The 57,671-nt window shown below is 57.7% G+C and carries 48 protein-coding genes and 1 tRNA gene (2 of these 49 only partly in view); 17 read left to right on the top strand and 32 right to left on the bottom strand.

What is annotated here, in order from left to right:
• The 3 genes from JMF94_RS11315 to JMF94_RS11305 all read right to left on the bottom strand — a co-directional run.
• On the bottom strand, positions 1–325 hold the 5' portion of the coding sequence (locus JMF94_RS11315; protein ID WP_240825195.1) for a TetR/AcrR family transcriptional regulator. It extends 260 nt beyond the left edge of the window; the window shows 325 of its 585 coding nt (coding positions 1–325); the start codon lies at positions 323–325; its stop codon lies off the left edge, out of view.
• Between the two features lie 297 nt (positions 326–622).
• Positions 623–1,444, bottom strand: a complete 822-nt coding sequence (locus tag JMF94_RS11310) for a phosphodiesterase (RefSeq protein WP_240825193.1) — start codon at positions 1,442–1,444, stop codon at positions 623–625.
• 4 nt (positions 1,445–1,448) lie between these two features.
• The gene (locus JMF94_RS11305) at positions 1,449–2,792 is read right to left on the bottom strand and encodes an MFS transporter (RefSeq protein ID WP_240825192.1); all 1,344 of its coding nucleotides are present in this window, start codon (positions 2,790–2,792) and stop codon (positions 1,449–1,451) included.
• A 309-nt stretch (positions 2,793–3,101) separates the two neighbouring features.
• Here JMF94_RS11305 and JMF94_RS11300 point away from each other — a divergent pair, with 309 nt between their 5' ends.
• Positions 3,102–4,199 (top strand): LacI family DNA-binding transcriptional regulator, encoded by a 1,098-nt coding sequence (locus JMF94_RS11300; RefSeq protein ID WP_240825191.1) that lies wholly within the window; start codon positions 3,102–3,104, stop codon positions 4,197–4,199.
• Positions 4,200–4,265: 66 nt separating this feature from the next.
• Here the strand turns inward: JMF94_RS11300 and JMF94_RS11295 are convergent, their stop codons facing one another.
• Positions 4,266–5,984, bottom strand: a complete 1,719-nt coding sequence (locus tag JMF94_RS11295; protein ID WP_240825190.1) for a hypothetical protein — start codon at positions 5,982–5,984, stop codon at positions 4,266–4,268.
• 271 nt (positions 5,985–6,255) lie between these two features.
• Here JMF94_RS11295 and JMF94_RS11290 point away from each other — a divergent pair, with 271 nt between their 5' ends.
• Together JMF94_RS11290 and JMF94_RS11285 are read left to right on the top strand one after the other, a co-directional pair.
• Positions 6,256–6,615 (top strand): metalloregulator ArsR/SmtB family transcription factor, encoded by a 360-nt coding sequence (locus JMF94_RS11290; RefSeq protein ID WP_276612909.1) that lies wholly within the window; start codon positions 6,256–6,258, stop codon positions 6,613–6,615.
• Complete coding sequence (locus tag JMF94_RS11285) at positions 6,612–10,529, top strand: MFS transporter (RefSeq protein ID WP_240825188.1); 3,918 nt, start codon at positions 6,612–6,614, stop codon at positions 10,527–10,529. Before JMF94_RS11290 ends, JMF94_RS11285 begins: the two co-directional genes overlap by 4 nt.
• Before the next feature lie 163 nt (positions 10,530–10,692).
• On the opposite strand, the gene JMF94_RS11280 is transcribed toward JMF94_RS11285, so the two are convergent.
• From JMF94_RS11280 to JMF94_RS11265, 4 genes are all read right to left on the bottom strand, one after another.
• Complete coding sequence (locus JMF94_RS11280) at positions 10,693–11,334, bottom strand: LysE family translocator (RefSeq protein ID WP_240825187.1); 642 nt, start codon at positions 11,332–11,334, stop codon at positions 10,693–10,695.
• Positions 11,335–11,404: 70 nt separating this feature from the next.
• Positions 11,405–11,890 carry a hypothetical protein gene (locus JMF94_RS11275; protein WP_240825186.1) on the bottom strand — a complete coding sequence of 162 codons (486 nt, stop codon included), beginning with the start codon at positions 11,888–11,890 and terminating at the stop codon, positions 11,405–11,407.
• Positions 11,891–12,201: 311 nt separating this feature from the next.
• Positions 12,202–12,735, bottom strand: a complete 534-nt coding sequence (locus tag JMF94_RS11270; protein ID WP_240825185.1) for a lysozyme inhibitor LprI family protein — start codon at positions 12,733–12,735, stop codon at positions 12,202–12,204.
• Between the two features lie 71 nt (positions 12,736–12,806).
• Positions 12,807–13,496 carry a helix-turn-helix transcriptional regulator gene (locus JMF94_RS11265; RefSeq protein WP_240825184.1) on the bottom strand — a complete coding sequence of 230 codons (690 nt, stop codon included), beginning with the start codon at positions 13,494–13,496 and terminating at the stop codon, positions 12,807–12,809.
• Between the two features lie 209 nt (positions 13,497–13,705).
• Between JMF94_RS11265 and umuD the strand changes: the two genes are divergently transcribed.
• The 5 genes from umuD to JMF94_RS11240 all read left to right on the top strand — a co-directional run bounded on the left by umuD (position 13,706) and on the right by JMF94_RS11240 (position 18,828).
• Entirely contained in the window at positions 13,706–14,152 is a 447-nt protein-coding gene (umuD, locus tag JMF94_RS11260; protein ID WP_240825183.1) for a translesion error-prone DNA polymerase V autoproteolytic subunit, read from the top strand.
• Positions 14,133–15,461 (top strand): Y-family DNA polymerase, encoded by a 1,329-nt coding sequence (locus tag JMF94_RS11255; protein WP_240825181.1) that lies wholly within the window; start codon positions 14,133–14,135, stop codon positions 15,459–15,461. The genes umuD and JMF94_RS11255 overlap by 20 nt, the downstream gene beginning before the upstream one ends.
• Positions 15,462–15,910: 449 nt before the next feature.
• Positions 15,911–17,119, top strand: coding sequence for a glycine betaine/L-proline ABC transporter ATP-binding protein (locus JMF94_RS11250; RefSeq protein ID WP_240825180.1), 1,209 nt, complete (start codon positions 15,911–15,913; stop codon positions 17,117–17,119).
• Entirely contained in the window at positions 17,109–17,948 is an 840-nt protein-coding gene (locus JMF94_RS11245) for a proline/glycine betaine ABC transporter permease (protein ID WP_240825179.1), read from the top strand. Before JMF94_RS11250 ends, JMF94_RS11245 begins: the two co-directional genes overlap by 11 nt.
• A 13-nt stretch (positions 17,949–17,961) precedes the next feature.
• Positions 17,962–18,828 (top strand): glycine betaine ABC transporter substrate-binding protein, encoded by an 867-nt coding sequence (locus JMF94_RS11240; RefSeq protein WP_240825178.1) that lies wholly within the window; start codon positions 17,962–17,964, stop codon positions 18,826–18,828.
• A 76-nt stretch (positions 18,829–18,904) separates the two neighbouring features.
• Here JMF94_RS11240 and JMF94_RS11235 read toward each other — a convergent pair whose 3' ends face one another.
• The 12 genes from JMF94_RS11235 to JMF94_RS11180 form a co-directional block, all read right to left on the bottom strand.
• A complete protein-coding gene (locus JMF94_RS11235; protein WP_240825177.1) occupies positions 18,905–21,562 on the bottom strand; it encodes a ComEC/Rec2 family competence protein in 2,658 nt (885 codons plus the stop codon).
• Positions 21,563–21,664: 102 nt separating this feature from the next.
• Positions 21,665–22,120: an SsrA-binding protein SmpB gene (gene smpB, locus JMF94_RS11230; RefSeq protein WP_192113878.1), complete on the bottom strand. Its 456-nt coding sequence runs from the start codon at positions 22,118–22,120 to the stop codon at positions 21,665–21,667.
• Positions 22,117–23,889: a phosphoenolpyruvate--protein phosphotransferase gene (gene ptsP / locus JMF94_RS11225; protein ID WP_240825176.1), complete on the bottom strand. Its 1,773-nt coding sequence runs from the start codon at positions 23,887–23,889 to the stop codon at positions 22,117–22,119. The genes smpB and ptsP overlap by 4 nt, the downstream gene beginning before the upstream one ends.
• A 1-nt stretch (position 23,890) precedes the next feature.
• A complete protein-coding gene (locus JMF94_RS11220; RefSeq protein ID WP_027180722.1) occupies positions 23,891–24,181 on the bottom strand; it encodes an HPr family phosphocarrier protein in 291 nt (96 codons plus the stop codon).
• Between the two features lie 72 nt (positions 24,182–24,253).
• Complete coding sequence (locus tag JMF94_RS11215) at positions 24,254–25,003, bottom strand: PTS system mannose/fructose/sorbose family transporter subunit IID (RefSeq protein WP_240825175.1); 750 nt, start codon at positions 25,001–25,003, stop codon at positions 24,254–24,256.
• Between the two features lie 176 nt (positions 25,004–25,179).
• Positions 25,180–26,031, bottom strand: coding sequence for a 16S rRNA (cytidine(1402)-2'-O)-methyltransferase (gene rsmI / locus JMF94_RS11210; protein WP_240825174.1), 852 nt, complete (start codon positions 26,029–26,031; stop codon positions 25,180–25,182).
• On the bottom strand, positions 25,973–26,362 hold the full coding sequence (locus JMF94_RS11205; protein ID WP_240825205.1) for a YraN family protein: 390 nt from the start codon (positions 26,360–26,362) through the stop codon (positions 25,973–25,975). Before JMF94_RS11205 ends, rsmI begins: the two co-directional genes overlap by 59 nt.
• Before the next feature lie 62 nt (positions 26,363–26,424).
• Positions 26,425–27,198 (bottom strand): ribonuclease HII, encoded by a 774-nt coding sequence (locus JMF94_RS11200; RefSeq protein ID WP_240825173.1) that lies wholly within the window; start codon positions 27,196–27,198, stop codon positions 26,425–26,427.
• A 287-nt stretch (positions 27,199–27,485) separates the two neighbouring features.
• Entirely contained in the window at positions 27,486–27,833 is a 348-nt protein-coding gene (gene rplS, locus JMF94_RS11195; RefSeq protein WP_022658201.1) for a 50S ribosomal protein L19, read from the bottom strand.
• 78 nt (positions 27,834–27,911) lie between these two features.
• Positions 27,912–29,219 (bottom strand): tRNA (guanosine(37)-N1)-methyltransferase TrmD, encoded by a 1,308-nt coding sequence (gene trmD / locus JMF94_RS11190; RefSeq protein ID WP_240825172.1) that lies wholly within the window; start codon positions 29,217–29,219, stop codon positions 27,912–27,914.
• Between the two features lie 55 nt (positions 29,220–29,274).
• On the bottom strand, positions 29,275–30,111 hold the full coding sequence (locus tag JMF94_RS11185; RefSeq protein WP_240825170.1) for a 4'-phosphopantetheinyl transferase superfamily protein: 837 nt from the start codon (positions 30,109–30,111) through the stop codon (positions 29,275–29,277).
• 111 nt (positions 30,112–30,222) lie between these two features.
• Entirely contained in the window at positions 30,223–32,286 is a 2,064-nt protein-coding gene (locus tag JMF94_RS11180; protein WP_240825168.1) for an elongation factor G, read from the bottom strand.
• Positions 32,287–32,509: 223 nt separating this feature from the next.
• On the opposite strand from JMF94_RS11180, the gene JMF94_RS11175 reads away from it, so the two are divergent.
• Positions 32,510–33,241 carry a hypothetical protein gene (locus JMF94_RS11175; RefSeq protein ID WP_240825166.1) on the top strand — a complete coding sequence of 244 codons (732 nt, stop codon included), beginning with the start codon at positions 32,510–32,512 and terminating at the stop codon, positions 33,239–33,241.
• 114 nt (positions 33,242–33,355) lie between these two features.
• On the opposite strand, the gene JMF94_RS11170 is transcribed toward JMF94_RS11175, so the two are convergent.
• The gene (locus JMF94_RS11170) at positions 33,356–33,742 is read right to left on the bottom strand and encodes a thioesterase family protein (RefSeq protein ID WP_240825204.1); all 387 of its coding nucleotides are present in this window, start codon (positions 33,740–33,742) and stop codon (positions 33,356–33,358) included.
• Positions 33,743–33,841: 99 nt separating this feature from the next.
• On the opposite strand from JMF94_RS11170, the gene JMF94_RS11165 reads away from it, so the two are divergent.
• From JMF94_RS11165 to JMF94_RS11155, 3 genes are all read left to right on the top strand, one after another.
• The gene (locus JMF94_RS11165; protein ID WP_240825164.1) at positions 33,842–34,945 is read left to right on the top strand and encodes an MltA domain-containing protein; all 1,104 of its coding nucleotides are present in this window, start codon (positions 33,842–33,844) and stop codon (positions 34,943–34,945) included.
• A gap of 752 nt (positions 34,946–35,697) precedes the next feature.
• Positions 35,698–36,057 (top strand): helix-turn-helix domain-containing protein, encoded by a 360-nt coding sequence (locus JMF94_RS11160; RefSeq protein WP_240825162.1) that lies wholly within the window; start codon positions 35,698–35,700, stop codon positions 36,055–36,057.
• A gap of 215 nt (positions 36,058–36,272) precedes the next feature.
• Positions 36,273–37,058 carry a DNA alkylation repair protein gene (locus JMF94_RS11155; protein WP_240825160.1) on the top strand — a complete coding sequence of 262 codons (786 nt, stop codon included), beginning with the start codon at positions 36,273–36,275 and terminating at the stop codon, positions 37,056–37,058.
• Between the two features lie 146 nt (positions 37,059–37,204).
• Here the strand turns inward: JMF94_RS11155 and JMF94_RS11150 are convergent, their stop codons facing one another.
• From JMF94_RS11150 to JMF94_RS11140, 3 genes are all read right to left on the bottom strand, one after another.
• Positions 37,205–38,590, bottom strand: coding sequence for an aminopeptidase (locus JMF94_RS11150; protein ID WP_240825159.1), 1,386 nt, complete (start codon positions 38,588–38,590; stop codon positions 37,205–37,207).
• Positions 38,591–38,629: 39 nt separating this feature from the next.
• Positions 38,630–40,066, bottom strand: a complete 1,437-nt coding sequence (selA, locus tag JMF94_RS11145; protein WP_240825158.1) for an L-seryl-tRNA(Sec) selenium transferase — start codon at positions 40,064–40,066, stop codon at positions 38,630–38,632.
• A 115-nt stretch (positions 40,067–40,181) separates the two neighbouring features.
• On the bottom strand, positions 40,182–41,474 hold the full coding sequence (locus tag JMF94_RS11140; protein WP_240825157.1) for a cyanophycin synthetase: 1,293 nt from the start codon (positions 41,472–41,474) through the stop codon (positions 40,182–40,184).
• Between the two features lie 213 nt (positions 41,475–41,687).
• On the opposite strand from JMF94_RS11140, the gene JMF94_RS11135 reads away from it, so the two are divergent.
• Positions 41,688–41,764, top strand: a tRNA-Arg gene (locus tag JMF94_RS11135).
• Between the two features lie 208 nt (positions 41,765–41,972).
• On the opposite strand, the gene JMF94_RS11130 is transcribed toward JMF94_RS11135, so the two are convergent.
• Positions 41,973–42,407 carry a YqaA family protein gene (locus tag JMF94_RS11130; protein ID WP_240825156.1) on the bottom strand — a complete coding sequence of 145 codons (435 nt, stop codon included), beginning with the start codon at positions 42,405–42,407 and terminating at the stop codon, positions 41,973–41,975.
• 592 nt (positions 42,408–42,999) lie between these two features.
• Here JMF94_RS11130 and JMF94_RS11125 point away from each other — a divergent pair.
• Positions 43,000–44,901, top strand: a complete 1,902-nt coding sequence (locus JMF94_RS11125; protein ID WP_240825155.1) for a methyl-accepting chemotaxis protein — start codon at positions 43,000–43,002, stop codon at positions 44,899–44,901.
• Between the two features lie 444 nt (positions 44,902–45,345).
• Positions 45,346–46,125: a DUF169 domain-containing protein gene (locus JMF94_RS11120; protein WP_227118222.1), complete on the top strand. Its 780-nt coding sequence runs from the start codon at positions 45,346–45,348 to the stop codon at positions 46,123–46,125.
• Positions 46,126–46,229: 104 nt separating this feature from the next.
• Here JMF94_RS11120 and eutC read toward each other — a convergent pair whose 3' ends face one another.
• The 5 genes from eutC to JMF94_RS11095 form a co-directional block, all read right to left on the bottom strand.
• Positions 46,230–47,057 carry an ethanolamine ammonia-lyase subunit EutC gene (gene eutC / locus JMF94_RS11115; RefSeq protein WP_240825154.1) on the bottom strand — a complete coding sequence of 276 codons (828 nt, stop codon included), beginning with the start codon at positions 47,055–47,057 and terminating at the stop codon, positions 46,230–46,232.
• 70 nt (positions 47,058–47,127) lie between these two features.
• Entirely contained in the window at positions 47,128–48,486 is a 1,359-nt protein-coding gene (locus tag JMF94_RS11110) for an ethanolamine ammonia-lyase subunit EutB (RefSeq protein WP_240825153.1), read from the bottom strand.
• 14 nt (positions 48,487–48,500) lie between these two features.
• Positions 48,501–49,841 (bottom strand): TRAP transporter large permease subunit, encoded by a 1,341-nt coding sequence (locus JMF94_RS11105; RefSeq protein ID WP_192112833.1) that lies wholly within the window; start codon positions 49,839–49,841, stop codon positions 48,501–48,503.
• Positions 49,842–49,900: 59 nt separating this feature from the next.
• Positions 49,901–50,551, bottom strand: a complete 651-nt coding sequence (locus JMF94_RS11100) for a TRAP transporter small permease subunit (RefSeq protein WP_240825152.1) — start codon at positions 50,549–50,551, stop codon at positions 49,901–49,903.
• Positions 50,552–50,693: 142 nt separating this feature from the next.
• A complete protein-coding gene (locus tag JMF94_RS11095; protein ID WP_240825150.1) occupies positions 50,694–51,749 on the bottom strand; it encodes a TRAP transporter substrate-binding protein in 1,056 nt (351 codons plus the stop codon).
• Positions 51,750–52,421: 672 nt separating this feature from the next.
• Between JMF94_RS11095 and JMF94_RS11090 the strand changes: the two genes are divergently transcribed.
• On the top strand, positions 52,422–53,201 hold the full coding sequence (locus JMF94_RS11090) for a DeoR/GlpR family DNA-binding transcription regulator (protein WP_240825149.1): 780 nt from the start codon (positions 52,422–52,424) through the stop codon (positions 53,199–53,201).
• Between the two features lie 149 nt (positions 53,202–53,350).
• Entirely contained in the window at positions 53,351–54,358 is a 1,008-nt protein-coding gene (locus JMF94_RS11085) for a phosphotransferase (protein WP_240825148.1), read from the top strand.
• Positions 54,359–54,470: 112 nt separating this feature from the next.
• Here JMF94_RS11085 and JMF94_RS11080 read toward each other — a convergent pair whose 3' ends face one another.
• Positions 54,471–55,898 carry a sodium:proton antiporter gene (locus JMF94_RS11080; RefSeq protein WP_240825147.1) on the bottom strand — a complete coding sequence of 476 codons (1,428 nt, stop codon included), beginning with the start codon at positions 55,896–55,898 and terminating at the stop codon, positions 54,471–54,473.
• A gap of 270 nt (positions 55,899–56,168) precedes the next feature.
• Positions 56,169–57,671, bottom strand: the 3' portion of a protein-coding gene (locus JMF94_RS11075) for a methyl-accepting chemotaxis protein (RefSeq protein ID WP_240825146.1). Its footprint extends 237 nt past the window's final position; 1,503 of the gene's 1,740 nt are visible here — the last part of the coding sequence; its start codon lies beyond the right edge, outside the window; its stop codon occupies positions 56,169–56,171.

The raw sequence follows: 57,671 nt of genomic DNA, 5'->3' as shown, positions 1-57,671 counted from the left end.
GTCCCAGATTTCCGATGAGGCAACCCTTGCTGAAGTTGTCCTGCACTGTACGTTCAATGCTTTCTTCCAGATACCTGCGGATGCGCTGGAGCGGGGGCAGCGTTTCATCATCAAGATAGCCGTGCAGTTTTTTTGTATAGTTTTCAGCAAAGAGGTTGATGACCTCAATGCCGAAGTTTTCCTTGGTGCCAAAATGGTGGTAGAACGAGCCTTTCGGCACGCCCGCCGCCTTGAGTATGGCATCTATGCCTGTGGCGTTGAAGCCGGAAACAGCGACAATTTCAACACCTACAGCAATGATTTTTTCTCGTGCGCTTTCTTTCATAATTAAAAAATTAGACCGGTCTGCTGGTGATGTCAATATCTGCTGCGCTCAGTCTTGTAGCAATTTTCTTCGGACAACGTGACCAAGATTCAGCACTTGTTCTGTGCATGGAGACTTGGGCAGAAATTTATCTGAACTTGCTAACGCTGGCTCAAGATAAGCGATTTGGCAGAAAAGGGGCAGAAAAAAAGAGGAGAAGGCAGATATGGCGGCGTGATTTTGGGAGGGTGCCGGGGCTTGCCGACCCGATGTCGGCAGCCCCGGCCCGCTTGCGCGGGTGTTTCATGTCGGGAAACACTATTGGGTAGGATTCACCGAGCCAGCAAAGGGATACGGCCCGGCAAACGTAGCCTGCACTGCAATCTGGCAGATGTGGGAATTCCACACGCCCTTGTCAAAGTGGTGGAGGAGATAGCCCGGCGTTTCCATGCGGAAGTTGTCGCCGCCCTCGGGGGAGAGATCAAGGTCTATCTGCATGGAAACCGCAGGTGCCGTCATGGCTATCCGCCCATGCCACTCGGTGACGATGGGGCGGTGCATGTGGCCGAAACTCAGCCGCATCTGCGGGTTGCGCTCTACAATTGCTGCAAAGCGCTCCACGTTTTCAAAAGGTTCGTCCATGGCGCCCATGCCCGTAACAAACGGGGGGTGGTGCATGAAGAACATGGTTGGCGTATCCGGGCGCTTTGCCAGTTCACGCTCCAGCCAGTCGCCGGTTTCGGCGGGGAAGTGGCCGGAATGGGAGCCGGGGCTCATGCTGTCCATCATGATCAGCCGCAGGTTTTCTTCTTCCACCGTATAGCAGAGGTAGGGCGCAATATCTTCCTTGGCCGGGCACCAGTGGGGCATTACCTCGCGCAGGCGGTCGCGCCTGTCGTGGTTGCCGGGCACGGCGTACACGGGCACCCCAAAGGGCAAGAGTTCGTCGTGCAGGATGTGATATGCGTTAAGGTCTCCGCTGTCGGCAAGATCGCCTGTGATGACAATAATATCCGGCTGTTGCGTCAGGCTTTTTACGTGAGCCACGGCTTCGTCCAGGCAACGCCGGGTATCTACCACCCTGAAAGACAGGCTGTGGTCGCCCCGCAGGTGCGTGTCTGAAAGTTGCAATATACGCATGATGCTAACCCTGTGCGGTTCCCGCAGCCTGCGCAGCCAATCTGTTGTGCCGCGCCTGGATGGTAAAGGCCGAGAACGCGCTGGTTGCTGCGGCTACGAGTACGAAGATGCAGATGTAGAAGGGATCGCCGTCGTTCCACTGGATCAGGGCGGTGCACACGCCGGGCACTATGCCCGCAACCAGAAAGCCCGGGAACTGGTACACGATGGAAATACCCGTGTAACGCACTTCAGCAGGGAAGAGGTCAGAGAACAGCGCGGCCTCTGGCCCAAAAACACCAGCGTAAAAAATACTCAGCGGGATGGCGATGGCAAGGCCAACCAGAAACATGTTGCCGCCGCTGCTCTGCATAAGCCAGAACGAGGGGAAAATGGAAATGCCGCAGGCAAGGCTGGCAAGGCCGTAAATGCGGCCCCGGCCAAAGCGGTCTGCCAGGCGGCCAGCGATCAGAATAAAGGGGCACATGAGCAGGGCCGCAAACATAACCGCCGTAAGTGCTTCGGTGCGCGTGGTGTGGATCTGCTGCACGAGGTAGGTGATGGAAAACACGGCCAGCACGTTGAAGAACACGCCGTCAATCCACCGTGCGCCAACGCCCAGGGCAATGTTGCCAGGGTAGTTTTTGCATACTGTCACGATGGGCAGGGCCTTTTTGCTGGTATCGCCCTTGGCTTCGGCCTTGCGGAATTCGGGGGTTTCCAGAATATGCGTGCGCACATAGAGGGCAATGGCGATGAGTACCACGCTCACAAGGAAGGCAAAGCGCCAGCCCCACTCCAGAAACTGCTCGTTGTCCAGCAGCCAGGAGAGCAGGGCGACCATGCCGGAAGAAAGGCACAGGCCGGTGGCAAGGCCCATCTGGGGAATGCTGGCGTAAAAGGCTTTTTGGCGATCACTGGCATATTCATAGGTCATGAGCACCGCGCCGCCCCATTCGCCGCCAAGGCCAAGGCCCTGACACAAGCGCAGCGTTTGCAGGATGATGGGCGCGGCAATGCCAATGGAGGCATAGGTGGGCACAAGGCCAATACCCATTGTGGCAATACCCATGATGAGCATGGTGAGAATGAGCATGCGTTTACGGCCCAGCTTGTCGCCGTAATGGCCGAAGATAAAGCCGCCAAGGGGGCGTGCCAGATAGCCGATGGCAAAGGTACTGTAGGCCATGATGGTGCCGATGAAGGGGTCGGCGGTGGGGAAGTAGAGCTTGTTGAACACAATGCCCGCCACAACGCCGTAGAGGAAAAAGTCGTACCATTCAATGGTGGCGCCAAGCAGGCTGGCAATTACGACCTTGCGCATTTCCTTTTTGGAAGGAACGTATTTTTGCTGTGAGCTGTCGTCCATACAGACACCCTCCGTGTGGGCTGTCAGCACCGCAACTTTTTTGCGGGTGCAATTAAAATTTTAATTGAATTTTAATCATGCGGTGAAATAAAATTTTAATATAAAATTTTTTAATTGCCTCCACTTCAAAAATAATGTTGAATATGGCTAAATTTATGGTTTGATATCACGCTGAAAAAAATTGTGTCAATTGAATATTTATTAAATAAAAAATAATTCTTTTGATGCATAAAAATCTGAATAAAGCCTTAGGCCTGGTTGCCATGCGTCTGCCGCGTGGAATCGCCCACGACTGAACAGGAGGCTGCCATGACGGCAGAAACAAGCAGCAAGAGCCGCAGCAGGCATACCGCTGCAAAAAAAGTTACGCTTGCCCATGTGGCAAAGGCAGCCGGAGTTTCTCAGGCTACGGTTTCGATGGTGCTCAACGGGCGGGAAGGTGTTTCGTTTGCAGACGAAACCATTGCCGCAGTTTTTGCGGCGGCGGAGAGTCTTGGCTATCGGAATGCAAGGAGAGCCGTTGGGTGTGCAAACGTTCCCTCAGTGCTTGTGGTGGCCCCCAATGTCACCAATCCATATTATTCCACCGTTATTCAGGCCATGCAGCAGGCCGCCGCGCTCAAGGGCTATGCCACCAGCATCTATACCACCTACCGCAGCCTTGAGAGCGAGCTGGCGGCCCTGCGCCTTGCGCGCAATATGGGCATGGCGGGCATTATTTTTGCCATGCTGGCCCATCCCGAAGAAGTGCTTGAAAAGGCTGACCGCAAGTTGCCCATGGTTGTTATTGGCGACAGGCGGCAGGATCTTAACGTGGATACGGTGGAATTGAACAATTACGATGCAGGCAGCCTCATTGCCCGGCATATGCACGATCTGGGGCATCAGCATCTGGCCTACATTTCCACAACGCTGGATCAAGCCAACCCCATCCGCATGCAGCGATTGCAGGGCCTGCGCGATACCTTTGCCCAACTGTGCCCGCAAGGCACGGTGCTGGTAAAAAGCCGGGATATCACCCCCGAGACAGAGCTTGAGAATTTGCAGATCGAACATATTGTGGGGCTTGAACTGACGCGCAAATGCCTTGATGACAAAAAAATCACCGCCTTTGTGGCGGTGAACGACATGGTGGCCTACGGCGTGATAGACGCCGTGCGCGGAGCAGGCTTTACCATTCCCGGCGACTACAGCGTTTGCGGCTTTGACAATATCTTTCCATCAGGATTTGCGGGCGTGGCACTGACCACGGTAGAGCATTATATGCGCGACAAAGGCCGCAACGCGCTGGAAATTTTGCACAATAAAATCAGCGGTGCGGCCTCTGACCGAAATATCACCCGCGTGGAATACAGCCATAAGCTCATTACGCGCACCTCTACTGCTGCGCCGCGCGCTGGCGGCTAGGGGCACGTGCAAGAGTCTGAAAATGCGTCATGCCAGGCTGCGTATCCCGTGCGGGCTGTGAGCTGTCTAGCCAAAATTACTCTTGCGCCAGTTGTCCATAAAGGTCTGATTTGCATCGTTGCGTGCCTGTATTTCGTTTTGCGTCATTGTCCAGTTGAGGTAGGTGTTGTTGCCTGAGCCGTGCTTCACTTGCTCGCCGTATCCCCCTAAAAAGATAGTGTTCTGACCATTCCCCAAAACGTTGCTGGCGATGTGAGTATATCCCGCGTTGTTAGAAGAAAGTTCCAGTGTGTTGTTGCCGTCCCCCAGCACAAGGTCATCAAAGGGGCTTTGGGATCTGCCAATAACCGTATTGTTGCCATTGCCTATCTTGATGGACGCATCCATGGCTGAATCCCATCGAAGGGTATTGTTGCCGTCACCCATCTGAATATTTCCGCTCGTGGAGCGCATTGTGACCGTATTGTCGCCATGCCCCAGTACCATGGCGGAAGAGTTGGATGATGCCATGGAGTCTACGTTGATGGTATTGTTGCCGTTGCCTGCGATAATATTTCCCTCAAGAGAACGAATACGGATATGATTATCTCCTTCGCCCGCAGTAATGCTCCCCCCAAGCCATGAGTCACCAGTAATGGTATTGTTTCCTTTGCCCAATGTCACATTGCCGCTACCGGTACTTGTCGTAACCTGGTTGGCTCCATCGCCAAAAATCATTGCCCCTAGGATGTTAGTTGCTGTTACGGTATTGCTGCCGTCTCCTGCGCTCAGGCGTCCTGCCGCGTAGTGGGCAGTCAGGGCATTATTGCCCTGGCCAAGGTTCATATTGCCTGCATACGACTGCACATCAACCGTGTCGTCTCCATCACCCATTTCAATGGAAAGGCTCCGTCTTAGTTCGTTACCGCGCAGCGTGTCATTGCCGCTTCCGGCATCGATTGATGTTGTTCCCCCCACGGTTTTGCCAACAACGATGGTGTCGTTGCCTGCCCCAGCGCTGGTTGTTCCGCCGCTTGCCAGTACAAGGATGGAGTCGTTGCCGTTGCCAGCGTCAATGGAGCTGGCTGCCGTAAGCTGCAAAAATACATCATCGCCATCTGTTCCTGAGAGTGCACCTGCGGTTCCCTGTTCGCTGGTAACAGAACCGTCCTGCGCAAAGATGCGCGTTTCGCCTGTGTCCGCAAAGGTCACTGCAAGGGAGCCGTCTTCCCGCTCGTTCAGACGCACATTGCAGGCTGCATCAAATGTGACTTGTTGGCCATTAGCACGGGTTACAGAAACGGAAGCCCCTGTAACCACAGCGTTCTGATAGCTGGTGGATACGTCTACGCGCATGCCCTGGGGGGATGTCAGCGAGTCTTGCGTTTGCGTTATGTTGCCTTTTTGATAGCCGGGGCAGGCAGAGGGGACGATGCCCGTGTCGAGATATTCCTGCAGGTACTTCCCGCTTATCAGAATATCCTTGAGCGCATCCTGCAGGCTGCAGCCCTTGGCTTTGAGAATCTGCTCAAGACTGGTTTGTTCCTCTTCCATTTTTTGGCGGGAGGATTGCCCAAGAGAAACAGAATCGCCTGATGAGGTTGCGGCAGCGCTAGATGCCGCCTGCGTCGAAGTGCTGTCATATGACCAGCCAAGGCTGTTCGGTATCACAAATTCATATTGTCGAAGGTCTATTTGCATGATCGCTCCCGTGTACTGATATGTAGTAAAAAAATCAGTTTTACTGGATGATTTGCGCTTGTGGAATAATTTTCCTTGTATGAAATATAGCAAATTTGATGCCATTTCGGGCAGTAATGTAGAGTAACAGCTTTTTCATATCGGTGTGGCGGGGCTTTATGCTGATCTGTGGTATATGTTGCGCAGTTACAATGGGCTGATAATACAGATAAAATAGGGTAATTATTGAAGGTGCTCGCTTGCAGGTGTCAGTTGTTCTGCCAGCAGCAGGCATTGAGAAGAACCTGGCAGTTTTTTGCACCTCACCTACTGGGGTGCCGGAGCTGGGTAAAAATTTCCTTTGACATGTTATAACTAAAAAACTAGTTATGTAGTTATGAGAACGACGTACCTGAATACCCTTCCTGAACATTGGCAGCCCGTGGCCGCAGTATTCGCAGCCATGGGGGATACCACCCGTCAGCGCATCCTGCTTTTGTTCGAGCCCGGCGAGGAGCTTTCCATCAAGGATATTGCCGCAGAATTTGATTTTGGACGTTCCACCATTGTGCACCATCTGGCAGTGCTGGAAAAAGCCGGAATCCTCGCCGTGCGGCGTGAGGGCAGGCAGGCCCTGTATTCTGTATGTCACAATGTTGTGCTGGATTCTCTGGAAAAACTCCGTCTCTTTATTGAAGAAGACCTGCAAGAAGGGGCTGCTGCGCAGCCCCAAGCTGAGAAGGGAACAAACGCATGAATCAGTCGCCCGAATCTCTCCCGGCAGCCAGTGGAAAAAAAATACTGCTGAGCATGGGCACCACCTATGCCATGGGCACATTTAACGATAATTTTTTCAAACAAGCCGCATTGTTGCTTGCCGCCAGTGCGGGGCTTGAATCCATTCAGGGCATTGCCTCCGCCATGTTCGCCCTGCCGTTTGTGGCCTGTTCTGCCTGGGCAGGGTGGCTGGCAGATCGCATGCCCAAGAATAAGATGGTCATCTGGTCCAAATTTATGGAACTTGCGGCCATGCTCTATGGCGTGTGGGCGCTCGTGGATATGAACTGGGCCGGCATGGTGGTCGTGGTTTTTTTGATGGGCCTGCAATCCACAATATTCAGCCCCGCCCTTAACGGAGCCATTCCGGAAAACTTTCCTCCGCAGGAAGTGCCACGGGTCAATGCACTGCTCAAGCTGGCAACCACTGCAACCATTCTGCTGGGTATTGCCGCCGGCGGCGTTGTGCTGGATCTGCCCGAATTTTCTGCAGTTGCCGCATTCATCCCGCAGGGGGAGCATGGTTTTGGCCGACTGGCAGTGGGGGCTGTGGCTGTATTTATAGCTGTTATCGGGCTGGCCTCTGCCTTTGGTATTGGCAAAAGCGTTGTTTCTGTCGGGGCAAATGCTCCCTTTCCCCTGCTGGGTCCGGTGCATTCCGTGCTCCATGCGCTGGAGTGCCGCAGGCGTGACCCGCATCTGTTTCTCACGCTGGCAGGGGAGGCCTTTTTCTACTGCCTGTCGTCCTTTGCCCTGCTGTGCATCAATAATCTCGGCATCATCCAGCTGGGCTTTTCGCTTACCGTTACGAGCCTGCTTTCCGTGGCGATGATGATTGGCATATGCGTGGGTTCCGTTCTGGCCGGGCGGTACGAAGCCACAAGCTGGCGGCGCATTATGGTTCCGGCTGGCGCAGGGCTTGGCCTTGGCCTTATGCTTTCCGGCCTTGCCCCACTGCTGCCGGAGGCGCTGCAATTTCCCTGGCTTTTTCTGCTGCTGACGTGTTCCGGCGTTTGCGGCGGCCTGTACCTCATACCGCTTGTGAGCTTTATTCAGGTAAGGCCAGCCGCCACGGAAAAAGGAAAAACTCTGGGGATTTCCAACTTTTCGTGCTTCAGCGGCATCCTTCTTTCTGGTTTGATTTTCGCATGGCTGGGCAAGGTGCCGCCAGCATGGCTTTTGGCTGGCAGCGGTCTTGCGGCGCTGGTTTTCATCAGCTGGGCCGCAGTGCGAATTACCCGCATGTTTTCTTGCGGCAAGCGTTTCAGCCTTGCGGGGCTGTGTTTGCGCCTGCTGCTGGGCCTGCGCTACCGCGTGACCGCGACCGGGCTTGAAGCCATATCCGGCCCCGGCCCAATCCTGTTTATGCCAAATCACCCCGCGCTGATGGACCCTATTATTGTATATTCGTTGCTGGCGAATCATGCGCCGCGCCCCCTTGCAGACGAGCGCCAGATGGAAGGCCCGCTTGGACGGCTGGCGGCAAAGGCCCTGCGTGCAGTGCTTATTCCCGACGCCATGAAGGATGGAGCCAAGGCGCGACAGGGCGTTGAGGCTGGTATGCAGGCCGTGCTGGATGCCTTGCAGGCCGGGGACAACGTATTGCTGTACCCCGCAGGGAGGATTTATCGCTCAGCAAGGGAAAGCCTTGGCGGCAATTCCGGGGCAGCGCTTATTCTGCAAAAAATGCCCGGCCTGCGTGTGGTGCTGGTGCGCACAACCGGATTGTGGGGCAGTACTTTTGGCTACGGAGCCACAGGCAAAGCCCCGCATTTTGGCAAGGTGCTGCTGCGTGGCGCACTGGCGGTAGTTGCCAATCTGCTGTTCTTCACCCCGCGTCGCCCCGTGACTGTGGAGTTCGTGGAGTCTGATGATCTGCCCCGCACGGGCGAAAAACGTGTGCTCAACCCCTGGCTGGAGCAGTTTTATAATCAGGCGGAGCGCCCGGCGCAGGAATTTCCCCGTTTTTTCTGGCAGGGAAGCGAGCCCCGGATTCTGGATGCCGTGCCGCAAAACCGAACGGCAGAGGCGGCGGATATTCCTGCGGAAGTGCGCGCCGCTGTGTATGCGGCCCTGCGTGAGGCGGCGGGCCTGCCGGAAAATCAGCCGCTCTCGGACGACATGACCCTTGGCGGCGATCTGGGGTTGGACAGCCTGGCCCTCATGGATCTTGCCCTCAGCCTTGAAGGCGCGCAGGGCGCAACCATCGCAAATCTGGAATTTCTGGTTACTGTGCGCGATTGCCTGCTGGCGGCGAGCGGTCAGCTCGGCGAGATCAATGCAGACGCCCCCGCGCCCGCAGGCTGGTTTGCGCCTGCCGTCGGTCAGAAGTTCGCCATACCCGAACACGCCGCAACCATTGCCGATGCCTTTCTGACCCAGATGCGTTCCGCCCCTGCCCAGCCATTGCTGGCTGACCGCGCAAGCCTGCGCAGCCGGAGGGACATCCTCATGGGCGCACTGATTCTGGCTCGCCGTTTACGGACGCTGCCCGGCGAGCGCCTGGGTATCATGCTGCCCGCCGCGCCAGCGGTGGTTACGGTGTGGCTTGCCGCACTGCTGGCAGGCAAGACGCCTGTGCTGTTCAACTGGACGGTGGGGCAAGCCAACCTCCGTCACTGCATTACTATAACCGGGGTCAGCCATATTCTCAGCGCGACGGCCTTGCAGGAACGGCTGGAACGTCAGGGGCTGGGCCTTGCATCCCTGCCTGTGCAGTGGGTGCTGCTGGACAAGCTGGCGGCATCGCTGACCATCTGGGAAAAACTCTGCGGCGCGTTCAAAGCCCGCCTGCTGCGCAATCTGGAAAAATACGCGGTGCCGGAAACAGCGGCGGTGCTCTTTACATCCGGCTCGGAATCTCTGCCCAAGGCCGTGCCCCTGAGCCACGCCAATCTTCTCGCCAATGCCCGCGACATTGTGGAGGTGCTGCACCTTGAGCCGGACGACAGCGTGCTTGCCATGCTGCCGCCATTCCATTCCTTCGGCCTTATGGTGAATATTGTATTGCCCCTGTCGCTGGGCATCCGGGCGGCCTTCCACCCCAACCCCACAGAGCCCGGCCCGCTGACGGCTTTGGTGCGCGATTACAGACTCTCGCTCATGGCCGCGCCGCCAACCTTTCTTGGGGCAGTGCTTGACCGGGCAGCAGGGACAGAAAATCTGGCAAGCCTGCGCTGCGCCTTTGTGGGGGCGGAGAAATGCCAGGACCACGTCTACCGCGCTTTTGCCGCGCAATGTCCGCACGCCGCGCTTTGTGAGGGCTATGGCGTTACGGAATGCTCCCCGGTGGTTTCCGTCAACAGGCCGGGCGACATTGTGTGCGGAACCATAGGCCACGCAATGCCGTCGGTAACACTGGCCCTGGTGCGCGAAGAAGACGGCAATATCTGCGGGCGTGTGGAGGCGGGGCAGACCGGCATGCTTCTGGTGCGCGGCCCCAGCATCTTCGGCGGTTATCTGAGTGATGCGCCCTCGCCCTTTGTGGAGTTTGAAGGTCAAACATGGTACCGCACAGGCGACCTTGTGCGCATGGATGAAACTGGCCGCCTGACCTTTCAGGGGCGGCTCAAGCGCTTTGTGAAGATTGGCGGAGAAATGATTTCTCTGCCGCAGATCGAATCCGTACTGCTCGAAATATTCGGCAAGCGGGGCGACGCGCCGGAGCAAGGCCCAGCGCTGGCTGTTGAAGCCACAGCGGAAGAAAGCGGCTCGGCAATTATGCTCTTCACCCCGATGGCACTCTCCTTGCCGGAAGTGAATGCCGCCCTGCGCGGGGCGGGGCTTTCATCCTTGTATGCCATAAAGCGCATTGTGAAGGTGGAGGCGATCCCCTTGCTGGGCAGCGGAAAAACGGACTACAGGACGTTGAAAGGGAGTGTTGACGCGGTTTAGTTTGGAAACTTGCCATGCTGCTAAGCAAAGGGTCGCAGGACTGATACATGTTCCTGCGGCCCTTTCTGTGGTCTTTTCAATAGGCACTGGCAGTGGTGGGGGAGCCGTGCTTACGTTTGCACCTTGCCCCGCTATGGCGAGGAACGTTCCGAGAGCGTGCATCTCAAGGTTGCAGAATTATCGTGTAAAGCAGAGAACCGAGCGCATAAAAACCGAAACCCATGAGGACCACCCCGGACATTCGTGATACGCAAAGGGAAAATCCTTCGGGCAAGCGGCGCTGAGCCAGCGCAACCCCACCGCTCAACAAGAACCACCACAACAAAGACCCCAGAAACACTCCCGCAACAACGGCAAGGGCATTGGTCGCCCCCGGCGAGTCGGTCAAGCCGAGGCCAGCGAACAGTGCCGCAAAAGAGAAGATGGTCACCGGGTTGGTGAGCGTAAGAAGAAATGTTGCGGCGATAGTGCCGGAGAGTCCCCTGAATTCACTGGTGCGGGCAGGCTCTGCCGCCCGCCGGGGATTTGGTCGCAGGCTTTTCCAGCCAAGCCACAGCATGAACAGACCGCCTGCAAGCTTGAGCCACGGGGCAAGCGTTGCCAATGTTGCCGTTAAGGTTGAAAAGCCGATCGCCGCAAGGCTCGCGTAGATTGCATCGGCCAGGGCCGTTCCCAGCCCTCCGGCTACTCCAGCCCAAAAGCCTCGCACAAGCGCGCGGTTTATGCACAATACGCCGATGGGGCCAAGGGGAGCTGCCACGGCCAGGCCAAGAAGCATGCTTTTACAGAATAACAGGAGTTCCATCAGGCGTTCATTTTTGCTGCGTTGACAGTATAGCATTGATGATCGGGCGTCTTGATTGCTGAGTCTTGATCTACGGGGTTAGCCAATCGTCCGTGCCATGGTCCCTGTGGTAGCCGCCGGAATATCTGGCCCACGTGCAGCCATAAATTTTACCGTTTCTGTCCGTGTACAGATTGAAAACAGTCATGCGTTTGACTGTAACAGAGTCCATTCTGCTTGGTGCAGCAGGGGAATCGTAGTAATAGTAATATGCCCAGATTTTGTCCCCATCATCATTATATTTTTTATATATTGATCTTTGGGATGAAGATAACTCATCAATGTGCCTGCCCAGATAGTCACCATCTGAACACATTCGCTCCTCGGCTCTGGCGATATATTTCCACGTTTCAACCCGGTGCATTTCTTTTGGAATCCACATATTGAGGACTTTCCCGGTATTGACATCTATGACAGGCTTGCTGGGAGGTGGGTCAGTCGAAATAGCAGCCAAATCTGGAAGGCACCCGGAAAGAATGCCTATAATGGAGGCAAGCATCAGTATGTTGCGCAGCATGTTAGACTTCCCCTATATTTTGCATCGCGGGAGTATACTGGTAACTGATAATAGGCGCAACAATATGTAATTGCTAGATTATTTGTCTGTTTTGCGTAGTCTGTGAAAGGTGAAAAGTGCTAACTTTCTAAGATAATAATCTGAAATTATTGAATTATTCCTGTATATACGTGTGGCAAGCTGTTGTTTGCGTATGGAGCGCCCTTGGTTTGCCTGTCGCGCGAGAGGCCGGGTACAAAAAAGCGCACCACCAAGGATGCGCTTTTGCCTGTCATTGATCTGCACCAGCCGTGATGCTGGATTCCGTGCCGCTACTGCTCGGCGCTTTCCTGCAAGACGTCAACCCAGCGCGCCATGCGGGCAGTTTGTTCCAGATACCAGAGCGAAGCCATAAGCGGCGAAAGGGTGCCGCCGTTGGGGTCAAACATGGCAAGGGAGCCGCTCTTGCGCAGGGCATCCCACGCGTTCAGGGCGTCATTAAAAGCCTTGGCGCGTTCCGGGTTCAGGGTGGCGGCAACGCGCGCGCGTTGCGCGTTCAGGCGGGTTTCAAGGCGTTCCTGTTCCGCACTCATGCAGTCCTGCATGCCGGTTGTCACCCCAGCAGCTTCGTCCATGCAGGCCTGATAGGTCTGGCTGAACAGATTCTCTGCCGGGAGGGCGGAATCCTGCTGGTCAGGGCTGTCGGCGGCAGCGGCGGCGCTGGCGTCCTGCTGCACCGGGGGCGCCGCTTGCGGCGCGGCCTCTGCGGCAAGGGCGGGGTGGGCAACAAGCAGCACGGCACAGAGCGCACTGAATGCGGCAAGATTGGCAAAGAACGTTGCAAAGGATCGACGAGCAGACGACATCCCAGACTCCTTGGCGAAAAAACCTTATATGTTGAAAGTGTACGCGCGCCGGGTGCCGTGCGCAAGCATTCTTACCTGTATTCCCTTCCAGACCACAGCACGCGGCCAATAACCCTGAACTGGTCGGCGCAGTCGCCGCGCAGGTCAAGGCTCACAGGCGGATAGGCCGGGTTGACGCTGTTCAGAACAATCTTGCCGGGAAGTTTATCAATGCGTTTTATATAGATGGCGTCTTCAAAGCCAACGGCATAAAGCCGCCCCGGGCTGATTTCCGTCTGGCCCCGATCCAGCAGCACCAGATCGTTGTCAAAAATTTCCGGCACCATGCTGTCGCCAGAAACACGCATGAGCACCATACGCCGGGGGTTGCCCTTGCGGCGTAAAAAATCGCCTCTGAAGGCATAGCTGCCTTGGCTGTGACTGTTGACCTCAAGACTGCCCGTTCCGGCAGAGAGCCGCGCTTCCGCCAGCGGCACACTGATGAGATCCGTCTCGCAATCCGCCTGAATGCTGGGCAGTTCGCCATCTGCCGCTTCCGGCAGCCGCATGGGGCCGCTGCCAAAAAAAAGCCAGTGGGCGTTTACGCCTGTCTGGGCGGCGCAGGTCTGAATCCACGCAGGCGGCACTTCGCCGCGTTTGCGCGCTCCGCTCACTGATTGCGGGGTGATGCCCAGCGACCTTGCCAGTTCCGCATCGCTCACCACGCTGAGGGCTTGCATAAGCCTTTGCAATGTTTCTTTGAAGTCTGATTTTTCAGGCATGGCGTTCCTCGCTTCCGCGCGAATGGGTGATTGCCGCACACGCTTTCGGCGGGGTTGTTTCAACTTTTCATTCAGGGTATCAATCTCAGGCGTTGCTTGCAAGGATAAAATAAGCTAAAAGCTGATGGTCGCGCGGTTTTGTCCGCATACTTGCAGATTTTGCCATCCGCACCCGTCGGGCTGCGGTGAACCGATCCACAGGAGGCGGTATGGCTTTCATTTCGTCTTCGCTGGAACTGCTGGCTCCGGCAGCGGTCATTTCTGACCACAGGGCGGGGCTGCCCCTGTATCTTGCGCCCGTGGAGGCGGGTTTTCCTTCTCCGGCGGAGGATTACCTCGACTGCAAGCTGGATCTGCACAGGTACATGGTGCGCAATGAGGCTGCCACCTTCTTTTTGCGCGCGCATGGGGAATCCATGCTGGGGGCGGGTATCCATGACGGAGACCTGCTGGTGGTTGACCGCTCGGTAGAGGCCGGGCACCGCAAGGTGGTTATCGCCGCGCTGGAAGGGGAGCTGACCGTCAAGCGTCTGCTGCGCCGCGAAGGGCGCGTCTTGCTTGCCCCCGAGAACCCCAGGTTTGACCCCATCGATATCACAGAAAGCGAATTCGTGCATATATGGGGCGTTGTCACCTATGTCGTTCACAAGCTCTGATTCACCTGCGTCCCTGTGGGCGCTGGTGGACTGCAACAATTTTTACGCCTCGTGCGAAAAACTGTTCCGGCCCGATCTTGCCGACCGCCCTGTGGTGGTGCTTTCCAACAACGATGGCTGCATTGTGTCGCGCTCGGCTGAGGCCAAGGCGCTGGGCATTCCTATGGGCGCGCCGGAATTCAAGCTGCGTTCCCAGTTGCGCGCGCTGAACGTGGCGGTATTTTCCTCCAATTACGCGCTGTACGGCGATATTTCCGCGCGGGTAGTCGATATTCTGGAGCAATGCTGCGCTCAGGTGGAGCCGTACTCCATTGATGAATCCTTTTTGCGCCTTGAGGCCCCCCATCGGGCCAACCTGCCCGAATTCTGCCGCGATGTGCGGCAACGCATCCAGCGCTGGACGGGGATCACAGTTTCCGTCGGGGTTGGAGCAACGCGCACCCTTGCCAAGATTGCCACACATGTGGCCAAAAAGCATCCGTCCTACGGGGGGGTGTTTTCCCTGGCACGGCAAGAGCGTGATATCGACCGAGTGCTTGCGGGTACGCCCGTTGAGGATGTTTGGGGCGTGGGGCGGCGGCAGGCGCGGCGCTTGTGGGCCGAGGGCATCTGCACGGCCCTGCATCTGAAAAACGCTGACGATATCATGCTGCGCCGTCTGCTCACCGTGACGGGCTGGCGCACGGCTCTGGAATTGCGCGGCGTTCCCTGCCTCGGCAACGATACAGCTCCTGTGGCGCGCAAAACGCTCATGTCCACGCGTTCTTTTGCACAGCGCATCCACGACAAGGCCATGCTGGCGCAGGCGCTTTCCACCTTTGCCGTGCGCGCGGCCACGCGGCTGCGGCGCGAGGGTCTTGTGGCCAGCGGGCTTGGCGTTCACATCCGCACGGCGCGCCCCGGTCAGGCGGCAGTGGGGGAGCGGCTTTACGACCAGTCAGCCCAGTGCCCCCTGCCTATTCCTACGGCTGACAGCCAGATGTTCATCCGCACGGCGCTGGAAGGGCTGGAGCGCATATTTTTACCCGGTTTTGCCTATGCGAAGGCCGGAGTGATGCTCTACGGCCTTGAACGGGCCGATGCGGTGCAGGGCAGTTTGTTGGCCCTTGCGGCCGGGCTTGAATCCGGCGGTGATGGACGGCGGCAGAGCCTCATGCGCTCGTTGGACAATATCAATAACCGTTTTGGCCGCGATACGGTTATCTTTGGCGCGCAGGGCATGGGCGAGGCCCCTTGGCATATGCGGCAGGAACACCGCTCCCCCCGCCTCACAACCTGCTGGGATGAACTCCCGCTTGCCCGCTGCTGAAGCTCTCCCCTTTCTTCATTTTCTGCCCTTGAGTGCATCTGCTCGTCATGGTGAAAGTGCCATTTTGCCATTTGCGTGCTTGCATAAATTTATGATGCAATACATTATTTATAGTGTGTTGCATTGTAGCGAATTTCAAGATTTGCACAAAATTTTAGTTTATAGTAAAGTGTCGATACTGGTACAAAAATTACATATATTATTGGTATATGGCATGTCATGCTCTGTGTAGAGTTGTGATTTTTCCTGTTGTGGTTGTTTAACGATTTTGTCTTAACATTATGGAAGTTCGGTAATAACCGAGGAGGCGTTCAAGAGCTGGTGCTGTCTGCGCTGATGACTCCAGCCCGTTCGTTTTGACGGCCATATTGGGGCCGTGCTTCCATATACTCGTCCCTCCCCAGGGGCTACACCCGCAGCGATTTTCTGCTGCGGCAGAAGGAGAGTATATGGCGAAGATTTCCGTCAAGAATCTGTTCAAGGTCTTTGGGCCAAACCCGGAGCATGCCCTTCAGCTGGCATCCAAGGGGCGTTCCCGCGAAGATATTTTGCGGCAGACACGCTCCACCGTGGCGCTGCGTGATGTTTCCCTCGATATAGCTGAGCGTGAGCTGCTCGTGGTCATGGGGCTTTCCGGCAGCGGCAAGTCCACACTGCTGCGCTGCCTCAACGGGCTCATCATGCCCACGGCTGGTTCCGTGCTGGTGGATGATCAGGACATCATGCAGATGAAGCCGCGCGAGCTGCGTCGTGTGCGGCAGCGCTGCTTTGGGATGGTTTTTCAGAATTTTGCCCTTTTCCCACACCGCACTGTGCTGCAAAATGCGGCCTTTGGCCTTGAGGCCATGGGGGTGGGCGAGCCCCTGCGCCTGAAAAAAAGCGGCGAGATGCTTGAGCGCGTGGGCCTTTCTCAATGGGCCAATGCCTATCCCCGGCAGCTTTCCGGTGGCATGAAGCAGCGGGTGGGCCTTGCCCGCGCTCTGGCAATGGAGCCGGAAGTGCTGCTCATGGACGAAGCCTTCAGCGCGCTTGATCCGCTTATCCGGCAGGAAATGCAGGAGGAACTCCTGACGCTCCAGCAGGATATCCACAAAACCATCATCTTTATCACCCATGATCTGAACGAGGCCTTCCGACTTGGCGACCGCATTGTGCTGCTGCAGGACGGCGCGGTGGTGCAGACCGGCACGCCGGAGCAGATACTGCAATCGCCCGTTAACAATCACGTGGCCCGCTTTGTGGCCTCCGCCGACGTCACCCATGTGCTCACGGCGGGCGGCATCATGAAAAGGTCGGAAGACTGGGCCGTGCTGGGCCATGACGGGCCGCATTCCGTTTTGCGCAAGATGGCCGCGCATTCCATAAGCTCCCTGTTTGTTCTTGATGCGCAGCGGCGTTTTGCGGGCATTCTGTATGCCGCCGATGCCGAGCGCATGGTGGCCGAAGGCAAGGCGGATATTGCCGCCATCACCCAGCGCGACATAACAACCGTCGCGCCCTCGACCCCCATTGCAGAAGTGATGCCCATCATGGCTGAGCTTCCTTATCCGCTGGCAGTTGTTGACGATCGGCAGAAGCTTCAGGGCGTCATCGTACGCGGCCTGCTGCTGGCGGCAATGGTGGAGGGCATGGAAGCAGGAGGTCAAAATGCTGCCTAGAATCCCCCTGGCCGAGAGCATTGACGCCTCCGTAGACTTTCTGGTGGAAACCTGCTCGGATTTTACTCGCGCCGGTTCTGCTGTAATGGGTAAGCTGCTGGACGGGTTTGAAAACCTGCTCATGCTGCCTCAGCCCTGGCTGTTCATCATCCTGCTGGGTCTTGTGTGCTGGTGGGCCACGCGCAGTCTGAAACTGCCCGCCTTTTCCATGCTGGGCTTTGCCCTGTTGTGGAATCTTGGCTTGTGGGAACCGACCATGAGCACGCTGGCCCTGGTGCTTTCCGCAACCTTGCTTTCCGTGTTGCTGGGGGTTCCCTGCGGCATTCTGGCGGCGGTGTCGGGCTGGGGCAGGCAGATCATCATGCCCGTGCTGGATGTTATGCAGACCATGCCCGCATTTGTGTATCTTATTCCCGCCATTCCCTTTTTCGGCATCGGCAAGGTAAGCGCAGTGGTGGCAACAGTGGTCTTTTCCGTGCCGCCAGCCATTCGCCTTACCTGCCTGGGCATCAGGCAGATTCCCGCAGACCTTGTGGAATGCGCCGAAGCCTTTGGTCTCACGCGTGTGCAGCGTTTGCGCAAGCTTGAACTTCCCCTCGCCATGCCCACCATTGTGGCAGGCGTAAACCAAACGATCATGCTGGCACTTTCCATGGCGGTCATTGCCGCCATGATTGGCGCGCGGGGCCTTGGCGGCGAAGTCTGGAAAGCAATTCAGAGATTGCAGATAGGAAATGGCTTTGAAGCCGGGCTTGGAATTGTTATCGTGGCAATCACACTTGATCGCCTCTTTCGTGCGTTGGCGCAAAAATGCGCCGGACAAAACTAGACGGGAGGACGCAATGACACGCAGACTTTTTATAATGGTGCTTGCCATCATGGTTTTGTGGGCGTGGCCTGCTCAGGCCGCTGCTGGCAGCAAGCAGAACAAAACCCTTAAAATTGTCTATGTCGAGTGGGATTGCGCCACTGCCTCCAGCAATCTTGCCAAGGCCGTGCTGGAAGACAAGCTCGGTTACAAGGTGGAATTGCTGCCCGTTACACAGCCAATATTATGGACGAGTATTGCTACCGGCGATGCCGACGCCATGGTGACGGCATGGCTGCCCGATACCCACGCCGCCATGTACGGCAAGGTGAAAAATCAGGTGGAAATGCTGGGCAAGCTTGTGGGCGGCGCGCGTCTGGGGTTGGCCGTGCCGGACTATGTGCCGCTCAAGTCCATTGATGAACTGGACGCCAATGCGGACAAGTTCAAGGGGCGCATTGTGGGCATTGATCCGGGTTCCGGTCTGATGCAGCTTACGGAAAAAGCTCTGAAAGATTATGATATAAAGCAGTTGCAGCTTGTGGAGGGCAGTGGAACCATCATGACCTCCAGTCTGGCCGAGGCCATCCGCAAGCAGGAGTGGATTGTGGTGACGGCATGGTCGCCCCACTGGATGTTTGGCCGCTGGCAGATGCATTATCTGGATGATCCGCTGGGCAGCCTGGGCAAGGAAGAAGGCATCTTCAAGGTTGGCCGCAAAGGGCTGAAAAAGGATCATCCTGATGCCTGGGCCTTTTTGACCAACTTCCGGTACGAAGATCCAAGCCAGCTCCAGAGGCTCATGAACTGGAATCAGGAAAAGGGCGCAGATCCTCTGGAAAACGCCCGCCGCTTCATGAAGGAAAATCCCCAGATGGTAGAAGCCTGGCTTAAAAAATAGGTAAGACCTGCAAGAGGCGTTATCGTTTCTTCTGATGCACCCCGGTTGCCCGCAAAGGCCGCCGGGGTGTATGCGTTCAGGGCCGCGCGGAATGAACGGCTGGCGGGCCAAGGCTGCCGCCGCGCGCGGGCCAGATAATCCGCACAGCGCCGTCACGCCCTGTGTAATAGAGCGGGGCGTTCGCGGCAGCGCACCACTCGCGCAGCGGTTGCGAAGGGTAGCCGTAGCGGTTTTCAAATCCGCACGAGGCGACCACAAGGTCGGGCTGCGCAGCTGCATAAAATTCCGGCAGAAACCCTGTGGCGGAGCCGTGGTGCGGCGCAACAACGACCTCGGCCCGCAGGTCATCTCCGTTATCCAGCAGGCGGCGCAGCACCGGGCGTTCCGCATCGCCCAGAAACAGGGCCAGACCACGGCCATGCTGGGTCAGCCGGGCCACCACCGAGGCATCATTGCCTTGCCATGCATCCCATTCGCCTATTGGCGGGTGCAGAACTTCCAGGCGCAGACCCAGAGACGGTTTACCCAGCGTCAGAACATCCCCACGCACAAGGGCGCGGCTGTGGTGGACCGTGCGCGCCGCGCGCCACTGTTCGCCCCAGCTGCCCTTGCCTTCGCGCCCGTTATCCAGCAGGTGATCCACACGAAAAACGCGCAGTATGTGCAGCAAGCCGCCCATGTGGTCAAGGTCGGGGTGGGTGTTGAGCACAGCGGCCAGATGCGGCGCGTCATTGTAGGTCAGGGCCGGGGCCACCAGCGCCTGCCCCGGATCAAAACGCGGCGAGGCGCTGCCCCCGCCGTCCAGCAGCAGACGCACATGCCCCGGTAGACGCAGCAGCAGGGCCTGACTCTGGCCCACATCCAACACATCAAGGCGAACATGGTCTGACAGGCGCTCTGCGGTGCGCAGGGCCGGGCCAACGCATAACAGCAGCGCCCCGGCCAGCAGCAGACGTTGCGCCGCGCGGGGCAGGTCTGCGCGTCCCGCCTTCAGCGCCAGCGCCCCAAGCAAGGCCGCAAAAGCTGGCAGGGCTGTCCAGTGCGGGCGCAGCAGGGCCGGAGGCTGCAACAGGTTCGCGCCAGCCAGCCACGCAAGGCAGTCTGTAAGCCATTGGCAGGGCAGAGCCGCCATGTCCAGCACTGCCCGCGCCGCAAGGTCAAGGCCCAGAGCGGACAGGAGCAGGCCGAGCACCGAGGCGGGCAACACCAGCATGTCGGCCACGGGAAGCCAGAGTACATTGAGCCAGAACCAGTGCCCCATATTGTTGAACAGCAGCATGTTCAGAGGCAGCAGGGCAATCTGGATGCCCAGGGAAACCAGAAATATCCGCGTTAATGCCCATGCTCCCCGTCTGAGCCTCTGATTCACATGCCCGCCAAAACCTCCGTTCCGCCGTTTCAGTGCAGCCGGATCCGGCTCCGGAGCCAGTACCCGCAGCCAGGGCAGGCTCACGCCGATGACCGCCACGCACAGCACGGAAAGTTGCAGGCCTGTATCCAGCATGCTCAGCGGGGAAGCCACGCTGATGCAGAGCAGGGCGGCGCAGAGTACATCAAGCGTTGTGTGGGGCCGCCCGCGCAAAAAATAGACGGCAAGAAGCAGCAGCATGACGGCGGCCCGCAGCAATGACGCCGGGGCATCGCCCAGCCACAGATAGGCCAATGCTGGCGGCAGTGTTGCCAGCAGCGCCCATACGGCGCGGGGGCGGCACAGATAGATGCCGGGGCGAACCCGCGCGGCGGCAAGCACGCAGAGCAGGCCCACAAGGCCCGCCACGGTGAGGTGCTGGCCGGAAAGGGCGAGACTGTGCACCAGCGTGGCCGAGGCAAAATTGTTCAATGTCTGCTGGTTCAGGTATTGCCTGTCGCCAAAGAGCAGGGCCAGCAAAATGGCCTTGCCCTGCGTGAGCTTGCCTTGCGCGAGCTGGTTGTGGGATGGCGGAGCGGAAGCGCCAGCAGCTATGGTTTCGTCTGCCCCTCCCGCATGGGTTTGTGCAGCCTCCTGAGCCGGAAACAGCGCGCCCACAAAATCCTGCCGCAATGATTCGCGCCAGCGGGCGGAAAGGGTCGGCTGGCCGGAAATGCGCGGCTCCCCCTGATTGCCCAGAGTCCACATGCGCCAGCGCACGCCTTGAGCAGCCAGCCACAGGCCCCAGTCAGTCTGACCTTCATTGGCAAAGCCCTGTGCGGGCATGGGCCGCCGCGTCAGGCAGACTGTCTGGCCGGGGAGCGGAGGAGAAAGGGCAATGGCGGCTGTGGGGGCTTCCCATGTCCAGGCCAGTTTGCCGGGCAGGGGGCGAACAGTTGAATTTGCGGCGTCTGGCGGTATTGCGGCAGCATTAGAGGCAGAGGTCAGGCCATCCTTGCTGTCTGCATACGTCGGGCGCACATCGCTCAGCAGCAGGCGCAGGCGGTTGTCGGGGAGGCCCTGCATATCGCGTACAATGCCGCACACTCGCGGCGGCTGGCCCGTTTGCCTTGTCTGCTCTTCTGTTGCGAGCAGCGCTGGCCACGGGCAGCCATAGAGTTGCCAGTATCCGGTCAGAAATCCCGCCAGCAGGCACAAGGCGGCAAGAGCCGTGCGTGCGGCGCGCCACAGGCGGGCATCCGCAAAAAACAGCAGCAAGGCACAGCAAAGCGAGGGCAGGGGCCAGGGTGCTGCGGTAATGCCCGCTATCCAGAAGCCCAGATACGTCTGCCAGAGCAGGGGGGCTTGCAATGGAGGGTGCCGCATGACGAACCTTGTAGAAGAGATGTACCGCGCGGTTGCGGCGGAGCAGTGCGCGTAAAAAAAGAGCGCCCTTGCAGCAAGAGCGCCCTTTTGAACAGCAGGAGGCTAGGACAGCTCCCGGGCCATATCCCGTTCTTCTGCCCTGCGTTTGAGTGTTTCGCGGTGGTCGTGCAGTTTTTTGCCCTTGCCGAGAGCAATTTCTACCTTGATCTTACCCCGCTTGAAGTAGAGGCGCACGGGCACAACCGTCAGGCCCTGCTGGGCCACCAGCCCTGCGAATTTGGAAATTTCCCGCTCGTGCAGCAGCAGTTTGCGCGCGCGGTCCGGCTCCTGCGACACATAGCCCGCGTTGGCGTAGGGCGCGATGTGCAGCGAAACAAGCCAGGCTTCTCCCTGGCGAAAGTCTACATAGCTGTCAATAAAGTTGACCTTGCCCGCGCGGATGCTTTTGACTTCCGGGCCGGTCAGTACAATGCCCGCCTCGGTGAACTCGGAAAGTTCATAGAGGTGGCGGGCCTTTTTATTCAGGGCCACAGTGGATGGGGGTGTTTTCTGGCTCATGGGTGACTGTATGTGAAAAGGCTTGTGGTGTGAAAGGCCAGTTCCTGTCCCAGTGACTGTTGCAACGCTTCGCGCACCATGCGTTTGGAGGCGGCCACATCCGTGCTGAGCAGCACGCTGTTGGCCAGATCCATGCAGGTCTGGGCGTTGAACTGGCGTATAAGGTGCTTCATGCCCGGTACAAATCGGGGGGCGGCGGACACAGTGTCCACGCCCATGCCCAGCAGCAGGGCAAGGCCAAAGGGGTCAGAAGCAAGCTCGCCGCAGACGGAAACACCTATGCCCTCGCGGTGGGCGGCGTCAATGATGTGCTTGAGCGAGCGCACGATAGCCGGATGCAGCGGCTCGTTGAGGTAGGCCACATGGCGGTTGTTGCGGTCAATGCCCATTATGTAGTGGATAAGGTCATTGGTGCCGATGCTGAAAAAGTCGCATTCCCGCGCCAGGGCGTCGCAAATAAGGGCCGCAGCCGGGGTTTCAACCATGACGCCAAGGGGCAGCAGGGGGGCGTGGGGCAGGTTTTGCGCCGCAAGCTCCTGGTGCAGCTCCTGCATGATGCGGCGCACCTGCTGCACTTCATCCAGGCAGGAAATCATGGGCAGCATGATGGCTACGTTGCCCATGGCCCCGGCGCGCATGAGCGCCCGTAACTGTGTGCGAAAAATGCCCTGATGACGCAGGCAAAAGCGTATGCCGCGCAACCCCAGCGCCGGGTTAGGCTCCTTGAGCACTGCCTGGGCGTGGAGCATCTTGTCTGCACCTACGTCAAGCGTGCGAAAAACCACACGGTCCGGCGCGGCCCGCTGGGCCACCGCCGCGTATTCTGCCAGCAGGTCTTCTTCCGACGGCAGGCGGTCGGTAAAATAGGCAAATTCGGTGCGGTAAAGGCCCACGCCGTCGGCTCCGCACTGGGCAAGAGCAGACAGCTCATTGGTGCCTTCAAGATTGGCCTGCACTTCCACGCGCACGCCATCGCACATTTCGGCAGGCCAGCGGGCAGATTTGAGCGTGAGGTCTTCCCACGCAGTATATTCCTCGCGCCGGGCCGCAAAGCGGGCCTCGTCAGCCTCATCGGGGCTCAGCAGCACGCTGCCGCCGAGGCCGTCCACAACCAGGGTCTCGTTTTCGCGGGCAATGTCCATAAGCCCGGTAACGCCCGCAAGGCAGGGAATGTGCAGCCCGCGCGACAAAATGGCCGTGTGGGAGGTGGGGCCGCCTTCTGCGGTCAGAATCCCCAGCACACGGTCGAGGTTGAGTTCCATGACATCGGCGGGGGAGAGGTCTTCGGCCACAAGCACGCCGGGGGTTTCATCTTCGCCCTTGTGGGCCGGATCCGCCGCCAGATGCTCGCGCAGGCGCAGGCCCACGGCGCGGATATCCTGAGCTCGGTCGCGCAGGTAGGCGTCGTCCATGCTTCTGAACAGCGCGCACAGTTCATCCACCGTGAGTTTGAGCGCCCACGAGGCGCACACAAGGTTGCTTTCTATGCGGGCCAGCGCAGCTTTAAGCAGCTTGGGGTCGCGGGCCATTTCCATCTGGGCGGCAATGACGTCGCGATATTCCGACAGGTCTTCGGGCACATTTTCCATAGTGGCGGCCAACGAGGCGCGCACGCTTTCAGCGGCGACGCGCAGGGTCTCCTGCTCCGCAGCCACGTCGGCGGCAGAGATGCGGCGTTCGTCATCCTGCCGTGCCTTGTGCATGAAGCGCACCCTGCCTATGGCTATGCCAGGCGAAACAGGTGTGCCGAAAAGTACCGCGCGGGCCATGTCAGTCCTGTAGATTTGTTAAAAATTGGGCCAGGCCGCAAAGGGCCTCGCGGGCATCGTCACCCTGAGCCACCAGGGTCAGTTCCGCATTGGCGGGAGGCGCAAGAGAAAGTATGTCGAGCATGCTTTTGGCGTCTACCTCGCCGGTGTCGCTGACAAGCAGTATATCCGAGGCATAGCGCTGTGCCTCTTGCGCCAGCCGGGCCGCCGGCCGGGCGTGCAGGCCGTTGCGCAGGCCGATACATACCCGTAGCGCCAGCCCTCGCGGCGTTTGTTCAATGGCTTCTTCCATCATCCTACCTTATGAGCGTTTTATCGGCCAAAGGGGGACAAAGCGTGTCCACTACCGAAAAACACGTATATTCTACATGCCTATGAAGCCCAAGTCCACGAGAATAAGGGCTCCTGTTGTCACAACCCACAGCAGCAGCCTTGGCAGGCGCATCCGTCCCACGAGCCATGCGGCGGCAAGCACCGCTGCTGCGCCCATGGCGTAGGCTGTCCAGGGAAAGGGCTTCATGGTGCTGATGGGCAGGTGCCAGATAACCAGCGCGGCCAGAGCCGCATTGACCATCTTGAGCCTGTCCACCCAGTTGATGAGGTTGAGCTTGCGCAGGCGGGCGAGCGTGGTCAGCCCGTATCGCAGGCCGGAAACAAAACAGATGGATCTGAACAACAGCAGGGAACCAAACAGGATCACCGCCAGCAGCATGGCCACGTTGGTAAAGCCAGCCAAGAGCAGGCTGATGCTGAGCAGCGACCACAGGGGCAGCAATGTGCCGCTGAAAAATGAGTCGCCCAGGGCGGAAAGGGTTGTGGCCAGTGTTTCGCGCACGGAATTCAGCGCGCCTTCCGGGAGCGTCCCCTTGGCAATGGCCTGCTCAAGCGAGAGCAGGATGCCCACAAAAAGGGGAATCATGAAGGGGTGGGTGTTGCTGTGCCCCGCATAACGGCTCATGGCGCGGGCAAACGCCTGCGGCTCGGGATACAGCTCGCGCAGGGCAGGCTCCAGCACGTAGGCCAGGCCTATCTGCTGCATCCCCCGGGCGGTCATGGCTGCATTGATGCAGCCTGTGCGTGCCAGGCAGGCAAGTACAACGCGTGTGGGATACATGGCAACCCCGTGGCATGCCGGTTTGGCAGTTGCGGCGAGGGCGCGTCCAAAAGGAAAGCGCCGCCTTATGAACACTCGGTCACGATCTGCTACGGCAAGCTGATTCCGCAGCGTGCGCAACTGCTGGCCTGATGCAAAGCCCGTCTTGCAGAGAGCAAAGAGCCACAGAACAGTCCCTAAGCTTCCGGCTCCGCCTGTTCCGTGCCTGTCAGCAAGGCGTATATTTCCTTGCCCGACCAGCCGCGCACGGCGTCCTGCACCCTGCGGGCAACCTGACGGGGCTTGCCGCCCTGGGCAAGTTCCTCTTGGGCCAGCAGCAGCACATCTTCCCTTGGGGTTCGCTCCGCCTGTTCCGGCGGGCCGACAACCACGGTGATTTCGCCCAGCAGTTCATCGGGCAGCAGGTCGCTGTCTTCCAGTCGACCTATTATAAATTCCTCGTGTTCCTTGGTCAATTCCCGGCACACGGCCACCTCGCGGGGGCCAAGAATGCGCGCGGCCTGAGCGAGGCTTTCCTTGAGACGATCCTTGCGCTCAAAAAAAATGAGCGCGCCCGGCACATGGGCAAAGGCGGCAAAAAGGGCGTCGCGTCCTGCGGCATCGCGCGGCAGAAATCCCAGAAAACTATGCGGCAGCGGGGGAATGCCAGCGGCGGAAAGGGCCGTCACAGGAGCCGAAGGCCCCGGCAGCGGGGATACGGCAAGACCTTCCTTGCGGCAGGCCCGCACCAGACGGTAGCCGGGGTCTGCCAAGAGCGGCGTTCCGGCATCGGAAACAAGGGCAACAGTCTGGCCTTCGCGCAGCATGCGCAATACGCCTTCCTGCCGTTCGGCCTCGTTGTGATCGTAAAAACTCAGCAGGCGGCGGGCTTCAATGCCGCAGTCGCGCAACAGGCGGGCAGTGCGACGGGTATCCTCGGCCAGCACAAGATCGGCGCTTGCCAGCACCTCGCGCGCACGAGGCGAAAGATCACCAGGGTTGCCAAGTGGCGTTGCCACTATCCACAGACGGTTCGCATTCAAAGGCATGGCGGCAGTGCTCCAGGTGCAGGGTATCGCCCTCGCGCACAACGCAGACCACATCAAACCGGCAGGGGCTGCTCCATGCATCGTGGGCCGCAAGCCACGCCCTGGCCGCCCGGCACAGGGTACGCTGCTTGGCAGGGGTCAGTGCGGCGGCGGGGCCGCCGTAGGTTGAACCGCTGCGGGTTTTTACTTCGACAAAAACAACGGTGTCGCCATCGCGGCAGACAATATCGAGTTCAAGCCTGCCGCTGCGCCAGTTGCAGGCCAGCAGTTCCATGCCGCTGCGTTGCAGCAGCTTGCGGGCGGCTTCCTCGCCTTTGCGCCCAAGGTTCAGATGGGCCGGGGCGGCGGCTGTTTCATCCTTGCCGCCAAAAAGCGTTTGCAGCCAGCGCGGCGTCACAACAGGCTGCCCTGCTGGGGGCTTGGCTTTTCGGGCAAAACGCCCCGAAAGGTCAGGCGGTGCTGCGGGCAGGGCCCAAGGCGGCGCAGGGCTTCGTAATGATCCTCTGTGCCATAGCCCTTGTGCGCTTCAAAGCCATAGCCGGGCCAGCGTTTTTCCAGCCGGGTCATGAGCTTGTCCCTGTATGTTTTGGCAAGGATGGACGCGGCGGAAATGGCAGGTTCGCTGGCGTCGCCGCCAATAATACTGCGCTGCGAGGGCAGGGGGGCTGTATGCCCCTTGCGCCAGTGGAAGGCAAAAACCTCGCCGGGAACAGTTTTGTTGCCGTCAATGAGCAAATGCGCCGGGGCGCAGCGCAGGCAGCGCACGGCCCTGCTCATGGCTTCAAAAGTTGCCTGTAAAATATTGATGGCGTCAATGCGGGCGGGCCACACCACACCCAGACCCCATGCCACCGCGCACTGGCGTATGCGCGGGGCGAGCATTTCGCGGGTTTTGGCGCTGCATGCCTTGGAATCGTTGAGGCCCGGCAGGTCGTAGCATTCCGGCAATATGACCGCAGCAGCTACTACAGGCCCGGCCAGACAACCGCGACCGGCTTCATCTATGCCAGCGGTAAAAAATTGCGGGACGGCCTGGCTGTTTGCCTGCAAGAGGGGAGAATCATCCAGGGGCAGCGGGGCGCTCAAGGTACTCACCAGCTGGACAAGGCTCGCCTGTGTCTGCTGGTTGCGCGGCTTTGCCGTACGGCTCAATGCTTTTCTGCCCATGATCTCTCCGCTGCGCAGCAAGGGCCGCGACCCCATGGTCAATGCGTGATGGTCAGCGTGTCAGTCTAGAGCCGTTTACGCATGAAATGAGTTGACTGCTCCGCAAGAATTTTTTTGAAAATCCTTGCCACGAAATGCGAGCAGGCAGACTTGCCCGCCGTAAGCGAGTATTTCAAGCGCTAACTGTTCTAAAGACGCGCGAACAGCGCGCCAGGGATTTTGCAGTTGCCTGCATGCCCTGGCGCGCCGTAAAAACGCTCGCTGCGATTCTGATGCCTAAAAATGGATCAGAAGCGACCACGCGGCTTGATGCGCGCGGCTTTGCCCTTGAGGGCACGCAGGTAGTACAGGCGGCTGCGGCGCACGCGGCCCTGCGTGATCAGCTCAACGCGGTCGATGAAGGGCGAGTTGAGCGGGAAAATACGTTCCACGCCCACGCCGTCGGAGACCTTGCGCACCGTAAAGGTGGCGCTGGTGGTGCCGCGCTTGATGCGGATAACGTTACCCTGGAAGACCTGGATACGTTCTTTTTCGCCTTCCACAATGCGCAGGTGCACTTTCACCGTGTCGCCGGAGCGAAACGCGGGAAGATCCATGCGCTGGTTTTCCAGTTCAATTTTCCTGATGATGTCCATCGTGAACTCCTTGCAAATCCGGGCGGATTGTTGCGTCGTTGCAAAGCGGCGCCGATGCGCTCAGGCCGCCGTGTTGCGTCAGTAGTAGTCGCCTAATATCCTGTCGGCCAGAATGGCGGCCGCGCTGCGCACCGAAAGATGGTTGTAGCCCAAAAAACGCACCGGCCTCAGAGTGCCTTCGCACTGTTCGAGGACCTCCGGCGCAAGCCCTTGCGCCGTGCCCAGGCAGAGCATAACCGGCCCCTGGTCGCACCAGCGCCGCACGTCACGCGGAGTCATGGGCATGCGCCCCGGTTGGGATGCCTTGCCCTTGGCAGGCCAGACGGCAGAACTAGCCACCAGTCTGGGTCGCGTTCCATGCTGCGCGGTCATATGCGCCACCGCTTCTTCAAGCGAAGTCGCGGGTTGCACCAGGCCGAGGGCCTGAGCGCGGTCGGCGTTTCCTGTACCGCCCGGCCCCCGCGTCCAGTGACGCAAAATTTCTTCCAGCACCCGCAACTGGTCGCGAAGAGGGGTCACCGGATAAAAGGAACCCATCGCATAGCTGCGGGAAATTCGGGCTATATCGTGTATGTCCAGATTTGTCAAAGAGGAAGCGCCGATTTTTTTTGGCCCAAGGGAAACCGGGTAGTGAACAAGGCAGAACGAAAGGTTGCGTCCGGGCCTGTCACGCGGGGTTTCAGCCAGCGTCTGCACATCTTCGCGATAGAGCGGCGCTTCATTCAGCATTTCCGGGCGCATGCGCAATGTGGCGCGCACGGATTCCTGCCTGCGCCATTGGGCGATGCGGGCATGGTCGCCGCTTTGCAGCACCTCGGGAACCGACAGGCCTTCCAGTGATTCTGGCCGCGTGTAGTGCGGATATTCCAGCAATCCGTGAGAAAAACTTTCGTCGTCGCCGGATTCTTCCTTGCCCATAAAGCCGGGCATCAGGCGGGCCACGGCTTCCAGTACGGAAAGAGCCGCGCTTTCGCCGCCGTTGAGCACTATATCGCCCACGCTCACTGGTTCAAGCGGAAAAAGCTGCAACAGCCGCGCGTCAATGCCCTCATACCTGCCGCAAACAATGGTCAGGTCTTCCTCGCGCGCAAGGTCGCGCACCATGTCCTGCGTCAGCGGTCTTCCGCCGGGGGCCATGAACAGCATGCGACCGGGCCGTTTAATGGAGCGCAGGGCGCGGGCCAGCGGCTCGCCCTGCATGACCATACCGGGGCCGCCGCCGTAGGGGCGGTCGTCCACGTGGCGGTGTTTGTCGGTGCTGAACTGCCGGGGATCATGAAGGCTGCATTCCACAATGCCAGCCTCCCGCGCACGGCCCATGAGGGCGGTGGACAGGGGCGATTCGAAAAATTCGGGAAAAAGCGTGACAAGGTGAAAACGCGGCATGGGCGGAGAGTGCCGTAAAAACGTTCGCCTTGCAAGAAAATGTCTGCTCGGGCGCTCAGGCGGGTGGGGATAAGGCTGAAAGGGCGCGCAGCAGGGTAGTCGGGCTCTGGCGGAGCACCAGTGGACGAAAAAATTCTGGCAGGGAGTCTGTTTTGGCGCTCATCTGTTGTGCCAGGCAAAGCCAGTGCCCGGGATGGGGCAGACTGCGCCAGTAAAATATGCCCAGTGGCCCGTGCCAAATCCCGGCCCTTTGCCCGAAGCTTCCTGTGGGAACCCTGGCGGGATCCATGCCCAGCCCCAGACCGGATGCCTTGAGCAGGGCCTCCTTGATTGTCCAGCGGCGCAAGGCCTCGCGGTTGATGCTCTGCGGCGAAAGGCTGGCCTCGCGCCGGGCCAGTTCTGCCGGAGCAAAGGCATTGGGGGCTGGCGGCGGTGAAAGCAACGACTCCGCATCCAGCGCGTGAGTGGGTATGACATGAGGGGCAACGGCGGTATCTGCTGGCGCAGGGCAAAGGGCGCAAAAGGCCGCCTCACCGCTGTGGCTGAAGGCCGCATGCCAACCGGGGAACAGGGGGCGCCCCTGAGTATCCATGCCCAGTTGCGACAGCGGCCCTGCGGGGGATGAATCTGCTGCCTTGGCCTGCTGTGCGGTATGCGTCACCAGTTGGGCGCGCGCGAGCAGGCGCGACAGAGCCGCCCGCAGTAGGTCCTGCAGTGCCTCCCCCGCCTCGGTCTGCCCATTGGGCGAGCGGCCAAAGCGGCGCACATGGGCAAGCTGCCTGTCGTCCAGCCATGGTTCCAGCATCGCTTCAAGGGCACAGCGCCAGCCTTCCAGCTCTTTACTGGAGCCAGCGGGCAGGGGGGTGCAGAGTATTGTGAGCGTGCGTTCCATGATCTTCCGTATTCTGTTGCTTGCGGCAAAGACGCGCAAACCGGCTGTTTTACAGAAAACAGCCGGTTTGTCATCTATAAGAGGAAGAGGTGGTCTGCCCCACCTCCGTGGTTATTCGGCAGCCTTGTGCTTCTGGTGCTCGGCAATGACCTTTTCCGCCACGGGTTGCGGAGCTTCTTCATAATGGGCAAATTCCATGGTGAAAAATCCCTGCCCGCCGGTCATGGAGCGCAGGTCGGGCGCGTAGCGCAGCACTTCGCTCATGGGCACATGGGCCTTGATTTCCGTGCTGCCGCCCTGCGAATCAGAACCCAGCACCTTGCCCCGGCGGGAGGAAAGGTCGCCGATGACATCGCCCATGCTTTCATCGGGCACGGAAACGGTAAGCAACACAATGGGTTCAAGCAGCACGGGCTTGAGGCCTTCCATGGCCTTTTTGAAAGCAATGGAGCCAGCCACCTTGAAGGCCATTTCTGACGAGTCTACCGTGTGGTAGCTGCCATCGTAGACCTTGACGCGGAAGTCCACCACCTGACATCCAGCCAGAAATCCGCGCGCTGCGGCTTCCTGAACGCCCTTGTCGATGGCGGGAACATACTGGCGGGGAATAACGCCGCCCACGATGGCGTCTTCAAACACATAGCCGGAACCGCGCGGCAGGCCTTCCATCTCGATCCAGCAGTCGCCAAACTGCCCACGCCCGCCGGACTGTTTTTTGTGACGGCCCTGCACCTGGCATTTGCCGCGCACGGTTTCGCGGTAGGGAACCTTGGGCGTTTTGAGGATGATATCCACCTTGAAGCGGCGTTTGGCCTTTTCGACCGAAAGCTCGATATGCAACTGCCCCATGCCGGAAAGCAGGATGTCGCCGGTTTCTTCATCGCGCCCCAGACGCAGGGTGATGTCTTCATCAAGCAGCCGCTGCATGGCTGCGTAGACCTTGTCTTCCTCGCCTTTTTCCTTGGGGGCGAGGGCATAGGTGATGAGCTGCGGGGGCAGGGCGGGCATGGGCAGGGCAAAGGGGGCCTTTTCATCACAGAGGGTGTCGCCCGTGCGGGTGTTTTTGAGCTTGGCAACGGCCACGATGGCGCCGGGGCCAATGGGCTCCTTGCAGGGGGTCTGCGTTTTGCCCTGAATGTACAGCAGGTTGCCGAGGCGTTCGTTTTCTTCCGTGCGGGAGTTTTTCAGCGTGGCGTCACCGTTGATGGTGCCGGAAAGAATCCGCAGAAGGGAAAGCTGCCCCGAAAAAGGATCGGCCAGGGTTTTGAAAACAAAGCAGGCCACCGGCCCATTCGGGTCAGCGGCGCGTTCTGCGCCATCGCGGCCCGGAAAGGCCGGGCGATCAAGGGGCGAGGGCAGCAGGGCTTCAATGGCGGCCAGCACGGATTCGCCGCCCTTGTTTTCAAGGGCCGAGCAGGCCAGCACCGGCGTAAGCTCACCCTTGAGCACGCCCGCACGCAGGCCGGTTTTGAGGTCATCTTCTGAAAGAATGCCTTCTTCCAGATATTTTTCCATGAGCTGCTCATCGCTCTCGGCGATATTTTCCACGGTCACATCGCGCAGCAGGCTGACATCGTCAGCCAGGGCAGCGGGGATTTCAGCCTCTGCTGCGGCGCCGTTTTCGCCAAACATACGGGCCTTGCCCGTCAGCACATCGGCAACACCCACAAAGGATTCGCCCTGGCGAATGGGCAATTGCAGCACAACGGGCTTGACGTTCAGGCCCGACAGTCCGTCAAGGGCCATCTGAAAATCGGCGCGGTCGCGGTCAACCTTGTTGACCACAATAATGGAAGGCAATCCGGCTGCGCGGACCAGATTCCAGAACTTTTTGGCAAGGGGGCGCACACCGTCCACAGCGTCCAGCACAAAAACAACGCTGTCCACGCCTTTGAGCAGGCATTCCATGTCGCCTGTAAAGTTGCCATCACCAGGGATATCCAGAAGGAAATGGCGGTTTTTATTCCAGAGATATGTGGCGCAGGAGGGTTGAACGGAGCCGCGTCGGCGGGTTTCTTCTGGTTCGTAGTCAAGGCATGTGGTGCCGTCTTCTACAGCCCCCAGGCGATTCACCGCCCCGGCCTTGTAGAGAAGCATCTCTGCCAGGGATGTTTTGCCGCAACCGCCGGTTCCGACGATGGCGAACGTGCGTTGCATTTCCAGTGGAGTAGGCATGGTTTTCTCCCTTCGTAAGCGATATGGCGCGCCCTTGGCGGCCTGGTGAACGAAACTAGGGAAAGGAACAAGTCTTCCATCTGCTATTGGTTCCCACGTTACAGGCTTGTCGCAAAAAAGGAAAGAGGCCGCGACTTTTAATGTAAGGCTTAACGCTTGACAGCAGAGGCCGCCACTGTGACAGTTATTCGGATATATATTGGAGCAGGCGGAGGGAGCGACCATGGCGCTATGGGAATGGGCCGGCGCTGGTGCGGTTTTTTTGGCGGCTGTGGTTTTTTGCGTGCGGCTGATGAAGCGGGGTTTGACCACGCTTGAGGACGAGCGCGCCCAATGCCTTGAGCGCATTCGCCAGATGGAAGAAAAAATTCAGGAAGATCAAAAAAATATGGCTTCCAGCGAACACCTGCGCGTAGCCCGCGCCGGGCTGGAAGACCTTTTGCGGCTGGCTGGCAATCCGCCCGGCATGTGGCTTGAGTCTGTAGCCAGAGGGCTGGGCGAAGCGCAGGGCGAGGCCCTTGTGTTGCACTTGCCCGAGGGCGAGGTGCGCATCAGTCTGAGCATGCGCGAACGGGAGCTTAAAGGGGTGCGCAAGGTTGTCCACGGGCAGGGGCGGTGGCACCTTAACGGTTTGGGCCTGAACGAGGAGTATACGGACCTTGTGCCGCTCATGCGCGCGCTCAGCGCCAGGCTTGCCATGTACCTTGGCGGAGGGGAGATCACCAGTGCGCCGTATTGCCCCCTTGGGGACCCCGCAGCCGATGTGCCCCCGGAGTTACCACATCTTGCGCGGCGTTTCAGCAGCGCGCGGCCCGTGCGGCAGAAGCGCCTGCCCGTGGTGCGACACGATGAGGAAGAGGGCCGCCTCGAAAGGCTGCGACGGTTGGAAGACGCCCGTGCCGCGCGCAAGCAGCTGCGGGCCAACCCCGGCCCCACCGGGAGCAGACACCGTTAACGTATTAGAAAAAATATTTTTCTGCCGCCGCAAGTAATTGCGGCGGCAGGTCGAACCGCCATCCGTGCGGTAGCGTGGCTCGGCATCTTCGCAGGCAAGGCAGAGGGCTGGCGGTTACACCGTAAAGGTGAGATTACGGAACCAGTCCGGCACAGGAACAGGGCGACCTTCGTGATTGACCAGCGCGTGCTGGGTCATACCCGTGGCCAGAAGTCTCGTCTTGTCCTCGTTCCGTATCTCATATACAAAGCGCAGGGATGCACGCGCCCATTCGGCAATGCCCGCGCGCACAAGTACAAGATCATCATAGCGGGCGGACGAGCGGTAACGGCACTGGGCCTCGCGCACAGGCAGGATAAGGCCTTTCTTTTCAACTTCCGCATAGCTCATGCCGCAACGGCGAATGTATTCGCTGCGCGCCCGCTCGAAGAGATGCAGATATTCCGCATAATAAAGCACGCCCATCGTGTCTGTTTCGCCATACGACACGCGGTGCGGCATCCAAATATCAGGGGTGGGAAATTGGTCATGCACGAAACGGCTCCTTGTTACGCGTTTTCCGGGCGTTTTTGCAGCGGATTTGCAAACCGTGCAGGCGGCATGTTGCGCCTGTTGCTTCTGCTGGCGGCTACAATGGCTTTGTTTGCCTGCGCCAAGCAGGCTCCGCCGCCAGTGGTGGAAAGAACCCTGCCACCGGTGGGGTTTGAAAGCCCGGAATTTTTTGTGAGCAATCTTATTCCTGCCAGTCAGGATCTGACAAGCTGGAAGGATATGGCCCCCAGTGTGCGTAAGTCGTTGCGTTACGTCAACAGCAAGCCCAAGGACGCCATCGCTGTGCAGCGCCCCGGCCTGACTGTGACGTGGGGCGACCTGTCGCGCACGCTTGAGCGTTTGCAGGAACTATTGCCCCGGCTGGACAAGGAACCGGAACTGCTGCTGGCAAACTTCCGCTGGGCGGAAGTGACGGGCGGCATCAACTATTCCGGTTACTACGAGCCTGCCGTCCCTGCCAGCCGCACCCGCAAGCCTGGGTACACCCAGGCCATCTATGGCCTGCCCCCGGATCTGAACAAGGTCATTGCCAAGCGTGGACAGTACTATGACCGCCGCACCATCGAAGAAAAGCAGGTGCTGGCGGGCAAGGGGCTGGAACTGGCCTGGGCCGCAGACCCTGTTGACGTGTTTTTTCTTGAAATTCAGGGGTCTGGCCGCCTGATCTTTGACGACGGCACTCAGGCCTATGTCAACTACGCGGGCCAGAACGGGCACAAATACAAAAGCTCCGGCCGCATCATGCGCGAAAAAGGCCTGCTCAGGCGCGGCGATATTTTTGAACAGCGCGAGTGGTTCAAAAATAATCCGGGCCGCGTACGCGAAATTCTCAATGATAACCCGAGCTATGTCTTCTTTAAATACGGCATGCGCGGCCCCACGGGAGCCATGGGCTACCAGGTGGACGACTGGCTGACGCTCGCAACGGATCGCGGCTTTATTCCGCTCGGCTCCATAGTGGCCTACGGCGTCAATATCCCGGATGAAACCAAGGGCAAGATGCCCCTGCGCGGCATCGGTCTTGCCCAGGACGTGGGTGGAGCCATCAAGCGTAACCGCATAGATATTTTCTGCGGTGGCGACCAGCGCGCCAACTACGTGGCAAGCCATCTGGACGCCAAGGGGCCTGCCTGGGTACTGCTGGTGCGCTAGGGTTGGGCAATAGGCCGTTTTTGCCGTCGGCAGCAATGCTGACGGTCTTGGTTGAAAATTCAGAAGCATATGGGGCCGAAGCGGTTGAAAGCTGCTTCGGCCTTTCTGGTCTTCACGGTTATTTTTGAAACCGTGTATTTTTTTATTGTTTCTGCTATCAGATATTTTTCTTTCATATCTTATTAATTTTACACGCAGCCTTGTCTGATTGGCGGACACTTCAGCCCCCTACGCGGCCAAAAACACGCATATCTGATAATTAAACTCCTTGACTTATCTCATGTTGTGAGTATTTTTTAAGCGTACATCGGCAGTCTCTCCAGAGTTGCGATAATTTCCTTCCGCTGGTTTGGCTCAACGTGTACGGGAACAGCTTGTGGGTTCCCCCTACTCTCCCCTTGGGGCTGAAAATTTATTTCTGCCTCACCAAAACCCGGTTGCGACCTGCAGGGCTACGAAGCGTTGGCGTATTGTCACGGCTTTTTAGGCAACTGTGATGGCTGCACGGAGTCTATGTCAGTTCTCCCGGCTGTTGCACTATCCTTTGTGCAGCATCAGTTGGCCTGTTTCACTGTCCAGACCGCTCCCTTTCAGAAAAGCATCCTCGCGTCCGTTTTTATGGGTTTGCCATATCCAGGCCAACACAATAAACGCGCATCAGAGCATCCGCTCGCCGCACCCGGTTCCTTCGTTTCAAGACGTTGATAATTCCGGGCATTTTGCACGCCTAGCGTACAGAGGAGGCTCTTCCAATGAGTGGAAAGGTATTTGAGTACATGGCCATTATGGACCGCATCAAGAATGTCACCCAATGCAGAACCCAACAGGAACTTGCGCAGTTTTTTGATGTTTCCCAATCTTGCATTTCTGATTCCAAAAAGCGGCTGGCTATCCCTTCCAAGTGGCTGCTCAGCCTGCTGAAGAAAAAGGGCATCAACCCTGAATGGGTTCAGAAAGGCGTTGGCCCGAAGTTTTTGCTTCCCTACGATGAAGACAGGGGAGCCGTGTGCAGCATTTATGCTAGAACGCCCGACAAGTGTCCGCTGCAACATATTGTTTCGGACATCGGCAAGCTGGTTACACGGGCTGAGGGTATGGGGCGTAGCGCGTAGGGCGGTGAGGCTGAGGCTCCCGCAGGGGAATTGTTCGATGAGTGGGGCAGGGCCTGCCCCAAATTGAAGCAGCCCTGTGCATGTCGGGTCAAGGCCAGTTGTTTTTTTGTCCGCATGTGTTTGGGGCAACAGAGCTGTATCGTGCATTTGACTTTTGTGGGGATAGTTTTGATTTGCAAAGACCTGCGCCAGTTTGACGCAGGTCTTTGCATACCGTGAGCATTGGTGTCGCCGGGAGTGCCATGACCATTTCTTCCACGCGTCTGGTCCAGCTCAACAGCGGGCAGGACGCTTCTAAAAATCTGGCAGAGGGGCTGGCGGTGGATTTTGCCGCCCTGATGGCTGTTGCCTTGCCGCAGGTTGATGTCTCATTGCTGGGCGAAATGCGCGCTGCCGCATCCCTTGGGATTTCAAAGCGCATGCTGCTGGCTGGCGAGCTGGTGCACCGGGCCGTGGGCGCGCAGGGATTGGCAAGGTTTGCCGTGCACAGGTCGGATACTGTTCGGGGTTGGATATGTTATGCTCTGGCGCACGAGCATACCCTGCATTCTCCGGCGGAGCCGCTGGAAGATCTGCTGGAAGCCGTGCGTCCCTTTGCGGATGATGCACATTTTGGCGTGCGTGAATGGGCATGGATGGCTGTGCGACCTCATCTGGCAAAGCAGCCGGAACGCGCCCTAAGCCACCTCGCAGGCTGGACCGCCGACCCATCGGAAAGGGTGCGCCGTTTTGCCAGCGAAAGCACCCGCCCGCGCGGCGTGTGGTGTGCCCACCTGAATATCCTCAAGGAGAATCCGGCGCTGGGCTTGCCTGTTCTTGACCCCTTGCAGGCTGACCCCTCCACCTATGTGCAGGACAGCGTGGGCAACTGGCTTAACGATGCCGCCAAATCACAACCACAGTGGGTGAGCGAGCTCTGCGATGCGTGGCTCGCGCAAAATCCGGGTAAGGCGACCGCGCGCATCTGCAAAAGAGCGCTTCGCAGCCTGCATAAAAAATAGAGCGTATCCGTAAACGCCATACAGAAACTGCCCTTGCGGGCTGGCTGATTTTCACCAGCCCGCAAGGGCAGTCTGTTATCTATGCAGCTTTGCAGACAGAACGCAAATCACCTGTTGCGTAGTTGTCCGCTGCGCGGGCTTGCGTGCTATAACTGGGCTTCCAGAAATGCGCGGAAGGCCTGCTTGGTGGCGAAGAGGTCTGCGCTGCTTGCCAGTTCAAAGGGGCTGTGCATGGACAGGATGGCAGGGCCAAGGTCAATAACCTGCATGCCGTAGGCCGCAAGGAACAGCGCCACGGTGCCACCGCCGCCAAGGTCGACCTTGCCAAGTTCCGCAGTCTGCCATGCGATGCCCTTGCCGTTGAAAAGCCCGCGCAGCGCGCCGAAAAATTCGGCGTCGGCCTCGCTGGCCCCGTACTTGCCGCGCGAGCCGGTAAACTTGGAAAATACCGGGCCGTAGCCCAGCAGGGCGGCGTTCTGTTTTTCGTGCACATCCTGATAATCGGGATCCAGCGCTGCGGAAACGTCGGCAGAAAGGGCGCGGGTCTCAAGCAGCACATGCGAGGGCGGGACGTCCTTTTCCCACGCGCGGGTGAGGTCTTCCACGCAATACTGCATAAAGCGCGAGGCTGCGCCAGATGCGCCGTCCGAGCCGATTTCCTCTTTGTCCCAGAAAATAACAGCCATGCTGCGGCCTGTGGCTTCGGCCTCAAGCAGAGCCTCCAGCGCGGTAAACACGCAGATGCGGTCGTCCTGCCCGTAGCCGCCGATCATTGCCTTGTCAAAGCCCACAAAGCGGGCCGGGCCAGCGGGCACAGCCTGAAGCTCGGCAGTGATGAGGTCTTCTTCGCAGATGCCGTATTTTTTGTGCAGCAGTTCGAGCAGCTGGGTTTTGATGGGGTCTTTGGGCGCATCGTCCTTGCCGGATTTGCCAGCCTTGGGCGTGCTGTGGGCCAGAATGATATTGAGTTTTTCGGCCTCAAAGGCTTCGCTGACCGGCTGCGTAACCTGCTTCTGGGCCAGATGGGGCAAAAGGTCGGCAATGCAGAACACTGGCTCGCCGGGTTTTTCGCCGATGGTCACGGTCAGGGTTTCGCCATTTTCACGCACGATAACGCCGTGCAGGGCCAGGGGCCGCGCCAGCCACTGATATTTGCGGATACCGCCGTAGTAGTGGGTTTTTGCCTGAGCAACGCCGGGCTGTTCGATGAGCGGGCGCTGCTTGAAATCAAGGCGGGGGGTGTCGGCGTGGGCCGCCAGCAGCGAAAGCCCCTGGCTCAGGGGCAGTGCACCCTTGCGGGCCGCAAAAATGGCCTTGCCGCGCAGGGAACGCATAACGCGGTCGCCGCTGAAATCTTCCGCGTAACCATGCTCGGCAAGGCGCTGGCGCACGTATTCCACTGTTTCGCGCTCTGTCTTGCAGTGGGTGATAAAGTCGATATAGCGCTGGGCCAGAGCTTCCATTTCCTTGCGGGTTTTGGCGTCGGCGTTGTCCCAGATGCTTTTGGGCTTGTAGGCAAGATTCTTTTCCATGATGCTGTTCCTTTTATCTCACGCAATGGGTTGCGCGTATTATGCCTGTTGAGGGTTTGCAGCGTTCAGCGCCTGACGCAGAACGCGTAGTACCTCGGGGTATTCTTTGACATCAAGTGTGCGCGGGTCAAGGCAGAAGGCATCGCCTTCCAGCCGCCCAATGAGCGGGGGAACCGTCTCAAGCAGGGCAGCCTTGAGGGCCGTGGGGCTGCATGCCGTAGGCCTGAGCCGTACAAGGGTCGTGGGCAGGTCGTATTGCGGAAACGCGCCGCCGCCCACGCGCGACACATCCTCGCGCAAGCCTACCTCGCACAGGGTGCTGTCTGCATTAAGCCCCTTGCGCAGGCGGTTTGCCAGATTGCGGGCTGCCTTGGCAAGTTCATCGGGGGGGCAGGTTATCATGCGCAGGGTCGGTACGCTTTTGCGGGCTTTTTCCGGGTCAAGGTACAGGCGCAGGGTGGCCTCAAGAGCGGAGAGGCACAGCTTGTCGCAGCGCAGCGCCCGCGTGAGCGGATTGCTTTTGAGTTTTTCCACCATGCTCTTGCGCCCGGTGATGATGCCAGCCTGAGGGCCGCCAAGCACCTTGTCACCCGAAAAAGTCGCGATATCCGCGCCCTGCGAGAGTACTTCCGGCACGGTGGGTTCGTTGGGAAGGCCGCAGGAAGAAAAATCCATAAGACTGCCGCTGCCGAGGTCTTCAATGAGCGGCAGGTTGTGCTCGCGAGCCAGTTCTGCCAGTTCGGGCAGGGCCACGGCGGCATGAAAGCCCACAATCCGGTAGTTGGACGTGTGCACGCGCATGAGCGCGCGCGTGTTTTCGTTGATGGCGGCGCGGTAATCGCGAAGGTGTGTGCGGTTGGTGGCCCCCACCTCGCGCAGGGTGGCCCCGCTTTTTTCCATTACTTCTGGAATGCGGAAGCTGCCGCCTATTTCCACCAGCTCGCCGCGTGAAACAATAACCTCGCCGCCCTTGCAGAAGGTGTCGAGCACCAGCAGCACGGCGGCGGCATTGTTATTGACCACAAGGGCCGCCTCGGCCCCGGTGACGCGGCAAATGAGTTCTTCCACCAGTGCGTGACGGCTGCCCCGGCCACCTGTGGCGAGATTCAGTTCCAGATTGCAGTAGCCGGTAGCTGCCCGCAGCACGGCTTCTCGGGCTTCTTCGGCCAGTACGGAGCGCCCCATGTTGGTATGCACCACAACGCCCGTGGCGTTGAGCGCCGATTGGAAACGGGGCCGCAGCCCTCGCTGCACAAAGGCCAGCAGGCCTGGCAGCTGGCGTTCAAGGTGCAGGTCTTCGGGGGTGGTGCAGCGCCCGGCGCGGATGTCATCCCGCCGAATATCCCAATAGGCGACCACAAGATCGCGCAGCAGCGCGTGCGGCGTTTGCTGGCTGTCGCCCAGTGCGGCATCCGCGCGGTGCAGCGCGGCAATGCTGGCGTCTACGGCGGGAATGGCGCGAAAAAGATTTTGCATGGGCGTCCTTTATACTGCGTTAACCGCAAAAAATGAAAAATACGCGAGCACGGCGGCTTGGGCTTGGTCTGCCATGCTGCGCCGTAAGCCATGACTGCGGAGGGTTTGCCTGCGCTTAGTGAAGCTGCGCTTGCAGCAGCCATTGGGGGTGCTGCGTAAAAAATTCCGAAAGCAGGTACAGCGAACCTGTCATGAGCACCGGGCGGGCCTCGGTGGCGGCGGGCAGGGCGCGTGCCAGTTCAAGAGCCTTTGCCAATCCCTGTGGGCCTTCGGGCAAGGCCTGCGCCGTGGCCGGCGGCAGGGCGTTGCAGGCGGCGGCTATGTCTTGCGCTGCTGCGGCCCGGTGGTTGCCCAGTGTAACCACAAACATGGGGGCTTCGCCCAGATAGTGCTTGAGCATCTGGGCGGCAGGCAACCAGTCTTTGTCTGCAAGGCAGGAAAATACCGCTCCGGCGGGTTGCAGGCCTTCGGCGCGCAGGGCCTTGATAAGCGCGGCCATGCCGTGCGGATTGTGGGCGCCGTCAAGCAGCAGCGGAGGATACTGATCTGTACCCGGCACCCGCTGCAAGCGACCCGGCATAAAAGCTTGCGCCAGCCCTTGAGCCTGCGCCGTCGTGTCGTCCGTATTTTTGCCCAGCATGGGGGCAAGCTCGCGCCATGCTGTGAGGGCCAGGCCTGCGTTGGCGCGTTGGTGAGGGCCGCTGAGGCCAAGGCTGGTATCTGCGGCAACCGGGCAAGCCCTGATGAAGGGCGCGTTGTGGCTACGGGCCTCGCGTTCAAGGATTTTTGCGGCTTCGGGAAACTGCGCGACGCTGCACACGGGCGCGGCGCAACGTATGGCTGCGGCCTTGTCTGTCGCAATGTCGACAAGGGTGGGGCCAAGGATGTCCTTGTGGTCAAGGGCGATGGGCGCATAGCACATGAGGTCGGCGGCAACGGCGGTTGTGGCGTCGTGTTTGCCGCCAAGGCCAGCCTCAAGCACGGCAAGCTCCACGCCCTTGCGCGCAAAACCCAGCAGGGCCAGTACTGTAAGAAATTCAAAGTAGGTCAGATCGGGCGCGGCAGTCATGACCTGATTGGCTGGCTCAACCCAGTCATCCGCAGGCCAGGGGGCGCAGGCGGCATCATTGGGCCCGCCAATGCGGATGCGCTCAGTGGGGCTGACAAAGTGCGGCGAGGTGTAGAGGCCCACCCGGCAGCCGTGAGCAAGCGCAAGGGAAGCAAGAAAGGACGATGTTGATCCCTTGCCGTTGGTGCCGAGCACCTGAGCCACCACAAAGGGCGGGCGTGTCAGGTCAAGGGCGGCCAAGGTCCGGCGCATGCGGCCCAGGCCCATATCCATATGAAAAAGCCCCAGGCTGTCCAGATGGCGCTGGATATCTGCGGGAGTGCTGAACGTGTTGCTCATTTCTATATGGTAGCGCAAAGCGCGCTGTCTGTCAGCGGGCGCGCACAGGCAAAATCCGCGCAAATCTGGCCCGATGTTTGCGTAACGAAGCGCGACATCGTGCAAATCCCGTCGCAGAGGCGTGTACGCCTGAATGCGCGGGAACGCTTGACGCCGTGGGGCGCTATCACTATATTGGCCGCCACACGGCTGGGCACTACGCCCTTGCCATGTGCGCCCGTAGCTCAGTTGGATAGAGCAGGAACCTTCTAAGTTCTTGGTCAGGGGTTCGATTCCTCTCGGGCGCGCCAATAAATAAATCAGGATGTTACATGGTTTTTCATGTGACATCCTTTTTGTTTTTGGGGCAAAAATTTCTGTCTGGTTGCCCGTCAGTCATCCACCTGTCACCCCCCTGCCAGTTTTACATGATCGCGGGGCGGTTGGCACTGATTGGCGCACGCATTGGCACAACAATTCTGTTTAGCTCGGCCTGCTTCAATCCACTATTCTTCATCCTCAGGTGAACTGCAAGGTGATCAGCGCAACCACGATGTAGCGGGCTGTTTTTGCCGCTGCGACAATGAGGATGAATGAGGGAAAGGGCTCGCGCAGAATTCCCGCCACAAGCGTGATAGGGTCGCCCACAATAGGCATCCAGCTCAGAAGCAACGACCAGCGCCCGTATTTGCCATACCACGCTTCAGCTCTGGCAAGGCTGCTGCGCTTTATGGGAAACCACGAGCGATCCTGATAATGGATGAAGAACCGCCCGAGCAGCCAGTTGGTGGCAGACCCTAGTGTGTTGCCAAGGCTGGCGGCGGCGATCATTGCCCACAGTGGCGCGTAGTCTTTTGCCAGCGCTCCTGCCAGAAAAAGCTCTGACTGCGCAGGAAAGATCGAGGCTGCCACAAATGCAGAAATAAATAATCCCCAAAGTACGCTCACGCTCATTTCCGCATCCTGCTTGCAAGGCTTTATTGATTGCGCTGCGGCATGGCAGCACCGCACAATATAAAAGTGCCGCGCAGCGCACAAGTAGCATGAATCCTTGCCATGAATAGCTGATGTCTTTTCTCATTCATCATTATTTCTTCTGCCGTTGATAGCGATTCTGATCCCATGCCTCTTTCTTATATGCTGATGCTGGGGGATTGTATTAAATGTTTTAATTGTGCATGTGAAAAATGGCTATTTTATGAGGATTTGATGTGAAGATCTGTCATTGTTCTGTGTTGCATTTTTGCAACGCAATGTTGCAAAAATACAACATTTGGCGATATTTTTGCTGTGTTTTTGCAACATCATTGACTGAACAAAAAAATTATATAGTATTTATTGGTTGACTCTAAAGAATTTTAGCGAGCATTCGATACTATTGCAGTGTTTTGTTAAAAAAGTTGATGCTCAATAAGGAGAACGTGACGTGGCAATGAGTGCAAAAAACAAAATCCTCCTAAGCGTAGTCGCATTCTTTTCGTTGGTCATCGTCGCGATGGCCTACAGCTCGTATCGGAGTTTCTGTGCCTCGTCATACGACTCTGAGATGGAGCAGCTTGATACCATGTCCCAGGCAGTGGGTAAGGCTGTTTCAGAAAAGATGGACGTATATTTCAATGTGCTTGAGCTGAGCTCGCGCATGCTGACGAATCCTGTGGGCGCATCCCCGGATGAAGTGTATGAATATAAGCGTAATGTTCTTATACAATTGCTAAAACAGGTAAATCTTGTTGAAGCCTATTATGCTTTTGACAGCGGCGAAACGCATAATAACAAAGGCGTGATCAATAATTTTAACGCCAAGAGCCTTGGCCGCGAGTGGTTTGTGCGCATGTTTAATGGCGAAAAGAGGGTTGTAACAACCCCCTATACTTCGTCTATCGGCGCGACTGTTATGGCTGTGGGCGTGCCTTTGATAGATAACGGCAAGATGGCGGGCACGCTCTGCATCAACCTGGGCCTGACGGACATAACCAATTTTACCAATCATGTTCTTGAGTTCGACAATATTTTTCTGACGCGGGCCGATGGCTACATCATGGCCAACAGGGATGAAAAACGCATTGGCAAAAGCCTGTGGGAAGTTATCCCGGATATGAAAAAATACAGCGGGTTGCAGCAGAACGGTCGCATCCAGTTTACCAGCAGAGACAGGGTGTTTGAGGGGAGCCTGTACATTATTCCGGGTCTTGGCTGGAAAGTGTGGACGTACAAACCGCTGGAGGAAATCCAGCGTGACTCCACCGCCAATCTGCACTCCAGTGCCATAACCGCCGTTGTCGCCCTGGTGCTTTCTGCCCTGATGGTGCATTTTCTGGTATCCATGCTGATCTTCAAGCCGCTGGGCAAGGGTGTTGTTTTTGCCGCAGCGGTTGCCGAGGGTAATCTTGATGAAACCCTCGATATCAAGAGCAAAGACGAAGTGGGGACGCTTGCCGATGCCCTGCGCAACATGGTTGCGCGGCTGAAAGATATGATCCGCACGACAGAAGAAAAGGAACGGCACGCCCTCTCCGAAGCCGAGCGTGCGCAAAAAGCGGTTGCCGAGGCGGAGGAAGCCCGCAAAGAAGCAGAGCTGGCCACCCAGCGCGGTATTTTGCAAGCTGCCGGCCAGATTGAAGGCGTTGTTGCGCGCATTGCCTCCAGCACGGAAGAGCTGGCGGCACAGTCCGAGCAGATATCCCATGCTGCGGAAATCCAGCGGCAACGCATGACGGACACCTCTGCCGGTATGGAGCAGATGTCCGCCTCCATTGTTGAGGTGGCGCGCAACTCCGGCCAGGCTGCTTCCAATGCTGTCAAAACGCAGCAGGAGGCAGGGCAGGGCGCGACTCTGGTTCGGCAGGTCATTAACTCGGTAAATCATGTGCATGAACAGACGCAGGCCATGAAGGTTGACCTGACAGCCCTTGGCAAACAGGCCGACAGCATTGGCGCTATCATGGACGTCATCAACGATATCGCTGACCAGACCAACCTGTTGGCGCTCAATGCAGCCATTGAGGCGGCGCGGGCTGGCGAAGCTGGCCGTGGTTTTGCCGTGGTGGCAGATGAAGTGCGCAAACTGGCAGAAAAGACCATAGGTGCCACCAAACAGGTGGGCGAGAATATCTCCGGTATGCAAACCGCCGCCAGGCAGAGCATCTCTTCCATGGACAAGGCCAGCCTTGTGGTGGAGGAAACAACCTCCCTGTCGCACAAATCCGGCGAAGTTTTGGATGCCATTCTGGTGCTTGCCAAAGAAAATGCCGATCAGGCGCAATCCATAGCAACAGCGGCAGAAGAACAGTCTTCCGCGTCGGAAGAAATCAGCCGCAGTCTTGATGAGGTTTCCCGTCTGACCACAGAGACCACACGCGGGCAGGCGGAATCCGCAACAGCTATTCAGCAGCTTGCTGAAATGGCTGGAGACCTCAACAGTATTGTGGATAAGCTGAAAAAGTCCTAGACAACGTCATTGTTAAGAACAGGCCGGGGTGGAAGCACTCCGGCTTTTTTTTTATATGACGCGACCCGCTGCGCGTTAATTCCAGACCTGCCCATTATGATAAAACTGCTCGCCATTTTTTGCACAGCAAGGCAGATAGTGCCGCCGCTGATGTTCCGCAAAAGCATAAAAAATCCGCGCTGATCAAGAAAAAATCGCAAATATCTAACCATATGAAAATAATAACTTTCACAATCTAATTGCGAAATGGAATTAGTAATGCAAAAAAATATCACATACAACTTGTTGTTTTGTAATGATAAATTTTAAGAATAAAACAAAACAAGGGGCAGTTATACCACTTGTGAAATTAGTGGGATTATATTGACATAAACGGCATAAAGAAATAAGTACAAGGCCGTACCAATGGACTCTTGTATAATAGCATCTAGACCAGAGGATTATATGAACACATTTGAAAAGCTTAGTGAAACGTTGATGCGTGAGCTGCGCCTCATTCATGCACCCGTTGCAATCAAATATTTCTACGACCAGAAAGAGCTTGATTCCTTCAAGGAAACTCAGCCCCACTATTCTCCCATGAAGCCGCTGACCTTCTGCCAGAGCGAAGTCGGCGCGCGCATGGAAGGTATTACAGTCATTGTTGAACGCGACAAGATGGGCTGTACCAATGCTAGTTTTGTGTTCGGCTGGAAAGAACTGGACGAACCCGAAATCAAAAGCCACCTCAAGTACTGCGCCGATGCCGACCATGCCCGCAAGGTGCTTGAAGCCAAGCCGCATGTTCCGGCCAATCTGCTGGCCATAGCCGTGAGCCCGCTTGCGGCAGCTACCACCCAGCCCGATGTGGTGCACTTTGTGTGCGATACAATGCAGGCCTACCACATCATTGGCGATTGGATGGCTACCCAGCGCATCGACAATTTCCACCCGTCCATGAGCGTCAACTCTGCCGTCTGCTCCGGCAATGTCTACACGCTGAACACCAAGCAGGCGAACCTGTACCTCGCTTGCAGCGGCAGCTACAATTCCGGCAAGACGGAACGGGGCGAAATCAACGTATCCATCCCCGGCGAGCACATGGAAGCTCTGGTGCAGCGCCTTGAAGACCGCGTCACCAACAAGGGCGGCGCGTCCATCACCCGCCTTGGCGAACCCTTCCCCGGCGCAGCCGTTTGCAAAAACTGCCCCCTCATTGTTTTCAAGAAAGAACGCGACGCCTAAAAAGGCTCTCGCACAGAGGTATACAACAACAGCCGGGCTGCCTTGCGCAGCCCGGCTGTTGTGCTGTGAGCACGGGGCAAGTTTGCCCACTGAACATAAAGATCCTATACAATCGCAGTCGTATCCTTACCAAAGGGCAAATACGTTGCGGGCATGTCGTCCTTGAGGTTCACCCCGGTCAATTGCCGCGCAAAGGCCCCCTGCACCAGATAGCACAGTTTGCGCACGCCGTCTTCAATGCTCAGGCCCGCAGGTCGCACATTTGAAATACAGTTCCGCGCTTCATCGGTGCAGCCGGGAAAGGGCGCGTAGGTCAGATAAACTCCCAGAGAGTTGGGCGAACTCAACCCCGGCCGTTCACCAATAAGAATCACCACCAGCCTTGCCTTCATGAGCGAAGCAACCTCGTCCGCCACGGCAACCCGCCCAAACTCCACCAAAGCCACGGGGGTTGCGCTATAGCCGGCATCTGCCGCGCAGGCCAGAAAAAGCCGGGCAAAGAGGGCCGCGTTTTCATGCACAGCGCGGGCCGAAAGCCCATCGCTGATAACAAGGCAAATGTCCGCCCCCTTATTGTCAGCCCTTGCGTACTGGCTTGCGAGCAGCTCGTGCGAGGCTTCTGAAAGTCGCCGCCCCTTGTCGGGCCTTGCCAGAAAATCCTCCTTGCTTGCAGCAGCGCTGGCAAGCTCAACGCAGTGCAACCCTGCACTTTCAATTTCTTCGCGCACGCTTGCCCTGTCAAAAGGCGTCAGTACCGCATCGCGCGCTCTGGCATGCGCCAGACGAAATCGCAGCCATTCCGTCTGCGGCAGGCTGACGCCGCAACGCCCAAGGGCAATACGGGCATCCGTATAGCGTTTCAGATCGGCCCAAGGGTCTTCCAAAACTGTTGCCGCTGATGCTGGCAAATATTCCTGCTTCATGACGTTCATGGCACCATCCTTTGGGACAGTTCAAGTCTGCTTTGCGCGGATTCTGAGAAAACCCGCACCGCAAAAGGCTCTATATGACCTGTCTGACACGCTGCTCAAGCCCGCGCAACGCGCCCGCCGGTGGCAGCAATGCACCGGCATCGTTGTGAATGCCCATGCTTTCAAGCCACGTTTCAAACTCCGGTGCAGGCCGCTTGCCCAGCAGCTTGCGCAGATAGGCCGCATCGTGGAACGAGGTGGATTGATAATTGAGCATGATGTCGTCCGCACCAGGAATACCCATGATAAAATTGCAACCAGCCGCGCCCAGCAGGGTCAGCAGTGCATCCATGTCGTCCTGATCGGCATCGGCATGGTTGGTGTAACAGATGTCCACCCCCATAGGCAGACCCAGCAGTTTGCCGCAGCAATGGTCTTCCAGCCCCGCACGAATAATCTGCTTGCCATTGAAAAGATACTCCGGCCCAATAAATCCCACCACGGTATTCACCAGTAATGGGCGGAACCTGCGGGCCACAGCGTAAGCGCGGCATTCCAGGGTTTGCTGATCGACCCCGAAATTGGCGTTGGCAGAGAGGGCGCTGCCTTGTCCTGTTTCAAAATACATCACATCCTCGCCCACGGTACCGCGCCCAAGTTCAAGCGTTGCCTGCCACGCTTCTTCCAGCAGGGAAAGGTCTATGCCAAAACTGGCATTGGCCTTTTCTGTTCCTGCTATGGACTGAAAGCACAGATCCAGCGGCACCCCCCTGCGGATAAGCTCCACTGCATTGGTTACGTGGGTCAGCACGCAGCTTTGGGTGGGTATTTCATAGCGCGCAATAAGCTCGTCCAGCAGACACAGGAGCCTTGCAATGTTTTCCAGACTGTCGGAAGCCGGATTGATGCCGATAACCGCATCGCCGGAGCCGTAATACAGCCCGTCAATGGTTGATGCCAGAATTCCCCGCGCATCGTCCGTAGGGTGATTGGGTTGCAAACGGACAGAAAAATGCCCCGGTAATCCTATGGTATTGCGAAAGCGCGTTACCACGCTGCATTTGGACGCCACCAGTATGAGATCCTGCAACCGCATGAGTTTGCTGGCGGCTGCGGCCATTTCCGGCGTGATGCCCGCCGTCAGCGCCGCAAGGCTTTCTGCATTGGCTGCATCGGTCAGCAGCCAGTCGCGGAACTCCCCCACGGTAAAGGAACTTATGGGCGCAAAGGCCGCAGCATCGTGGCTGTCAAGGATAAGGCGGGTGATCTCGTCCTTTTCATAAGGCACCACCTCCTCGTTCAGGAAGCGTTTGAGGGGCACATCGGCCAGCACCATCTGGGCGCGCACGCGTTCCTCGTCGTTGGCGGCGGCCACCCCGGCCAGCACGTCGCCCGATCTGAGGGGCGACGCCTTGGCCAGGATTTCGCGCAGGGTGCTGTGGGCATTCATGCTGTCCGCCTCTGCTACAGGAATGTTCTGGGCAGGAACATGGCGATATCAGGGAAGAGCATAACCAGCACCAGCCCCACCAGCATTATTATGACCATTGGCACAATGGAGGCGTAGATGTCGTTCAGCGTGACTCCCTTTGGAGCCATGGCCTTCATCAAAAAGAGGTTGTACCCGAATGGCGGCGTCATGTAGGCGATCTGACAGGTGATGGTGTAGAGCACGCCATACCAGATGGGGTCAAAACCCAGCGCCTTGACCAGCGGAATATACAGCGGGGCCACAATGATCAGCATGGCCGTATCGTCAAGGAACATCCCCATGAAAAGATACGAAAGCTGCATGACGATAAGCACGCCCCAGGGGCTGAGATTCCAGCCGTCAATGAAGAGCTTCTTGATGGCATGCACTGCGCCAAGGCCGTCAAAAACAGAGCTGAAACACAGGGCAGCCATGATAATCCACATGAACATACAGCTCACGCTGAGGGTCTGCACCAGGACAACGCGCATCACCCTGGCCGTGAGCCGCCCCTTGACCAGTGCTGCGATGGTCGCCACCAGAGCGCCCACGGCGGAGCTTTCCACCAGGCTGGTGATGCCGGTCATGAACGCGCCGGTCACAGAAAAAATAATGGCAAGCGGCAGCAGACCAGCCCAAAGGCTCTTCCACTTTTCCGCCGAGGTGATGGATTCGCGTTCTTCCTTGGGCAGCGCAGGGCCCATTGCGGGATTGAGCTTGCAGCGGATGACAATGTAGCCAATGAGTATCACCGCAAACATGAGGGCGGGGCCGATGCCGGCCATCCAGAGGCTGCTGACAGGCTGACGGGCGATCATGCCGTAGAGCACCATAACAACGCTTGGTGGCATCATGATGCCCAGCGAGCTGCCTGCCTGAATAACGCCCGAAACCATGCGCTTGTCATATCCGCGCTTGAGCATTTCCGGCATGGCGATGGTTGCGCCGATGGCCATGCCCGCGACGCTCAGGCCGTTCATGGCGGAAATGGCCACCATCAGAATGACCGTGCCGATGGCAAGGCCGCCGGGCAAAGGCCCCATCCAGACGTGGAACATGCGGTAAAGGTCGTTGGCGATGCCCGATTCCGAGAGCATGTAGCCCATGTAGATGAACAGGGGCAGAGTGATCATGGGGAACCACTTCATCAGCGTGATGCTGGCGTTGAACGCCATCTGCGAACCGCCGGTACCCCACAGAAAGAGGGCCGCGATGGCCCCGGTGAAGCCGATGGCCGCAAACACCCGCTGCCCGGTGAGCATGAGCATTCCCATGGATGCGAAGAGCATCAGGGCAATGCCCTCGTGAGAAAGAGTGAACGTAAGATCGAACATGTCCTCGCGTCCTTTACGGCGCTCGCATACGCCGGAGCTGGAAAATGAAAATTGGGGCGTTACCGCGAGCCGCCAAGCGCTTGCGCCGGAGCAAGAACCTGCGGCGAAGCAACCGGATCAGCCACAACACCAACAAGCTGAGGCTCCGCTTCTGGTTCCACATAACCGCTTTCTACAATAAGACGCTCGGGCACTTCCTCGCCAAGCAGCAGGCCGCGTGAGCGCGCCAGCGCCTTGAAAAATTCTGAAAAGGCCTGCAACAGCGTAAGAAAAATGCCAATGCCCATGATGATCTTGATGGGGGCCAGAGCAGGAGCCCATGCAGAATTGTTGTGCTGGTCAAACTCTATGGAATACCATGTGCTTGAAACACAGCCGTAGAACAGGAGGGCAAGGTATGCGACCAGAAAAACAGACGTGAGCACGTCCATCTTTGCCTGTTTTCTCCACTTCCAGCGGCCATAGAACACATCCATACGCACGTGCGAATTGGTAAGCAGGGCAAAACCGCCACCAAGGATGTAGTAGGCCACCATGGTGAACTGGGCCATTTCCACGCCCCAGATCACCGGAGCATCAAAACAGTAACGGGATATGGCCGAGTAGAGCAAAATGCCCATCATGACGAACACAAGATAAAGAACCCCCCGCCCCACCAGGCGGTTAACCGCATCCACATACCTGACAAACAGCTTGATCCAGTTTGGCATGACGCTCTCCTCCCAAACCTTTATTCCGCAAATTTCCTGCCGCTTGGTTTAACTGGGGGCAGGCTTTGATGCGCCGCCGCCGAAGGATTCGGACGACGGCACATCGGGCAGACGGAAGGTTCTGCCTCCAGAGGGTTTGCAATCAATAACGGTACGGGCGGCCCGCAACAGCCATTTCGGCATTGTACTTTTTGAGGATATCCACAACCTTGGCGCAGCGCGGGCTTTTCTTGGCTGTTTCGTCCCAGAACTTGTGGGCGGCCTCTTCAACAGTGCCCCATTCAGCATCGGGAATGGAGGTCAGTTCCATCTTGCCGCCGGTGGCGCGGTAGTGAGCTTCGCCCCACCAGTACCAGTGCTGGCGAAAATAGTTGGAGCTGTCGCAGGTGAGCTTAAACAGAGTTTTGAGGTGTTCCGGCACTTCAGCCCACTTTTTGCTGTTGGCAAAGTACGAACCGATCCACGCGCCGCAGATGTTGTTGGTGAGGTAATACTTGCACTGCTCTGCCCAGCCGGAGGTGTAGTCTTCTGTAATGCCCGACCAGCACACGCCGTCCAGCTCGCCGGTTTGCAGGGCCACCTGAATGTCTTCCCAGGGCAGGGTAACAGGCACCACGCCAAACTGGCTCATGAACTTGCCGCCCGTGGGGAAGGAGAACACGCGCTTGCCTTTCAGGTCGGCAAGGCTGCGGATAGGCTTGGTGGTGGCAAAGTTGCAGGGATCCCAGGAGCCTGCGCCAAGCCATTCAACGCCCTTGATCTCGCCGTAGGCTTCTTTCCAGATGTCGTTCAGGCCCCAGTGTTCAAAAAGAGCGGGCACATCGAGCGAATAGCGGGTGGCAAAGGGAAAATACGCGCCAAAGATGGCCACATCGGCAGGGGAAGACATGGAGTCTTCGTCGCACTGCACGGCGTCAATGGTGCCGTTCTGCACAGCGCGGAAAAGCTCACTGGTGGGAACCAGCTGGTCGGAGGTGTAAAGTTCGATGACCATTTCGCCATTGGCGGCCTTGTTGAAGGCGTCGATCTGCGGCTTGATGACAAACTCGGCAAGCGCCGCACCCGCGTAGGTCTGCATGCGCCACTTGATGGGAGCCTTGGCGGCCCTTGCCTCAGTGGCCCCCATGATGCCAGTTGTGGCGGCAACCGCCGCCGTGGCGCCCATACCCGCTGTCTTCAAAAATTCACGCCTCTCCATACTTACCTCCTCAAAACAAAAACTGTTTATTCACCGCAAGCGCCTACGCCTCAAAAATGCACTTAACTCAGGCTACTGCCCTAGCCTTGCACTCATGAAATGCCATTAAGCAAATAGCGAGCCAGAGGATGGATGGGCAAAGTTATTTTTTATAACATGCTAAAATATAAAATTTTTGTATTTTCATTCAGTATATTTTTATATTCAAAGCAAAGGAGAGCGGCTCATTTTCTGAAACAATTTTGTAATGATTAGCACATTTTTGTTAGTCAACTTTTTACACAAAAACACATTAATACAATTAAACACTAGGGCATCCAGATAAAAAACAGAGACATGCGGCTTTATTGCCAATACAATTTTGAAAAAGCGCATTGCCTGACGTGTATGGGGCAACTTGCCAAAGGGGGCTGCATTACCCATACTAAGGAGGCTCTGGCCCCTGAAAATATTGAGGAGACAAGCCGCGCGACCTGACGGGGCTTTGCCGGGCATCCCAGGTCTGGCATCCTTTAGACACGGGCCGTCCAGAATGCCCAAACCCAACAAATTTACCGCGCTCAGCCACTGCAACAGCAAAATACACAAACACACAAAAATGCATATTGCAGGCGCAGCAAAAAGCTATATGCTAACCAGAATGTCAGCGTATATCTAACAAGGTTGAAACACATGCTGCGCGAAACCCGCCTGCACCGCATACTTGCCCTCATAGCCGCCAACGGTCATATCAGCACAGAGCGGCTTATCAATGAGCTGGGAATTTCCCGGGAAACAGCCCGCCGGGATATTATCGAGCTGGAAAACCAGGGCGCGGCAAGGCGTGTACATGGCGGCCTTGTGGCGCTGGATTCCTCTACTTCCGAACCCTCACTCAAAGAGCGCAGAACCCGGCTGGAACGGGAAAAGCGCGCCATTGCCCGCGCCACGGTGCTGCAACTGCAACAGGGGCAAACAGTGTTTATGGACGCAGGTACCACAACAACGGCTCTGGCAGAGGAACTCTGCACCATGCCTGGGCTCACCATCGTGACCAACAGCCTGCGCGCCGCCATCATTTTGAGTGAAAGGGACGAAGATAAAAAAAACGACAGCACAGTGGTGCTGGTGGGAGGCCGCATCCTTGCCGGACGGGAGCAGACCTGCGGCGAGGGTGTGATTGAAGAAATTCAGCGCTGGCGAGTAGATATGGCAATTCTTTCGCCCGTGGGGCTGGATGCACACCACGGGGCAAGCAGCTTTTTGCCGGAAGAAGCCGCCGTGGCACGCTGCATGGCGCAACGCGCCAGCAGGCTGTGCATACTCGCTGATCACACAAAGCTTGGCGTTATCAGCCGGATAAACTACGCCTCACCTCGCGAAATTTCCATGCTCATTACCGATGCCGCAGCTTCGGATTTGCCATGTCTGAAGGAGCTGAAAGAAATTTTGCCCAAAGTCATTCTGGCCTGAACATCTGTTTTTACCATCCGCCGCACGCCGCAAAACTGTTTTGAAGCAACTGCTTGCGGGGCATGAAAGGCGATGCCGGTTATGATCGCACTGCTCCCCCCTGACAGCAGATGGAACCGACTGGCACGACATCCAACGCAGGGGGGAATATGTCACTCCAGCAAAATGACTCGCTCAGCGATCAGGCCGTGACGCAACTGGCACGGCAGGCATTGCAGCAGTACCCCCCGGAAATGCAGGGAAGCCTGCACCTGCTCTGCCGTTCAGAAAACGCCACATTTCTTGTCCAGACCAGCAACAGCCGTTACGCCCTGCGTGTGCACCGCGAAAATTATCACTCGCACATCAATATAATGGGCGAGCTGATGTGGCTGGATGCCTTGCAGCAAGATACTGGCATGGTCACGCCAAAAGCCTTGCCGACCATCAAGGGCGAAAGGGTGCTGACTATGCGCCTTCCAGACGGATCACACAGAAATATCGTTCTTTTTCAGTGGATTGACGGCGAAATGCCAACAGTGCAGCTAGACCCACGCGCCTTTCGGCAGCTTGGCGAAGTGGCGGGGCGCCTCCACCAGCATAGCCGGCAATGGCAAAAACCGGCAGGCTTCCAGCGCATCGTCTGGAACCACGAAAGTATGGTTGGCCCGTGCGCCCATTGGGGGGACTGGCGGGCAAGCCCCGGCCTGCCACGCGAGGACGCCCTGCTTCTGGAGGCGGCCGTGAACTGTATTGGGGGAAAACTGCGCGCCTACGGCCAGACCGCCCGGCGTTATGGCCTGATTCACGCTGACCTGCGCTTGACCAATCTGCTGCTGCACAAGGCCGGTACGCGCGTCATTGATTTTGACGATTGCGGCATGGGCTGGTTTGTTCACGACATTGCTACGGCCATGAGCTTTGAGGAACACTGCCCGCTGGCCCCCCTCTGGCTGGAAAACTGGCTTCAGGGATATGAGCTGGTCAGTCATCTGGATGCTCAGGATGAAGCCATGATCCCGCATATGATCATGCAGCGGCGTATCCAGATGACAGCATGGATGGCCACCCACGCCAATACCGAGATCGCCCGCAACCTCGGCGCACACTGGCTTGAACACACGGTGCGCCTTTGCAGGCGCTACCTTGAGGGAAGCATGCCCTTGGGCGCTGTATGAGCTGGCGCGGGAACATTGTATTTTGGCAGACAGCAAGCAAGCCCCTCGACCTTAAGGTAGAGGGGCTTGCTTTATACTGATGACAAATCCCGCCTCGCGGGTGTTGCATCGGCTAGATAAAGAACAGCCAGGTCAACAGTCCAAACAGGGGTACCAGAATGCCTACCGACCATGCCATGTAGCCAAAGAAGCTGGGCATAGGCACGCCGTCGCTTTCCGCAATGGAGCGCACCATGAAGTTGGGCGCGTTGCCAATGTAGCTGTTGGCGCCCATAAAAACGGCACCCGCAGATATGGCGGCCAGGGTGGCGGGCATATCGTGCATAAGGTGCTGCGCATCGCCGCCTGCAGTGTTGAAAAACACAAGATAGGTCGGCGCATTATCCAGAAAACTGGAGAGAATGCCCGTAAGCCAGAAATACATGGAATTAACCGGCTGCCCATCGTGCGAAACAAGGTGAATCAGGGGAGCAAGCGCACCATCAGCTCCTGCGCGCAAAATGGCAATGGCGGGAACCATGCTGATAAAAATGCCAAAGAACAGCTTGGCAACTTCTTCAATGGGGGCCCAGGAAAAGCCGTTGAGTTCCCGGCAGCGCCGGCTCGTAAACTTGAGCGAAAGCCCGGCCAGGCACAGCAGCATCACATCGCGCAGCAGGTTCTGTCCTTCAACCGACACGCCGAAGACCGAAACCAGTTCGCCCAGAGGGTGGAGGCCGGAAAGCAACACGGCCACAACAACGCCCAGAAGAAACAGCAGGTTGATCTTGCCGTCAAGGCCGAGCTTTTCTTCTGCCGCGCCAGCTTGCGCTTCAGGCTTGGGGCTGCCTTCTTTCTTGAACAGCACGGTATCAAGGACAAAAAATATACCCAGCAAAATTGTGGCAATGAGGCTTGTTTTCATAAGCAGGTTGGTTGTGGTCCAGAAGAAATCCACACCCTTCAGAAAACCCAGAAACAGCGGCGGATCGCCCAGAGGCGTAAGCGAGCCGCCAATATTGGCCACAAGAAAAATAAAAAAGACAACAGAATGAACACGGTATTTACGGTGCGCGTTTGCCCGAAGCAAGGGGCGGATAAGCAGCATGGCCGCGCCGGTTGTTCCCATCCAGCTGGCCAGCACAGTGCCCACTGCCAGCAGCCCGGTATTGATCGCGGGTGTCCCAACCAGCGAACCGGTAAGCCGCACACCGCCTGCGATGGTAAAGAGCGTGAACAGCAGCACCAGAAAAGGAACATAATCCAGAAGGATAATGTGCAAAAACTCGTAGAGGGCCACATTGAACCCATAAACCAGAAGACAGGGCGTCAGAAAGGCCAGCCCCCAGAAGGCCGCGATTTTACCAAAGTGTTTTTCCCAAAAATGGGGCAATGCCAAAGGCATTATGGCAATCGAAAGCAACATGCACACAAAGGGGATTGCCCAAAGGACTGAGAGCTGCGCACCAGGGATATTGGGATGTCCCTCCCCTGCGAGAACGACACCGGGCACAAGAAGCGCGGCGCACAGGGCGCCGAGCACCGTTAGAAATCTTGCCATATGCACTCCTGAGAATATAAGCATTACATGCCATAGGATATTGGGAGAATCTATACCAAACCTCAAAAAAAAATACAATCAATACATGTACACCATGCTAATTACAATTATAAATCACAGCAACACAATGGCAATTGTCGTATTATTACATCTTAAAAAGCGATATGTGTTGTAATTATGCACCGTAGTTCAAAGCATAAAGGCGGCCTGTCGCGCTAATGCAACAGACCGCCTTTATGCTTATATTTATGAATAAAGTAGTAATTTTGCCTATTCCTGACGCATTTCATTAATCAGCAGCCCGAGATCCTGCGACTGACGCGCCAGTTCTGCCACTGCGCTTGCGGCCTCGGCCATGGCGGTGGCGGTCTGCTTGGCCATTTCGTTCACGTGCTCGATCGACAGATTGATTTCGTCACTGGCGGCAGACTGCTCCTCGCTGGCAGTGGCAATGGCATTGACCTGATCTGCCATGCCCAAAACAGTTTCCAGTATTTCATTGAGAGCCTGCCCGGACTGGCTGGCGTATCCCGTTGCCTGGTTAACCTGCTCAAGAGCATTATCCGTGGAGGCCATGCTCTTTGAAGTGCTCTCCTGTATGGCATTTATGGCATTGCCCACATCATGGGTCGAGGCCATGGTTTTTTCTGCCAGTTTGCGCACCTCGTCGGCGACCACGGCAAATCCCCGCCCGGCATCACCCGCGCGGGCGGCTTCAATGGCGGCATTGAGCGCCAGAAGGTTTGTCTGGTCCGCAATATCTGAAATGACGCCCATAATCTGGCTGATGGCCTGGGCGTGCGTGTTCAGTTGCAGCATATCCTGCTTGAGTTCCTGCGAAACTGTCTGCACCTGGCCGATACTGACAAGCGATTTTTGCACAATGTCGGCCCCGGCTTCGGCTTTGTCCTTTGTATCGGTGGATGCCACAGATGCCTGGCCGGCATTGCGGGCCACCTCCTGCACGGTGGCGTTCATCTGGTTCATGGCAGTGGCAGCTTCCGCAAGTCTTTGCGCAGCATGCCCGGCCCCCTTGCCTGCCTGTTCGATCTGGGCAGAAAGCTGCGTGGAAGCCGAGCTGACAATCTGCACGACCTTTTCAAGCTTGCCTGCGGCACGCACCATTGCTTCCGTTTTATGCTGCGCCTCATCCTTGGCCGCATTGGCGCTATCCATAGCTTCGTGCGCCTGACGCGATTGTTCTCTGGCGTTTTCTGATTCGCTCCTGGCCTTTTCGATATGGCCTTTCAAGGCCTCCACCATGGCGATGATTGAGCCATACACGCCAATTCTGGCATGGCCATCGTCAATATTAAAATCCCCGTCCACCACACGCTGAGCGACCACCAGCAATTCCCCAGGGTCTCTGCCAAGCTGTCGGTTTGTTTCGCGCGCAATTAGAGCGGCCGATGCAGCAGCAAGCACAATGGCAAAAAGGGTCAGGCCGATGCCCATGGCGTTGCTTGTGGCGTACAGGCTGTCCCCTTTAAGGCCACGCGCGTGGGCGTTGTCGTGCGAAACCTTCACCAGGAGTTCAATGGAATCGGTCATAGCTTCGTAATCAGCATGCGACTTGCCCGTAAGCAGGGCCAGGGCCTCATCTACCTTGCCGTTTTGCCGCAGGAGCAACACTTCTTTGGAAGTATCCAAATATTTTTTCAGGCCGCGCTCAATATCCAGCACACACTGCTTGGCGTTGCCAGAAATACAGAGGTCACCAATTTCTTGAATTTCCCGATCAAACGTTTTTCGCACTTCATCAAGTTTTGCTTT

This window comes from Desulfovibrio sp. UIB00, assembly GCF_022508225.1.
In the GTDB taxonomy this organism is placed as follows: Bacteria; Desulfobacterota; Desulfovibrionia; order Desulfovibrionales; family Desulfovibrionaceae; genus Desulfovibrio.
The sequence above is the reverse complement of the archived record's forward strand: the minus strand, read 5'-3'. Positions and strand labels throughout refer to the sequence as shown.

Coding starts and splice junctions, on each gene's coding strand:
- JMF94_RS11280 (WP_240825187.1), bottom strand. CDS start 11,334: ATGGAACTCCTGTTATTCTGTAAAAGCATGCTTCTTGGCCTGGCCGTG.
- JMF94_RS11310 (WP_240825193.1), bottom strand. CDS start 1,444: ATGCGTATATTGCAACTTTCAGACACGCACCTGCGGGGCGACCACAGC.
- JMF94_RS11090 (WP_240825149.1), top strand. CDS start 52,422: ATGCTGCGCGAAACCCGCCTGCACCGCATACTTGCCCTCATAGCCGCC.
- JMF94_RS11285 (WP_240825188.1), top strand. CDS start 6,612: ATGAATCAGTCGCCCGAATCTCTCCCGGCAGCCAGTGGAAAAAAAATA.
- JMF94_RS11165 (WP_240825164.1), top strand. CDS start 33,842: ATGTTGCGCCTGTTGCTTCTGCTGGCGGCTACAATGGCTTTGTTTGCC.
- JMF94_RS11105 (WP_192112833.1), bottom strand. CDS start 49,841: ATGTTCGATCTTACGTTCACTCTTTCTCACGAGGGCATTGCCCTGATG.
- JMF94_RS11245 (WP_240825179.1), top strand. CDS start 17,109: ATGCTGCCTAGAATCCCCCTGGCCGAGAGCATTGACGCCTCCGTAGAC.
- JMF94_RS11275 (WP_240825186.1), bottom strand. CDS start 11,890: ATGCTGCGCAACATACTGATGCTTGCCTCCATTATAGGCATTCTTTCC.
- JMF94_RS11295 (WP_240825190.1), bottom strand. CDS start 5,984: ATGGCATCAAATTTGCTATATTTCATACAAGGAAAATTATTCCACAAG.
- JMF94_RS11305 (WP_240825192.1), bottom strand. CDS start 2,792: ATGGACGACAGCTCACAGCAAAAATACGTTCCTTCCAAAAAGGAAATG.
- JMF94_RS11185 (WP_240825170.1), bottom strand. CDS start 30,111: ATGGAACGCACGCTCACAATACTCTGCACCCCCCTGCCCGCTGGCTCC.
- eutC (WP_240825154.1), bottom strand. CDS start 47,057: ATGAACGTCATGAAGCAGGAATATTTGCCAGCATCAGCGGCAACAGTT.
- JMF94_RS11110 (WP_240825153.1), bottom strand. CDS start 48,486: ATGAATGCCCACAGCACCCTGCGCGAAATCCTGGCCAAGGCGTCGCCC.
- JMF94_RS11250 (WP_240825180.1), top strand. CDS start 15,911: ATGGCGAAGATTTCCGTCAAGAATCTGTTCAAGGTCTTTGGGCCAAAC.
- JMF94_RS11265 (WP_240825184.1), bottom strand. CDS start 13,496: ATGCCTGAAAAATCAGACTTCAAAGAAACATTGCAAAGGCTTATGCAA.
- JMF94_RS11140 (WP_240825157.1), bottom strand. CDS start 41,474: ATGAGCAACACGTTCAGCACTCCCGCAGATATCCAGCGCCATCTGGAC.
- JMF94_RS11300 (WP_240825191.1), top strand. CDS start 3,102: ATGACGGCAGAAACAAGCAGCAAGAGCCGCAGCAGGCATACCGCTGCA.
- selA (WP_240825158.1), bottom strand. CDS start 40,066: ATGCAAAATCTTTTTCGCGCCATTCCCGCCGTAGACGCCAGCATTGCC.
- trmD (WP_240825172.1), bottom strand. CDS start 29,219: ATGCCGCGTTTTCACCTTGTCACGCTTTTTCCCGAATTTTTCGAATCG.
- smpB (WP_192113878.1), bottom strand. CDS start 22,120: ATGAGCCAGAAAACACCCCCATCCACTGTGGCCCTGAATAAAAAGGCC.
- rplS (WP_022658201.1), bottom strand. CDS start 27,833: ATGGACATCATCAGGAAAATTGAACTGGAAAACCAGCGCATGGATCTT.
- JMF94_RS11100 (WP_240825152.1), bottom strand. CDS start 50,551: ATGCCAAACTGGATCAAGCTGTTTGTCAGGTATGTGGATGCGGTTAAC.
- JMF94_RS11170 (WP_240825204.1), bottom strand. CDS start 33,742: ATGCCGCACCGCGTGTCGTATGGCGAAACAGACACGATGGGCGTGCTT.
- JMF94_RS11215 (WP_240825175.1), bottom strand. CDS start 25,003: ATGTATCCCACACGCGTTGTACTTGCCTGCCTGGCACGCACAGGCTGC.
- JMF94_RS11120 (WP_227118222.1), top strand. CDS start 45,346: ATGAACACATTTGAAAAGCTTAGTGAAACGTTGATGCGTGAGCTGCGC.
- JMF94_RS11235 (WP_240825177.1), bottom strand. CDS start 21,562: ATGCGGCACCCTCCATTGCAAGCCCCCCTGCTCTGGCAGACGTATCTG.
- JMF94_RS11085 (WP_240825148.1), top strand. CDS start 53,351: ATGTCACTCCAGCAAAATGACTCGCTCAGCGATCAGGCCGTGACGCAA.
- JMF94_RS11130 (WP_240825156.1), bottom strand. CDS start 42,407: ATGAGCGTGAGCGTACTTTGGGGATTATTTATTTCTGCATTTGTGGCA.
- JMF94_RS11080 (WP_240825147.1), bottom strand. CDS start 55,898: ATGGCAAGATTTCTAACGGTGCTCGGCGCCCTGTGCGCCGCGCTTCTT.
- JMF94_RS11255 (WP_240825181.1), top strand. CDS start 14,133: ATGTCGTTCACAAGCTCTGATTCACCTGCGTCCCTGTGGGCGCTGGTG.
- JMF94_RS11240 (WP_240825178.1), top strand. CDS start 17,962: ATGACACGCAGACTTTTTATAATGGTGCTTGCCATCATGGTTTTGTGG.
- JMF94_RS11095 (WP_240825150.1), bottom strand. CDS start 51,749: ATGGAGAGGCGTGAATTTTTGAAGACAGCGGGTATGGGCGCCACGGCG.
- umuD (WP_240825183.1), top strand. CDS start 13,706: ATGGCTTTCATTTCGTCTTCGCTGGAACTGCTGGCTCCGGCAGCGGTC.
- JMF94_RS11270 (WP_240825185.1), bottom strand. CDS start 12,735: ATGTCGTCTGCTCGTCGATCCTTTGCAACGTTCTTTGCCAATCTTGCC.
- JMF94_RS11125 (WP_240825155.1), top strand. CDS start 43,000: ATGGAGCAGCTTGATACCATGTCCCAGGCAGTGGGTAAGGCTGTTTCA.
- ptsP (WP_240825176.1), bottom strand. CDS start 23,889: ATGGCCCGCGCGGTACTTTTCGGCACACCTGTTTCGCCTGGCATAGCC.
- JMF94_RS11175 (WP_240825166.1), top strand. CDS start 32,510: ATGGCGCTATGGGAATGGGCCGGCGCTGGTGCGGTTTTTTTGGCGGCT.
- JMF94_RS11290 (WP_276612909.1), top strand. CDS start 6,256: ATGAGAACGACGTACCTGAATACCCTTCCTGAACATTGGCAGCCCGTG.
- JMF94_RS11160 (WP_240825162.1), top strand. CDS start 35,698: ATGAGTGGAAAGGTATTTGAGTACATGGCCATTATGGACCGCATCAAG.
- JMF94_RS11220 (WP_027180722.1), bottom strand. CDS start 24,181: ATGGAAGAAGCCATTGAACAAACGCCGCGAGGGCTGGCGCTACGGGTA.
- JMF94_RS11150 (WP_240825159.1), bottom strand. CDS start 38,590: ATGGAAAAGAATCTTGCCTACAAGCCCAAAAGCATCTGGGACAACGCC.
- JMF94_RS11180 (WP_240825168.1), bottom strand. CDS start 32,286: ATGCCTACTCCACTGGAAATGCAACGCACGTTCGCCATCGTCGGAACC.
- rsmI (WP_240825174.1), bottom strand. CDS start 26,031: ATGCCTTTGAATGCGAACCGTCTGTGGATAGTGGCAACGCCACTTGGC.
- JMF94_RS11200 (WP_240825173.1), bottom strand. CDS start 27,198: ATGGGCAGAAAAGCATTGAGCCGTACGGCAAAGCCGCGCAACCAGCAG.